The organism is Planococcus sp. ISL-109, assembly GCF_018613655.1.
Taxonomy (GTDB): Bacteria; Bacillota; Bacilli; order Bacillales_A; family Planococcaceae; genus Planococcus.
This window is the reverse complement of record NZ_JAGGPW010000006.1, coordinates 113,176-169,108: the sequence shown is the minus strand read 5'-3', so window position 1 is coordinate 169,108 and position 55,933 is coordinate 113,176. Positions and strand designations below refer to the sequence as shown.

At 48.7% G+C, this 55,933-nt stretch carries 46 protein-coding genes, 1 pseudogene and 1 riboswitch (1 of these 48 cut by a window edge); of the genes and pseudogenes, 35 read left to right on the top strand and 12 right to left on the bottom strand.

All coding sequences use genetic code 11. The features are described from left to right. Positions 1–584 precede the first annotated feature (584 nt). Positions 585–1,571: a class F sortase gene (locus J7E21_RS08445; protein ID WP_251047908.1), complete on the bottom strand. Its 987-nt coding sequence runs from the start codon at positions 1,569–1,571 to the stop codon at positions 585–587. Between the two features lie 48 nt (positions 1,572–1,619). Next, a complete protein-coding gene (locus tag J7E21_RS08440) occupies positions 1,620–2,858 on the bottom strand; it encodes a hypothetical protein (protein WP_215106580.1) in 1,239 nt (412 codons plus the stop codon). Between the two features lie 281 nt (positions 2,859–3,139). Here J7E21_RS08440 and J7E21_RS08435 point away from each other — a divergent pair, with 281 nt between their 5' ends. The 6 genes from J7E21_RS08435 to J7E21_RS08410 all read left to right on the top strand — a co-directional run bounded on the left by J7E21_RS08435 (position 3,140) and on the right by J7E21_RS08410 (position 9,045). After that, on the top strand, positions 3,140–3,718 hold the full coding sequence (locus J7E21_RS08435) for an RNA polymerase sigma factor (protein ID WP_215106578.1): 579 nt from the start codon (positions 3,140–3,142) through the stop codon (positions 3,716–3,718). Continuing rightward, positions 3,699–4,448, top strand: coding sequence for an anti-sigma factor (locus tag J7E21_RS08430; protein ID WP_215106576.1), 750 nt, complete (start codon positions 3,699–3,701; stop codon positions 4,446–4,448). The genes J7E21_RS08435 and J7E21_RS08430 overlap by 20 nt, the downstream gene beginning before the upstream one ends. A 252-nt stretch (positions 4,449–4,700) precedes the next feature. Next, positions 4,701–5,609, top strand: a complete 909-nt coding sequence (locus J7E21_RS08425) for an SDR family NAD(P)-dependent oxidoreductase (RefSeq protein WP_353047756.1) — start codon at positions 4,701–4,703, stop codon at positions 5,607–5,609. Positions 5,610–5,626: 17 nt separating this feature from the next. Next, positions 5,627–6,508: an SDR family NAD(P)-dependent oxidoreductase gene (locus J7E21_RS08420; protein WP_215106574.1), complete on the top strand. Its 882-nt coding sequence runs from the start codon at positions 5,627–5,629 to the stop codon at positions 6,506–6,508. A gap of 167 nt (positions 6,509–6,675) precedes the next feature. Further along, positions 6,676–7,317 carry a YIP1 family protein gene (locus J7E21_RS08415; RefSeq protein ID WP_215106572.1) on the top strand — a complete coding sequence of 214 codons (642 nt, stop codon included), beginning with the start codon at positions 6,676–6,678 and terminating at the stop codon, positions 7,315–7,317. A 324-nt stretch (positions 7,318–7,641) separates the two neighbouring features. Next, positions 7,642–9,045, top strand: coding sequence for an LVIVD repeat-containing protein (locus J7E21_RS08410; RefSeq protein ID WP_215106570.1), 1,404 nt, complete (start codon positions 7,642–7,644; stop codon positions 9,043–9,045). Positions 9,046–9,132: 87 nt separating this feature from the next. Here J7E21_RS08410 and J7E21_RS08405 read toward each other — a convergent pair whose 3' ends face one another. Next, positions 9,133–9,942 (bottom strand): DUF2382 domain-containing protein, encoded by an 810-nt coding sequence (locus J7E21_RS08405; protein WP_215106568.1) that lies wholly within the window; start codon positions 9,940–9,942, stop codon positions 9,133–9,135. A 327-nt stretch (positions 9,943–10,269) separates the two neighbouring features. Between J7E21_RS08405 and J7E21_RS08400 the strand changes: the two genes are divergently transcribed. Continuing rightward, on the top strand, positions 10,270–11,280 hold the full coding sequence (locus J7E21_RS08400) for a cell wall-binding repeat-containing protein (RefSeq protein ID WP_215106566.1): 1,011 nt from the start codon (positions 10,270–10,272) through the stop codon (positions 11,278–11,280). Positions 11,281–11,418: 138 nt separating this feature from the next. Further along, positions 11,419–12,255, top strand: coding sequence for an STAS domain-containing protein (locus J7E21_RS08395; protein WP_215106564.1), 837 nt, complete (start codon positions 11,419–11,421; stop codon positions 12,253–12,255). Positions 12,256–12,293: 38 nt separating this feature from the next. Here J7E21_RS08395 and dapA read toward each other — a convergent pair whose 3' ends face one another. After that, positions 12,294–13,184 carry a 4-hydroxy-tetrahydrodipicolinate synthase gene (dapA, locus tag J7E21_RS08390; RefSeq protein ID WP_215106561.1) on the bottom strand — a complete coding sequence of 297 codons (891 nt, stop codon included), beginning with the start codon at positions 13,182–13,184 and terminating at the stop codon, positions 12,294–12,296. Positions 13,185–13,311: 127 nt separating this feature from the next. Further along, a riboswitch (Lysine riboswitch) is annotated at positions 13,312–13,490 on the bottom strand. A 134-nt stretch (positions 13,491–13,624) separates the two neighbouring features. Between dapA and J7E21_RS08385 the strand changes: the two genes are divergently transcribed. The 8 genes and pseudogenes from J7E21_RS08385 to J7E21_RS08350 all read left to right on the top strand — a co-directional run bounded on the left by J7E21_RS08385 (position 13,625) and on the right by J7E21_RS08350 (position 24,219). Then, on the top strand, positions 13,625–14,221 hold the full coding sequence (locus J7E21_RS08385; RefSeq protein ID WP_353047755.1) for a class I SAM-dependent methyltransferase: 597 nt from the start codon (positions 13,625–13,627) through the stop codon (positions 14,219–14,221). Between the two features lie 210 nt (positions 14,222–14,431). After that, positions 14,432–15,598 (top strand): TraB/GumN family protein, encoded by a 1,167-nt coding sequence (locus tag J7E21_RS08380; RefSeq protein ID WP_215106559.1) that lies wholly within the window; start codon positions 14,432–14,434, stop codon positions 15,596–15,598. A 168-nt stretch (positions 15,599–15,766) separates the two neighbouring features. After that, entirely contained in the window at positions 15,767–16,012 is a 246-nt protein-coding gene (locus J7E21_RS08375) for a hypothetical protein (protein WP_215106558.1), read from the top strand. Positions 16,013–16,120: 108 nt separating this feature from the next. Next, a complete protein-coding gene (locus tag J7E21_RS08370) occupies positions 16,121–19,168 on the top strand; it encodes an efflux RND transporter permease subunit (RefSeq protein WP_215106556.1) in 3,048 nt (1,015 codons plus the stop codon). Between the two features lie 174 nt (positions 19,169–19,342). After that, positions 19,343–20,696: pseudogene (locus J7E21_RS08365) on the top strand (DHA2 family efflux MFS transporter permease subunit). A 133-nt stretch (positions 20,697–20,829) separates the two neighbouring features. Then, a complete protein-coding gene (locus J7E21_RS08360; protein ID WP_215106554.1) occupies positions 20,830–22,041 on the top strand; it encodes a NupC/NupG family nucleoside CNT transporter in 1,212 nt (403 codons plus the stop codon). 298 nt (positions 22,042–22,339) lie between these two features. Then, positions 22,340–23,638 carry an NCS2 family permease gene (locus J7E21_RS08355; protein WP_215106552.1) on the top strand — a complete coding sequence of 433 codons (1,299 nt, stop codon included), beginning with the start codon at positions 22,340–22,342 and terminating at the stop codon, positions 23,636–23,638. 395 nt (positions 23,639–24,033) lie between these two features. Then, positions 24,034–24,219 carry a hypothetical protein gene (locus J7E21_RS08350; RefSeq protein ID WP_215106550.1) on the top strand — a complete coding sequence of 62 codons (186 nt, stop codon included), beginning with the start codon at positions 24,034–24,036 and terminating at the stop codon, positions 24,217–24,219. Positions 24,220–24,273: 54 nt separating this feature from the next. On the opposite strand, the gene J7E21_RS08345 is transcribed toward J7E21_RS08350, so the two are convergent. Together J7E21_RS08345 and J7E21_RS08340 are read right to left on the bottom strand one after the other, a co-directional pair. After that, positions 24,274–25,176 (bottom strand): MerR family transcriptional regulator, encoded by a 903-nt coding sequence (locus tag J7E21_RS08345; RefSeq protein WP_215106548.1) that lies wholly within the window; start codon positions 25,174–25,176, stop codon positions 24,274–24,276. A gap of 235 nt (positions 25,177–25,411) precedes the next feature. Further along, a complete protein-coding gene (locus J7E21_RS08340) occupies positions 25,412–26,614 on the bottom strand; it encodes an MFS transporter (protein ID WP_215106546.1) in 1,203 nt (400 codons plus the stop codon). A 399-nt stretch (positions 26,615–27,013) separates the two neighbouring features. Between J7E21_RS08340 and J7E21_RS08335 the strand changes: the two genes are divergently transcribed. The 3 genes from J7E21_RS08335 (at position 27,014) to J7E21_RS08325 (ending at position 31,032) form a co-directional block, all read left to right on the top strand. Continuing rightward, on the top strand, positions 27,014–28,519 hold the full coding sequence (locus J7E21_RS08335) for a succinyl-CoA:acetate CoA-transferase ScpC (RefSeq protein WP_215106544.1): 1,506 nt from the start codon (positions 27,014–27,016) through the stop codon (positions 28,517–28,519). A gap of 100 nt (positions 28,520–28,619) precedes the next feature. Beyond that, the gene (locus J7E21_RS08330; protein ID WP_215106661.1) at positions 28,620–29,264 is read left to right on the top strand and encodes a LytTR family DNA-binding domain-containing protein; all 645 of its coding nucleotides are present in this window, start codon (positions 28,620–28,622) and stop codon (positions 29,262–29,264) included. A gap of 253 nt (positions 29,265–29,517) precedes the next feature. Next, positions 29,518–31,032 (top strand): succinyl-CoA:acetate CoA-transferase ScpC, encoded by a 1,515-nt coding sequence (locus J7E21_RS08325; protein WP_215106542.1) that lies wholly within the window; start codon positions 29,518–29,520, stop codon positions 31,030–31,032. Between the two features lie 48 nt (positions 31,033–31,080). On the opposite strand, the gene J7E21_RS08320 is transcribed toward J7E21_RS08325, so the two are convergent. Continuing rightward, positions 31,081–31,551 (bottom strand): VOC family protein, encoded by a 471-nt coding sequence (locus tag J7E21_RS08320; RefSeq protein WP_215106540.1) that lies wholly within the window; start codon positions 31,549–31,551, stop codon positions 31,081–31,083. A 163-nt stretch (positions 31,552–31,714) separates the two neighbouring features. On the opposite strand from J7E21_RS08320, the gene rlmN reads away from it, so the two are divergent. The 3 genes from rlmN to J7E21_RS08305 all read left to right on the top strand — a co-directional run bounded on the left by rlmN (position 31,715) and on the right by J7E21_RS08305 (position 36,017). Continuing rightward, the gene (rlmN, locus tag J7E21_RS08315) at positions 31,715–32,788 is read left to right on the top strand and encodes a dual-specificity RNA methyltransferase RlmN (protein WP_215106538.1); all 1,074 of its coding nucleotides are present in this window, start codon (positions 31,715–31,717) and stop codon (positions 32,786–32,788) included. Positions 32,789–33,162: 374 nt separating this feature from the next. Beyond that, the gene (locus J7E21_RS08310) at positions 33,163–34,287 is read left to right on the top strand and encodes an ABC transporter ATP-binding protein (protein WP_215106536.1); all 1,125 of its coding nucleotides are present in this window, start codon (positions 33,163–33,165) and stop codon (positions 34,285–34,287) included. Between the two features lie 968 nt (positions 34,288–35,255). Continuing rightward, positions 35,256–36,017, top strand: a complete 762-nt coding sequence (locus J7E21_RS08305) for a YkuS family protein (RefSeq protein WP_215106534.1) — start codon at positions 35,256–35,258, stop codon at positions 36,015–36,017. Positions 36,018–36,066: 49 nt separating this feature from the next. Here J7E21_RS08305 and J7E21_RS08300 read toward each other — a convergent pair whose 3' ends face one another. Continuing rightward, positions 36,067–37,344 (bottom strand): MFS transporter, encoded by a 1,278-nt coding sequence (locus J7E21_RS08300; RefSeq protein WP_215106532.1) that lies wholly within the window; start codon positions 37,342–37,344, stop codon positions 36,067–36,069. 172 nt (positions 37,345–37,516) lie between these two features. Here J7E21_RS08300 and J7E21_RS08295 point away from each other — a divergent pair, with 172 nt between their 5' ends. Beyond that, positions 37,517–38,272: an exodeoxyribonuclease III gene (locus J7E21_RS08295; protein WP_215106530.1), complete on the top strand. Its 756-nt coding sequence runs from the start codon at positions 37,517–37,519 to the stop codon at positions 38,270–38,272. Positions 38,273–38,381: 109 nt separating this feature from the next. Here J7E21_RS08295 and J7E21_RS08290 read toward each other — a convergent pair whose 3' ends face one another. From J7E21_RS08290 to J7E21_RS08275, 4 genes are all read right to left on the bottom strand, one after another. Further along, complete coding sequence (locus tag J7E21_RS08290; RefSeq protein ID WP_251047907.1) at positions 38,382–39,533, bottom strand: CDP-glycerol glycerophosphotransferase family protein; 1,152 nt, start codon at positions 39,531–39,533, stop codon at positions 38,382–38,384. A 303-nt stretch (positions 39,534–39,836) separates the two neighbouring features. Next, a complete protein-coding gene (locus tag J7E21_RS08285) occupies positions 39,837–40,529 on the bottom strand; it encodes a P-II family nitrogen regulator (protein ID WP_215106526.1) in 693 nt (230 codons plus the stop codon). After that, entirely contained in the window at positions 40,513–41,256 is a 744-nt protein-coding gene (locus tag J7E21_RS08280) for a DUF1538 domain-containing protein (protein ID WP_215106524.1), read from the bottom strand. The genes J7E21_RS08285 and J7E21_RS08280 overlap by 17 nt, the downstream gene beginning before the upstream one ends. Continuing rightward, complete coding sequence (locus J7E21_RS08275; protein WP_215106522.1) at positions 41,253–41,948, bottom strand: DUF1538 domain-containing protein; 696 nt, start codon at positions 41,946–41,948, stop codon at positions 41,253–41,255. The genes J7E21_RS08280 and J7E21_RS08275 overlap by 4 nt, the downstream gene beginning before the upstream one ends. Before the next feature lie 259 nt (positions 41,949–42,207). Between J7E21_RS08275 and J7E21_RS16275 the strand changes: the two genes are divergently transcribed. The 12 genes from J7E21_RS16275 to J7E21_RS08225 all read left to right on the top strand — a co-directional run. Beyond that, positions 42,208–42,525, top strand: coding sequence for a pentapeptide repeat-containing protein (locus J7E21_RS16275; protein WP_353047753.1), 318 nt, complete (start codon positions 42,208–42,210; stop codon positions 42,523–42,525). After that, positions 42,494–42,694, top strand: coding sequence for a pentapeptide repeat-containing protein (locus J7E21_RS16545; protein WP_353047752.1), 201 nt, complete (start codon positions 42,494–42,496; stop codon positions 42,692–42,694). The genes J7E21_RS16275 and J7E21_RS16545 overlap by 32 nt, the downstream gene beginning before the upstream one ends. Positions 42,695–42,876: 182 nt before the next feature. After that, a complete protein-coding gene (locus J7E21_RS08265; RefSeq protein WP_215106520.1) occupies positions 42,877–43,230 on the top strand; it encodes a helix-turn-helix domain-containing protein in 354 nt (117 codons plus the stop codon). Between the two features lie 142 nt (positions 43,231–43,372). Continuing rightward, complete coding sequence (locus J7E21_RS08260; RefSeq protein ID WP_215106518.1) at positions 43,373–43,873, top strand: hypothetical protein; 501 nt, start codon at positions 43,373–43,375, stop codon at positions 43,871–43,873. Positions 43,874–43,975: 102 nt separating this feature from the next. After that, positions 43,976–44,077 (top strand): DUF4334 domain-containing protein, encoded by a 102-nt coding sequence (locus J7E21_RS16540; RefSeq protein WP_353047751.1) that lies wholly within the window; start codon positions 43,976–43,978, stop codon positions 44,075–44,077. Positions 44,078–44,235: 158 nt separating this feature from the next. Further along, complete coding sequence (gene recQ / locus J7E21_RS08255) at positions 44,236–46,011, top strand: DNA helicase RecQ (protein ID WP_215106516.1); 1,776 nt, start codon at positions 44,236–44,238, stop codon at positions 46,009–46,011. 501 nt (positions 46,012–46,512) lie between these two features. Then, positions 46,513–51,096, top strand: coding sequence for a glutamate synthase large subunit (gene gltB / locus J7E21_RS08250; RefSeq protein ID WP_215106514.1), 4,584 nt, complete (start codon positions 46,513–46,515; stop codon positions 51,094–51,096). 62 nt (positions 51,097–51,158) lie between these two features. After that, complete coding sequence (locus J7E21_RS08245) at positions 51,159–52,646, top strand: glutamate synthase subunit beta (RefSeq protein ID WP_215106512.1); 1,488 nt, start codon at positions 51,159–51,161, stop codon at positions 52,644–52,646. Between the two features lie 301 nt (positions 52,647–52,947). Next, positions 52,948–53,418, top strand: coding sequence for a DUF3450 domain-containing protein (locus tag J7E21_RS08240; RefSeq protein ID WP_215106510.1), 471 nt, complete (start codon positions 52,948–52,950; stop codon positions 53,416–53,418). A gap of 177 nt (positions 53,419–53,595) precedes the next feature. After that, a complete protein-coding gene (locus J7E21_RS08235; RefSeq protein WP_251047906.1) occupies positions 53,596–54,420 on the top strand; it encodes an HD-GYP domain-containing protein in 825 nt (274 codons plus the stop codon). Positions 54,421–54,542: 122 nt separating this feature from the next. Next, complete coding sequence (locus tag J7E21_RS08230) at positions 54,543–55,064, top strand: hypothetical protein (protein ID WP_215106506.1); 522 nt, start codon at positions 54,543–54,545, stop codon at positions 55,062–55,064. A gap of 137 nt (positions 55,065–55,201) precedes the next feature. After that, a protein-coding gene (locus J7E21_RS08225; protein WP_215106504.1) for a circularly permuted type 2 ATP-grasp protein crosses the window boundary here: on the top strand, positions 55,202–55,933 show its 5' portion. Its footprint extends 726 nt past the window's final position; 732 of the gene's 1,458 nt are visible here — the first part of the coding sequence; the start codon lies at positions 55,202–55,204; the stop codon falls past the right edge of the window.

Genomic DNA, 55,933 nt, shown 5'->3' with positions numbered 1-55,933 from the left:
TGCTTCGCCGCCTCGCTTTGGGTTGGCCTCCCGCAATGAGCCAAGAAAACCTCTTGTCTCATTGCTTCGGCTCACCCCTATGCGCGAGGCGGCTTTTCATTTCCACTGACTCTTGCCTGTGAAAATTGAGTTACCTCTATACGTTTCGTCCACTGTTGGGGAAATCGCTTCCTTAGTGGAATAGTGATGAATTGAAAACTGGTTTAACTGGTTCAAACAGTGCTGAAAATAGCTGCCTATCCCAGTGTTAAGAAAAATTTTGCAGCATCGATTGTGGCAACAAAGAGATATCTTCCACCGCTTACTAGTTGAGAGGATGAAGAAATGATTAACACCTCTAAACCTAGAGACGGAGCGGAAGGGGCCGACGCCTGGGGGACCGAGCGGGACTGGTGAGACAATGGTGGCGCGCTTTTTGCCACCTTGGTTCGACGCCCGCCCCCCCGGCAAGCGTGCCCCTGGAGCGCAGTCTAATAGCACTAGCTATTTAAGGAAGAAAATCTAGTATATCTTTTCTTGCATCCTATTGTTCAGAGGACAAAAAAGCCTCGATCAGTATCTTACAAAGCTGATCGAGGCTCTATTTAAGTGGCCGGTACTACAGCTTTTTCGGATTCTTTCAAATCAACATTGACGGACACGACAAAATAGCGCTTGGTGTCGTCCGCTTTCAGCGGCACGCTTTTGCGTTCGAACAGCGACACAGTGGCGATTTTTTCAGTGGCGCCGCTCTCGATATCCTCTGCATACACGCGGTAGCCGATGATCGAATCGTCGCGCACTGCATGCCATGATAAGGCCGCTGCTGACAGCCGGATATTATCAGGAGCAGCAGGGTCGAGCTCTATCATCGCCGAATCGGAAATCAGTTCGGCGGAGACGACGAGCCGCTCTTCGTGGGAGCCGATGCTGCGGTTGAAATCACCGGTACACGTGATGAGGTTAACCATGCGCTGGTCAGAGCGGCCGAAAATCTCCTCGACCGGCGCCTCATCCGTGATATAGCTCTCCATGTCCCGCACTTCAAAAACCATTTCCCGTCCGTCCGCGTCCGTTAACGTAAATTGGTCTCCGGTCTCTAGCTTGTCGAGTTCGTAAAACACGGCAGGCCCGCTGAGGCTGTCGACGTGTCCGGCAAGGACGGCGTGTCCTTCAGCGCCAGCTTTAAAGCCAGGCTCAAACCAGCCGACCTGGTCGACATCTTCCGGCACGCCCATTTCGCCGTTTTCCAACACGCCGGTTTCTTCAATGGCAGCATCCACTCCGATGGAAGGAATCGAAATGCTTACCGGAGTCATGCCCTGCAAGCTATTCAAACGTTCTTTCCGCAGCTCTGCCAGCTTGTCCTGCTGGGCTGGGCGAACTGGGAATTCCGCGATTTTGTCGCGATATTCGGTATCGAGCCGTTCGCTTGGCGTCTTTTGTTCCGCTGGTTTGGCGTCGGTTTGATCAGCGCTATGGACGCTTCCTGAAGGTTCAGCTTGGGTCTCTGGAGCGTTCAGCGGATCCAAAATGAACAACAAAGTGATGCAAAGCGCTGTGGCCAAGCCCATAATGAAAAAATGTCTCATGTGCAAATCCACCTTTCACAAATAGCGATGCCTCCGTTTTGGAGGGCATCATTCCGGCTTTCTCTGACGTAAGGTAAAAGTTGCCCCGAGCCCAATAATCACGGTCGAAAGGGCGATCCATAAACCGAGTATGGCGTTTCCTGAAGCCATTCCGCCAAGTCCGGTTGCCGGCATTTTTTCAGGGGCGGCGTTTGTAAATTGTTCCGGGAATCGCTCAGCTGTTGCGTTCGTGAAGTGCTCCGAAAACTCACCGATTGCACCAAAGCCTTCTCCGTAACTTGTGTAATAGGCCTCAAAGTCTTCTTGCTGGTAGTGCTCAAAAGCTTCAACAGCAGCTGTTTCGTGGCGTTCAATCGCTTGTTGCGCCGACGCAGCATCCGGATGCTCTGTCAGCTCAACGAGGAAACTGCCGAATGCGGCTGGGAAGTCAGCGGATAATGCCGCCGCTGCGTCCGTTTGTCCGTCTTCATCTCCGGCAACCGCGGCTGCGGACAAATCGCCTTGGACAAGCAGGTGGTCGTTGGTCCACAGTTCAAGAAAGCGGTCGCTTTGTTCCTCGCCGTAGTATTCGGCAAAGAGCGCGCGGAACGATTCTGCATTTTCATCTTGTGCCCATTCGACAAAGTCGAAATCGGAATCGCCGTCAAAGCCTTTAGCCATGCTCAATTGGCTTAGCGCAATGTGTTCAGCACCGAGGCGGTTCCATGTGGAGCGCAGTTCATCAGCTGACTCCGGGTTTCCGTCAAAATGCTTGGGGAATTCGTCTGTGAGGCTGTCCGACCATGCTGTGCTCAAGCTTTCGATTGCTGAAAAGCCTTCCAGATGTGCGCGGTACGCAGATTCAAAGTCTTCTTCAGCGTAATGGCCGATTAAGTTTTGGAGTGTGGCCGCATAGCTTTCTGCAGCTGTCTGGCTGCGGTAGCCGAGACCTTCTGCTGTTGGGGCTTCACCTGTTTGGCCATCTGCAGCCGCAGTGATCCATTCGCTTTGCTGGCGGAAAAATTCTGTGAGCTCGCGGGCCTCTTCTGGTTGGTAAAGGAGGCCTGCTAAATAACTTTCCAACTGCTCCGTGTTTTGCAGCAGGGCCTCTTCGGCTGCCTGGGCAGCCGGATGGTCATCGATCGATTTAATGGCGGTCTCTACATTTAAGGCATGCTGTTCAGCCAATAAAAGTTCTAAATCGCTCTCCTGCAGTTTTCCGGTATCTGCCGCCGCGCTAGTTGCGCCAGCGCCGATCAATGCACCCGTGAATGCGGATGCTAAAATGAGTTGTCGTTTTTTCATCATAATTCACCACTCCTTATAGTTTTCTTCTTATAATGTCTAACGCAAGAACTGGCTGATTAGATCACTTTTTTAATTAAGTTTTTCAATGAAAATGAGCAAGGCCATGTGACTCCGACTTTTTGCGTAATACTCACAGCAGAAAACTACAATTCACCACAATAAAGTGAACTATATGCGCTCTCATTGCGTTGAATGGGTAACAAGGAAATAGAGCCAGCTAACGTTAATGCCGCGGAGTGTAGTAAGCTGAATATACGAAATTTGAAAAAAGGGGAAACGGCATGGAAAAAAGTTCAGACGCATTGCTATACGAGCGCGTCAGGGGCAAAGACAAGGCCGCGCTCGAAGAACTGTATGACAAGTACGAAAAGATGCTGTTCTCCTATCTCTATAAGATGACAGGAGACCGCGACCTCGCAGAAGAGGCGCTGCAGGAAGTGTTCGTCAAAATTTGGCGGGGAACTGGCCATTATGATGAAGGCAAAGGGAAATTTGTGGCGTGGCTAGTGACCATGTCACGCAACGCGGCGGTGGATCTGATCCGCAAGCAAAAAAAGCCTTCCGTTCCATTAGAAGAAGTCGCACAAGTCGAAAGCACCGATTTCTCGGTCGAAGAAACGGTTGAATGGCAGGAAAAAAGCGAGCAAATCCATCAAGCTGTCCGTCATTTATCGGACGAGCAGCAAAAGATGGTGGATCTGTTTTATTTCAAAGGCTACACGCATGAAACAATTGCAGAAAAATGCGGCATTCCGCTCGGCACAGTGAAGAGCCGGATCCGCTTGGCATTGAAGAAATTGAAGACATCTTTGCAAGTGGTGCAGGAAGGGGGAGTTCTGGATGACAAACGTGAATTGTGATCAATTAGTCGATTATTTAAATGGCAGCCTAGATGAACAACAGCGACAACAATTTGAACAGCATTTAGCGGAGTGTCCGGAATGCCGTGACATTGTCGATATGACAGGCGAACTCCCTTATCTTGCAGAGCCGGTTGAGCCGAATACAGGCATGAAAGCACGGATATTGGATGCTGTGTTTGAAGAAGAACAGAAAAATGAGCCAACAGAAGTGCATACGGCAGTTCGTGAAGCCAAAACGGCGCCAACTGCTATGCCGAAGCGTACCTTCACAAGCTCGAAATGGACACCGCTCATTGCGGCGGGGCTTTTGGTGTCGCTGCTCGGTAACGCGTATGCGTTTTATGAATTAAGCGATCGACCGGATGCGCCTGAATCGCCGGCTGTGGCGTTTGAAACAGTGGATCTGCAGCCGAGTGAAGCGTTTGAAGGCATCGGGACAGCTGCCATCGTCCGTGATGAAAACGCATTGAATCTCCTCGTGCAGGCAGATCAACTCGCTCCACTTAGCGGCGGGGAAGTCTATCAAATTTGGTTATTGAAAGACGGGGAGCCGATTCCAGCGGGAGCCTTTACGGCTGATGAGGAAAATGAAGGCGCAGCGTTCTTTAGTCTCGAAGAAGATACAGAAGGTTGGGATACGATTGCCATCACTTTGGAACCACAGCGGGGCAATGAGACTCCGCAAGGGGAAGTAGTGTTGAGCGCCGCAATTGACCCAGAAGCATAAGAACGATAGATCAAGGCAATAAACGATTTTCATGGGAGCGTCACCTTAAAAGGTGACGCTCTTTTTTTGTTGATCAGTGAATGATGTTAATGGGAAAATAGGCTAATATAGGTGTTTGGATCCATGAAGTCAGAAAAGTTTGAATCTTTAGGACTGTTCTTCTTGAATGCCCGTCGTGAAGCGTTTTTGGCGCTTGAAAAGGGGGTATTTATATATAAAACTATGCATTTTTTTATGAAGGAGGCGAGTGCTGTGGGGGCGAAATTTTCATATCGTGGAAAAGTCATAGTCATTACAGGCGCATCAAGTGGAATTGGCCGTGGACTGGCGGAACGCTTGGCGAAGGAACAGGCGAAGCTGGTCATTGCCGCCCGCAGGACCCGGCTGATCGAAGAACTGGCCGACTCGCTCGGCCCGTTGGTCATCCCGGTGACAGCAGACGTCAGCCACCCGAAAGATGTCGAGAGTTTGCACCGTGCCGCGATAAATAATTTCGGGCAGATTGATGTATGGATCAATAATGCGGGGATCGGCACGTTCGGCCCGTTTGTCGACACGCCGCTGCGTGATTTGAACCGGACGGTCGAAGTGAATTTGCTTGGCACGATTTACGGCAGCCATTTCGCGCTGCGGCGCTTCAAGGAACAGCGGCACGGCATCTTGATCAATGTGTCCTCGTTCGCGAGCAAAGTGCCGATGCCATATGGAGCCGCATATACCGGCAGCAAATTTGGGGTTAGCGGATTGTCCAATGGGCTTTTTGAAGAGCTGCGGCTGGAAGGTTATCCGGACGTCCATGTCTGTTCGATCGACCCGTGGATCACGGATACGCCGTGGACCGAACATGCAGGGAATTATTCGGGCCATGAGATTCTGGTTGGTCCGGCGGATGATCCCGGGAAAGTGGTCGATGCCATTCTCAGCTTGATCGAGGAGCCGAGAAAAACATTGGAAGTCGGTACTAGAAGCAAGACAGCCACCTTTTTCGGGCAGTTTTTGGCTGCACCCGCCAAAGGCTTAGGCGGCGAACAGCTGAAAGGCATGATTGACTCGGCGCCGCTTGCCGAGCGGACTTCCGGCAGTTTGCACGAACCGCTCGAAGAAGGACAAAACGTTTCCGGGGACTTGCGGGAACGGTTTGAACGCCAGGACGAAGAGTGAGAAAGGTGGGAGCGGACATGGCACAAGAGAAATCACATTACGGCAAGACGATCGTCATCACAGGTGCCTCCAGTGGGCTCGGGAAAGAAGTTGCCCGGCAATTGGCCAAGGACGGGGCGAACCTCGTACTCGCTGCCCGGCGCACCGGCTTGATCGAGGCGCTCGCGAGTGAACTCGGGCCAAACGCCATTGCGGTGACAATGGATGTCAGCCGTGAAGCGGACGTCGCGTGGCTATTCGAAGAAGCGCTGATCAGTTTCGGGAAAATTGATGTCTGGATCAACAACGCAGGTGTCGGGGTCATTGGGCCGTTCACGGATATTCCGCTCGAAGACCTCGCACGCATGATCGAAGTGAACGTCAAAGGCACATTGAACGGCAGCCATTTTGCACTTCGCCATTTCAAGGAGATCGGCAGCGGCACCTTGATCAATATCGGATCGGTCGCAAGCGATGTGGCCTATCCTTATTTCACCGGCTATAGCGCCAGCAAACACGCCATTCTCGGATTCAGTTCCGCGCTCAATGAAGAAGTGAAGCTCGAAGGCTACCCCAATATCCACATCTGTTCGGTATTGCCGTGGGCGACCGATACGCCGTGGTTTGAACACGCCGACAATTACTCGGGTCATGTCGTCGATATGAAGCCGATGGACGACCCCCGAGATGCGGTCGAGGCCATCATCCGCTTGATCGATGAACCGCAGGAAGTGGTCGAAATCGGCCGGAAAATGAAGTCAGTGCGCTTATTGACACGGTTTATACCGAAGCGGACGGAAAAGCGGCGCGATCAGTTCGTCAAGGTTAATGGCGAGGAAACTCCGCCTGAATCTCCGAAGAGCGGCACGCTGCACGAACCGGAAGAGCCGCAACAGAAAGATGAAAATCCACAAGCTTAGGGAGTCACTGCCTAAGCTTTTTTTGATGGCTGAATTCAGCTATTGGGCAATTATGCGATTTTTTCTTTCCAGTCATTTACACTAGCGTTTTGCTATGATTAGATGGAAATAAAAGGGGGAATTTTTTATGGGTAATCCAGAAAAAGGAATTTTAAGAGGGCGGTCGAATGCATGAGCCCGAAGCGTATGCACAATTGAATCCATTTACCGCGATTTGGACGCGTCCGCGTGAGACGGTGCGTTATGTCATTGAAGAAAAACAAAGCAGCTTCATCTTCTGGTTGGTGGTCTTGCTCGGTTTTTCCGCAGGCCTTTCGGGGGCATCCAGCGGGGAGCAGCTGTTTCCGGCATTGGGTGTAATTATTGGATCGCTGCTGCTTGGTCCGCTGTTTGCCGTGGCGGGAATCGCCATCGCAGCCGGCATCTATATTCTCCTTGGAAAACTATTCAAAGGCGTCGGAACGTATGCTGAAATGTTCCGTGCGGTCGTTACTTCGAGCATTCCGCAAATCTGGCTATTGCCGATGTGGCTGCTTTGGCTGCTGTTATCGCCCGGCACATTCTATACAGAAAGCGAAATGGCTATAGAAGCTACAAGCGGCGGGTTCGTGGGTGTTCTTACGGGCATAATCTTGCTGTTAGCAGTTGTGGTAGTGGGAATTTGGACTTTCGTGATCCAGTGCAAGGCCGTCGGCGAAGCGCAACGGATTTCCGCGTGGAAAGGGTTTTTCATCATCCTCATCCCGTCTGTACTGGTGATCGGCGCAATCATCGCATTTGTCGCATTCCTTGTCTTTATGATGGTTTAAGAACGAGTCAAGCTAATTGTCTGCTTGATAAAAAATGAGCTACCGCTCGAAAATGCGGCGGCTTATTTTTTTGCATGAAGATAGGCAGGTCCTGCCCCATTTAGCCTTGCATTGAAAATTGAGTACATACTAAAACATTTGGCTTATAATGTGGCAAAAAAGAAATCGGATGAAAAAAATGGTAGGAACAGAAACACAAAAGGTGCTATGACGATTTATTTATCTTTTGTAATATTTAGAATATTTTGGTGTATTCCATTGTGCCGCTGAACTTGACCCTCTATACTTTATTCGACAAACGAAATAAAATTTGGAGGGATTCTATTGAAAATTCATAAACCATTTCTAAATGTAGCACTAGCTTCTGCTCTCGTGTTCTCATTCGCCCCGGCAACATCTGCACACGACGCTTTGGATGGCAGCGACCTGTCGAAAGGGGAACGCTCCGTTTTCTCAAATGATGAGATGCTGAACTTGAGCGACCCTAAACTGACCGGCTCGAAAAATGTCTCGAACTTGACGGAATCGGCGTCCGTACAAATCAAGGAATTGGCTGGAAAACAGAACAACACGGCGGATGTCTATGCGCATAAAGGCTTTGCCTATCTAGGAACGCATACGGCTAATGGCGGCAATGGCGGGGTTCGTGTATTCGATTTGAAGGATCCGTCCAACCCGAAAGAAGTGTCGGTTTTCGCCCATGATGACGTAGCGGGATCATGGCAGGAGAAAGTCATCGTCAAAAGCGTCAACACTGCAGACTTTAAAGGGGACTTGGCAGTTGTCAGTGTCCAGCAGAGAGACCGTCATGCGGATGCAGCAGGAGGTTTCCTTCTATATGATGTAACCGATCCTTCCAATCCAAAGAAATTGGGCTATTGGGAAACTTATGCAGATACACGCGGAACGCATGAATTGTACTTGACGATGCAAGGCGATCGCGCTCTGGTCTTTGCTTCCAATCCATATGCTGATATCTACAGCGGCGGCGAAGAGCATGACTTCCAGATTGTAGACGTCTCGAACCCGGAAAATCCTGAAACGCTCTGGCAGTTCGATCCGCGCAGCCTTCCGGAAGTGCCGGAGTCCTTCAACGGCTATAACTGGCATGCGCCGGACGGCAAAACACGGGCTGTCTTCAACCATAGCGTCATCACCGACCATAACGCGCAATACGCTTATGTTTCCATGTGGGATCTCGGTACGGTGATCTTTGATATCAAAGACCCTGAGAACCCGGTTTATATCGGGCGCACCGATTATTCCTCGACTCAGCAAGGAGCGGCTCACTCAGCAGCTCTGGCGAAAGGCGGGAATGTGTTGATTGAAACGCGTGAAGTGTCGACACCGGTAAGAGCCGGTTATGAAGCGTCATACGGTTATACACGGATCTTTGATATTAAAGACAAAGCCAATCCGAAACTGTTGAGCGAATTCAAAACCGATTTGACGGAAAAAGTCGAGGATGGCCCGACATTCGCCAATACGGTGCATGATCCGAAAGTTCACGGCAATACGCTTTATTTGAGCCATTACGCGGGCGGCGTCTACATGGTGGATATCACCGACCCGAGCAATCCGGAGCAGATCGGGCAATATGTTCCGGACCAGGCGGATGTGTGGGGAGTATTTGTAGACCGCAACTATGTTTTGGCATCTGACATGGGGCAAGGCTTGAAAGTGCTGCAAAAAGGTAAAGGACAGAAGCCGGACCACGCACAGCGCTAGCACCTTGGCATGTCGTCCGGCAATGAATTGAAACGAAACGAAAAAAAGGCGATTCTGGAGTGTTTCCCGGAGTCGCCTTTTTCATATTTACGGTTTGTCGAAACGCTCGGCATTGTTTTCGTCGATATCGACGACTTCGCGCCGCACCGTCTCGCGGACTTGTTTTGTTTCTTGGATTTTGTGTTTTTGGACGATGATTTCCTCACTGACGTATTTTACTTTGCGCACTTCAAGGCGCTCTTCGATGACCGGGATGTGCCAGTAGCCGTCTTTTTCGTAAGCGGTGGTGGAGGCACCGGTCGCTTCGTATTCTGATAGTTCCTTGTTGACCGGGCGGCGTTCCACTTCAACTTCTTCCCGCTCATACGGAACATCCAGCGTGAGTTCTTCTTCGACCGTTTTTTTATGGATGTCGACACTGCCGGTTTCGGTCCATTCTTTATCGACCGCCAGGCGTTCTTCGTGGAGCTTTATGCGCTGCTCATCATTGGGCTCAGGCTCAGTAGACCCGTGATTGCCGGTGAGTCGCTCAGCTGCAGCGTCGAAGTTTTGGTAATTCATGCCGTACTCGCTGTCGACATACAAAACAAGCTTGCCGTTTTGGACGTGTTGATAGTATTCGCCTGCTTCCGTCTCGGAGAGCCCCATCTGCAAGAATGCATCTTTGGTCGGATCTTCTCCGGAAATGAACGATGTGAACTTGTCCATGAAATCACCCGTGTCGGTATTCAAATGGACATCAGTCTGCCCTTGGACCATCTGGAGCTGCTGGTCGTTTAAGGCGACGACGTACATGTCCTCTTCTTTGTATCCTTGCGCTTTGAGTTCACTGATTTCATGAAGCACTTCCGCTTGCACATCGAACATGCCGATCAGTTTATGGCCGTGTTTTTGCATATTGGAATCCTCCTGTAAGGTCAAGATTTGCCGTGTCTTCGATATGGCTTATGTACCCGTGAAGGAGGTTTTCATAAACCTTTGGCTGAATGCCGCAACTATTAATTCTCGATTTTCGACGGGGAAGTTTAGAGGGCCTTTAAATTTGGAAGTATAAAACAATAAAAATGAAATAAATGAAAACAAGAGAGATTATTATAGTGGAATAACTGAATTTAAGGGGATTATTACCTATAAAAAAATATTTTTATGAATCTATTGTAATGTTTTGTAAAATATCTTATAATTGAAAAAGAAAGAAAAAAATTATAGAAATGGGGAAAACAAATGATGACTTACGGCAAAGTTTTGACGACTGCAGCACTTACTGCAGCACTCGCTCTTGGAGCAGTTCTACCGACTGGAGCAGCTTCTGCGGCTACACTTACGGAGGATAATTCAGTCCGCTACGCAGGAAGCGACCGCTACCAGACAAGCTTGGAAATTTCTTTTTATGAATGGGAGAAAGGAAGCGTGAAGACAGTCGTCGTTGCTACAGGCGCTGACTTCCCGGATGCCTTAGCCGCAACACCTCTTGCTTCTTCATTCACGTCTCCACTGCTTTTGACAAAAAAAGATTCTTTGCCAGCAGGTTTTGCAGATGAATTGAAACGTTTAGGCGCGAAAAATGTCATTTTGGTTGGCGGCACTGGTGCCATCTCAAAAGAAGTCCAAAAAGAGATTTCAGCACTTGGCATGGAAGTAGAGCGCATCAGCGGAAAAACCCGTTATGAAACGGCCGTTAATATTGCGGAAGAACTGGGCATGAAGGATACCCTTTATGTAGCCACAGGCGCAAACTTTGCCGATTCCCTATCGATTTCCCCAGCTGCAGGGTATCATATGGATCCGATTCTGCTCGTACCAGCTAAGGGCGCTGTACCAGCTGTAGTGGCAGACTATATCGAAGGAAATCAGCCGGAATGGCCGCTTGTTATTGGTGGCGAAGAAGCAGTAGGCCAAGCAGTGGAGCAATTGTTTGAAGAAGAGCCGATCCGCATTGCAGGAAAGACCCGTTACGATACAAATAAAGCCTTTAATGACTTTGCTTTCGAAAATGAGCTGTTGGTTAATGAAAGCGAAGTCTTTATCGCTACCGGTACAAACTATCCGGATGCTTTGTCAGGAAGTGCTTTAGCCTCCGCGTATTCTGGTCCATTAGTTCTTACAGCAAAAAACCCAACTGCAGCATCTAAGCAGCAAATCAAAGATTTTGAAACAGAATATTCTTTCTACACAATTCTTGGTGGCCAAGAAGCACTTTCTTCTGAAACCTTGAAGCAATTGTTTGCAGAATAATATTGAAAAAGTGCCTGCCGGCTGGCAGGCACTTTTTTTTTTTTCTTCTGTAACCTCCTAACGCTATTGCTTAATAGAAGAAATGGGTATAATAAAAACGTTGCATCATTAAATGAGTAGCAATTGATGGAGGTTCCGATGGAAAAATCAATGGTATTATTCGGTAAGCGAGTGGAAGAAGATAAATATATGATTGCAGAGCTTATTCAACAAGAGCGGCTTGCGGCTTTGCCAAGTGACGTGGTGGAGCCCGATCGTGAGTTTGCGGAAATGGTTCTGAACGAGCGTGCCCGGTTCATCGAATTGCTCGGCAAATCGATGCAGGACAGCTGCAACGAGGAAAAAATCATGGCGGATGTGGCTGCCTGGGCTAAGGCGACAGGGAATTTCTTTCTTGAACAGGGCATGACGCTTGATATGGCATTGGCGGAGACGGCTTTATACCGGAAGCATATTGCGACATTGATCAAGAGCGAAGGGCGCCGTTTGAATATTTCCCCGGAAATAACGTACGATGCGGCGGAAGTATTGCATGCGCTGCTTGACCATGCAACGTACTCCTATACGCATGCCTACATGATTTCCTATCAGAAAAAACTGGATATTGCCCGCAAGGAATTTTTGGAATTGTCGGCTCCGGTCGTGCCGATTAGCGATTCGGTCGCCATCTTGCCGATTGTCGGCAGCATTGAAGTCGACCGGGCGCGCTATATCCTTGAAAGTACGCTGCTGTCGGCAAGTGAGCTGAAGATTAAAACCTTGATCATTGATTTGTCCGGAGTCGTGCGTGTCGATACGATGGTGGCGGAACAGATCGTCAAAGTCATCCAGTCGCTGGGCTTAATCGGCGTCGAGGCGATATTAACGGGCATCCGCCCAGAGACCGCCCAGTCGTTGACAACGCTCGGTGTCGATGTCAAAACGATGACTATCGGCGGCAGCTTGAAGCGAACCTTGAAAAAGGTCTATAACTAAAAAAACTCCGCAAATCGTTATCGATTTGCGGAGTTTTTTTAGTTTGTTACCGTGTCTTGATTCATAATCGGCAGGAATTGCGTTAAAGTTTCAGTTTCTTCTGCTGTCAAGGCGAGCATCGGCAGGCGGACGCCTCCGGCCGGAACGCCGTACAAATGAAGCGCGGCTTTTAACGGACTTGGGTTCGGCGCTGCGAACAAAGCTTTCATCGTCGGCAGCAGTTTGCGGTGAAGCGCTGCGGCTCCAACCGTATCGCCGGTGCGGAACAATTTGATCATGTCCTGCATTTCATTTCCGATAATATGGGCTGCGACCGAAACGATGCCAGCGCCGCCGATAGAAAGCATTGGCAAGGTCAAGCTATCGTCGCCGCTATAGACCGCGAAGCCGTGTTCGGTCCGTTCGATGATCTCGGACGCAGCGTCGAGATCGCCGCTTGCTTCTTTCACGCAGGTGATGTTATCGATCTGTGACAGGCGGACGATGGTGTCGACCGCCATATTGACGACGCTGCGGCCTGGGATATTATAAAGCATGACTGGTAAATGTGTCGCTTGTGCGATTGCTTCGAAATGGCGGTACATGCCTTCTTGGGACGGTTTGTTATAGTAGGGAGTGACGAGCATGATGCCATCGACGCCCGCTTGTTCCGCTTGCTGCGTTAGTGTGACGGAAGCGCGCGTGTTGTTCGAGCCGGTCCCCGCGATGATTTTGATGCGGCCGTCTGCAACCGTTGCGACGTGGCGGAACAGCGCCACTTTTTCTTCTGTCGACAAAGTCGGCGATTCACCGGTCGTGCCGGCGACGACAATGCCGTCCGATCCATTATTGATTAAATGTTCCACGAGATTTGTTGTTGCTTGAAAATCGATTTCACCGTTTGCATCGAATGGCGTCGCCATCGCAGTGATCACTTGACCGAAATTCATAGAGAACACACCCTTTTCTAAGTTTTTTTCAAAAATTAGAGGTGGGGGGCCGGTCCGGAGTAAACAAAAAAGCAGCAACGGGGGCCCGCTGCTGCCGTTAGAAACAATGTTTACCAATCGTCCCTGTTCGTCAGATAGCCCTCCATATAGTTTCCTATATGACAGTCCTGCACTTCTTGAATGCAGAACCAGTGCATGGGAATATGAGCATCCCATCACTTCGGCAAATCCCCCTTTCGGCAATCGTCATAAGAGCTCATACTCCTCGAATTGTGTACTAATGGTCTTTGCGCCTCTATCCTCGCTCCACTAAGGAAGCAAGAAATTATTGAATTAGCTGTAATATAACAGAAATTTGAAAGCTTGGCAAGAGGGAAGTTAGTTATTTGTATTATGAAAATATCGATTAGGTGAGTTTGTATTTAAAAGGAGGTGGTAGCGTGGATGATCAGCAAATGGACCGGCAATTGAATATCCATACCGGTGGCGAGCAGATGGGCTTTAATGCTTCGATGCATGAACACCGCTTCGAAGTGACGCCGTATGCGTGGCTTGATGTTTTATTTCGGCAGCATCCGCTGACAGGCTCCGGCCGGCTTGTTGACTTCGGCAGCGGCAAAGGGCGCTTGAATTTCTATGCGCACCATCTGTTCGGTACACCGTCAACAGGGGTAGAGGTCGACCCGTCGCTCCACGAGGCGGCGCTTCGAAACTTGAAGCGCCTGAAAGGAAACGCCGAAATCGAATTCAGCAATGGCTATGCACAGGACTACCCCATACAAGCGGATGACCGGTGGTTTTATTTCTTTAATCCGTTCTCCGATCCGATTTTCATGAAGGTGATCGGGCGCATCCTGAAATCCGTGGGCGAACATCCGCGGGAAGTGGAAGTTCTTTTGTTTTACCCGTCGGTCGAATATACCGACTTTTTGGAGCGGCGCACGGCGTTTGAGGTGATCGGCGATATCCCGCTTCCCGACGAAGCCCGGGATCTGCGCGAGAGATTTTTAGTGTACCGGTTGCCGCTGTGGGATTAAGCTGTACTGTAAAGCGGCTATAGGCTGCAAAACCGAATGCGGAAAGAAAGTCTTTTCGGTGAAGGAAACTCGTTCAACATCCTAGAAGGATAAGCTTTCGAAAAGATTGATATTTTGCGCTGGGTGATTCATTATAAACAATAGACAGTCTTTTTAACCGCATCTCTGACGGTTAACAAGAAATACTATTCTATGAAGGAAGTACTATTTATGACGGAAGAAAATATCACCCGTCTCGAAGTGGACGGCAAACAATTGATTTTGATCGGAACGGCGCATGTTTCCAAACTTAGCGCGGAGCAAGTGAAAGAAGTCGTAGAGTTGGAGCGGCCCGATTCGGTCTGTATCGAACTCGATGCCCAACGCTATGAGTCGGTCATGCAGGATAAGAAATGGAAAGAAACCGATATATTTAAAATCATCAAAGAAAAAAAGGCGAGTTTATTGTTGATGAACTTGGCGATTTCCTCATTCCAGAACCGCCTGGCCGATCAATTCGGCATCAAGCCGGGATCCGAAATGATCCAAGGCATCCATTCGGCAGAAGAAATCGGCGCGGAGCTGATCCTAGCCGACCGCAACATCCAAGTGACGTTTTCGCGCATTTGGGGCAATATCGGGCTGCTCGGCAAAGTGCAGCTCATCATGTCGGTGTTTTTCAGCATTTTCAGCAAGGAATCGATCTCTGAAGAAGATCTTGAAAAGATGAAAAAGCAGGATACACTGAACGCTGTGATGGACGATTTCACAAAAGTGTTCCCGGGCATCAAAAAGCCGCTCATCGACGAGCGTGACCAATACTTGGCACAGAAAATCAAGGAAGCGCCCGGTGACAAAATCGTCGCAGTCCTTGGTGCGGCACATATCCCGGGCATCACGAGGGAAATCCACCGTGAGCAGGATTTAGAGGCGCTTAACACCGTGCCGGCAAAATCGAAATGGCCGAAAATCATCGGCTGGGCCATTCCGTTGATCATTTTGTCCATCATTGCGTATACGTTTTACGCAAATCCGTCTGCCGGCATTGAACAGACCATCAGTTGGGTGCTGTGGAACGGCACGCTCGCCGCAATCGGAGCGGCAATCGCGTTCGGCCATCCGTTGGCGGTTCTCACTGCGTTTGTTGCGGCGCCGATCTCTTCGCTCAACCCGCTCGTTGCGGCCGGCTGGTTCGCCGGTCTGACGCAAGCGTTCATCCGCCGCCCGAATGTCGGGGATTTTGATTCTTTAGCGAAAGATGTCTTTACCGTGAAAGGCTTCTGGGACAATAAAGTGACGCGTGTATTGCTGGTCATTGTCTTGACGAATCTCGGGAGCTCGCTCGGTACGTTCATCGGTGGTGCGGACGTGTTGCGTTTATTCTTCCAAAACTTATAATTCCAGTACGGAAACCGAAGCCAGCCAGGAGATTTTCCTGGCGGCTTTTTTGTGTTTTAAAATTAGGGGTTATTATAAAAAACATGTCGGAAAGCTCTCTTGGTGGATGATTTTTGTATAAAAAAGGGGTATATATAGAGTATATAAACTGAATGGAGGCGCATGGACATGGATTTCCTGTTGATGGGAATTTTGCTTTGGTCACTGGTTATCGCAGCATTGGTGCTCGCCTTGTACGGGATTTGGAAAAGATCATGGAAAGCGCTGTTTTGGGCTGGTGTGGCATCACTTTTGCCGATGGGCCTGATCTTTATGGGAGACGACAGCTGGGTGTTCAAACTAGCCATCCTGCCGCCGCTATTGCTGTTCATAGGGGCTTACTTCCTGAAACAGCGGGAACCTGCAAGAAGATGAACGAAAAACCGGCCAAAAAATTGGTCGGTTTTTTCAGTTGTTATAAGTGGTACTATTTTACTTAAAATTATACAATAGTTATACATTAAGTGGAGGGAGCTAATCCTTATGCAGTACATACTCGAACGCAGCAAACTATTCATCTTTTTGATTTTGATCCTCATGCTGGTCGGCGTCTACACTTTCCTGACCTTGCCACAGCGCGAAATTCCTGAAACGCCTCCAGGGCTCGTGCTGGTCTCCACGATTTTGCCTGGTGCTGAACCGGAAGAAGTGGAGACGGCCATCACCAACCCGATCGAACGGGAATTACAGAAAGTCGATGGCATCACATCGATAAATTCCATTTCGGCGAATTCCGCTTCCATCATTACGCTGGAAATTGAAGACGGAGTGGAGCCGGATGGCTTGATCAACACGATCCAGCAGCAAACACAGCGCGCGGCCGGGAATTTCCCGGACCAGGCGCAGGATATCAGTGTCGAGAAACTGGATCTGACATTCCCGCTCGTCTCTTATTTATTCTACGGCGATGAAGCCGAGCTTGCAGAACTCGAAGAGCCGCTCGCTGATTTGTCGGATGATGTGGAGGCGGTGTCCGGCGTTGCCGGCACGCAAATAAAAGGGCTCAATGGCCAACAAGTGCTCATTGAACTCGATGGCGATGCGCTCGCAGAGAACCAGTTGCAGCCGTTTGAAGTGCTGGAAAGTTTGCAGCAAGCCAATCAGCCGCTGTCTCTCGGCACGCATGATGACGGCGAGCAGCAAGTCATCTTGACGGTGCTGCAAGCCCAGGGCATCGAGAAACTGCGCGAACTTCAAGTGGGCCAAGCAGCGGTGCCGCTCGCTGATGTGGCGACGGTAGAAACGGCTGATGTTCCGGCAGTAGATATCGTCACGTTCGAAGGGCAGCCGGCTGTTTCCTATACGGTGTTCTTGCAGACAGCACAAGATGTGCCGTCTGTCGATGACCGCGTCAGCGAAGTGATTGAAGAATTCAATGAAGAGTTGCCGGCAGGGATCACGGCGGAACGCTACGTGTCGCAAGCGGAAAATGTCAATGAAATCTTCGGCACGCTGTATGTTTCTCTCCTGATCGCAGTACTTGCGGTATTGATCGTGACGACTGCCGGCTTGACGCTATTCGGCGCATTTGCCGTTGCGGTGACGGTTCTCGCATCGGTGTTGATCGGACTCATTCCGATTCCATCACTCGGCGTCGATTTGAACCAGATTTCCGTCATCGGCCTGATCATCGCCATCGGGATCTTGGTCGATGACAGTATCGTCGTAAACGACAATATCCAGCGGCGCTATAAACTCGGCGACAACCCGCTGACAGGTGCCATCAACGGCGTTAAAGAAGTCTACCCGTCGATCGTCTCCTCAAGTCTCGCGATTGTCGTGACCTTCTCGCCGCTATTGTTATTGTCAGGCGGAAACGGCGCGTTCATCAAAGCGCTGCCGAGTATTTTGATCACCACCATTTTGGCATCGACAGTGCTGTCGATCACACTCGTGCCGATGATGCAGTATTTGCGCAATAAGCGCAAAAAACGCAAAATCTCCGATACGCCGGGATTCCTCGGCAAGCCGCTCGAGAAGCTCGCGCAAGTGTATTCCGGAAAAGTACTGAAAGGCGTATTGAAACACCCGTGGTTCACAGGAATCGGTGGACTGGTCATCGCGACCGGGCTATTGTCGCTCGCGTTGTTCACGCCGTTTGAATTCTTCCCGGAAGCAGACCGCGAAGAAGTGACGATGAACGTGCGTCTTGCGGAAGGGACTACGATCGAAGAAACGGATGCCTTTATCCGTGACGTGACCGAGACAGTCGCCACAGAAGACGAAGATGTCACAGAAACGGCGATTTTCACCGGTGACGGCTTACCGAACCTCTTTGCCTCTTCGATGGATAATACAGGCTCGAATACCGGCCAAGTGGCGTTCCGCATCGACCGGGACGCAACATCGGCTTCGGCATTTATTGAAAAATGGGAATCGGAACTGCGCGAGCGTTATCCGGATGCCGAAATCTTCCTCGATACGATCGTCCAAGGGCCGCCAGTCGGCGCTCCCGTGACAGTGACGGCAACAGGCGAAGATATCGATGAACTCGCCGCGCTGCGCGATACGCTCGAAGAACAGATGCTCGCAAATGGTGCGACGCTTGTGACCGATAATTTAGGTGAGGCCGTACCGGCAATCCAATACGTACCGGAGCGGGAAACGCTTGAAGAACAGGGCATCGCCTTGTCGCAAGTTACCAATCAATTGCAGCTGTTGACGCAAGGCGTGCCGCTTTATACGCTGTATGAAGGGCAAACCCCTTATGAAGTGGTCTTGAAGCAATCGGGTGTTACACAAGGCGAGCCGATCGACCTAGCTGACTTCAACGTGCCGGCATTGACCGAACAAGGCCCGCCCGAACTCGTCGCCATGGATGAACTGCTGACGGCTGAAGAAGCGACTGTGCTTGCGCAAGTGCCGCATAAAGCAGGGGAACGCGCCATCACGCTTCGTGCATTCGGCGAAGTGGATGATTTTGAAGCACAAATGCTTGAGGTAGTTGACAACGAGCGCGCCAATTTGCCGTCCGGCTATGAATTGTCGACCGGCGGGGAGAATTCCGATCAGGAGGCATTCTTTGCTGAAATCGGCATCTTGTTCCTCGTCGTATTATTGCTCGTCTACTTGGTCATTGCATTCCAGTTCAAGTCGTTCGGTCTGCCGTTCCTTGTCCTTATTGCCGTTTACCTCGGTATCTCGGGTGCGATTCTCGGCTTGTTCCTGACGCAGACGCCGCTGAGCTTCCTCGGCGTTATGGGGATTGTCTCTTTGACAGGGATTGTCGTCCGGAACGCGGTTGTGCTCATCGACTTTGTCGAAACGCGCCGCTTGAGCGGAGACTTCAATATTGAAGAAGCGATCATCGAATCAGGATATGCGCGCATCAAGCCGATTGTGCTCACTTCCTTGACGTCGATTGTGGCGCTCTTGCCGGTCGCATTCTCCGGTGATCCATTGTTTGAACCGTTGGCGGTGACGATTATTGCGGGGCTCGCGTTCTCCGGAATTTTCACGCTCGTCATGATTCCAGCGCTCTATCTTTTGTTCCACCGCATCGTGCGCAAGGACAAAAAACAGACTGCCTAAGAAAAAGCCGCAAAGTCCAAAGACTTTGCGGCTTTTTGTGTTTTTTCACGGCTGGACTAAAGCAGGTCGGTTGGGGTAATCAGGATAGAAAGGGCAAATGCAAGAGAGGAGGCGAGGCGGTTGGGTACATTGGAACTTGAGGAGCGTTATAAGAAGCCGCTGCTCGCGGTATTGATGGCGGGTGTGTTTGTGGCGATTCTCAACCAGACGCTGCTGGCAACCGCTTTGCCTCATATTATGGAAGACTTGGATATTACCGCAAATACGGCGCAATGGTTGACGACTGTGTTTATGCTCGTCAATGGCGTCATGATTCCGATCACTGCTTTTTTGATCAATAAATACACGACTCGCCATTTGTTTTTTTGTGGCGATGGGCTTGTTTGCGGCGGGCACGATCATTTGTGCGCTGGCGCCGGGATTTTCGGTCCTGATGATCGGGCGCATCGTCCAGGCATCGGGAGCGGGCATCATGATGCCACTCGCACAGACCATTCTGTTCGTCATTTTCCCGGTGGAAAAACGCGGGCAGGCGATGGGCATGTTCGGACTTGTAATTTCGTTTGCACCGGCAATCGGCCCTACTTTGTCCGGCTGGCTTCTGGGGCATTACCCGTGGCGTGCGCTGTTCTACGTCGTCATCCCGATTGCACTGCTTGATTTGCTGTTGGCGTATTTCTTTTTGCGCAACGTTACCGAGCGGACTTTCCCGAAAATCGATATGTTGTCGATCATGTTATCGACGCTGGGGTTCGGCGGATTGCTGTACGGCTTTTCAAGTGCTGGTACGTTCGGCTGGGGCAGCACGGCGGTCATCGCTTCGATTTCGGTCGGAGCCTTTGCTTTGTGGTTTTTCATCCGGCGCCAAGGGAAGCTTAAACAGCCGATTTTGGAATTCCGCGTCTTTACATACGGGCTCTTTACGCTGTCGACTGTCTTGAGTGTCATCGTGTTCGTCACCATGATCGGCAGTGCGACGATTTTGCCGATCTATATGCAGGATATGCACGGCTTCACCGCTTTGGAATCAGGACTTATGCTGTTGCCTGGAGCCATCATCATGGGCTTGATGAACCCGATCGCAGGCAAGATTTTCGATGCGGCCGGCGGGAAATGGCTGGCCGTTGCGGGGCTGTCGATCGTCACGGCGTCGACTTTCCAGTTTACGATGCTGTCTGCTGACACGCCGTTCGTCTATTTGACCGTCATGCATGCGATCCGCATGTTCGGTGTGGCACTCGTGATGATGCCGGTGACGACAGCGGGGCTCAATCAATTGCCGGACCACCTGATTCCGCATGGTACGGCAATGAGCAACACGATGCGCCAAGTGGCAGGATCAATCGGCACTGCACTTCTCGTGACGATCATGACCGGTGCAGCGCTCGATCATGACCGCTACGGGGTGGAAGGTTTGATCCGTGGTGTCAATATTTCATTCATGGTGACCGGTGCGTTGAGCGCAATCGGCATCGTGCTTGCATTTTTCATGAAAAATCCAAAAAAGCAGGAAAAAGAGGGGACTTAATATATGAAGAAAAGCTGTCACAAGATGTGCATTTACTTCTTTATTGAGATTTGGTAAGATGTCTGACGACAGACAATGAATAACAAAAAATTGTTCAATTTTCTGATAAAATTACTTTTAATGAGGTGAAGTTGTGAATTTATTGTGGGGCATTTTCGGTATCATCGTCGTTCTTGGCATCGCTTTCTTATTGTCTGATGGGAAAAGATCCATCAAGCCGCGGACAATTTTCGGCGGCTTGGCCATTCAGGTAACGTTTGCGTTTATGGTTTTGGAATGGGAGCTTGGCAGAAGAGCGTTGCTCGGCTTGTCACAACGCGTCCAGAACGTCATCGACTATGCAGGAGAAGGGGTTGCGTTCGTCTTCGGTCCGGCGGCTGATGTGGAAGGCTTTGGTTTCGTCTTTGCGTTCCAAGTTCTGACGATCATTATTTTCTTCTCCTCGTTAATTTCTGTGCTTTATTATCTCGGCATCATGCAGTGGGTCATCCGTTTGCTCGGCGGAGCGCTTTCGAAATTGCTCGGCACGAGTAAAGCGGAGTCGATCTCTGCCTCTGCCAACATTTTTGTCGGCCAGACGGAAGCGCCGCTAGTCGTCCGTCCGTTCCTGCCGAACATGACCAAGTCCGAGTTGTTCGCGGTCATGACCGGGGGGCTTGCATCGGTTGCAGGTTCTACGCTCGCCGGTTATGCACTGCTCGGTGTCCCGCTTGAATACTTGCTTGCTGCGAGCTTCATGGCAGCTCCTGCCGGGTTGATCATGGCGAAAATCATGATTCCGGAACAGGAAGAAGTAGAAGAAAAAGAGTTTGTCATGGAAAAAGACAATCGCTCGGTCAACGTCGTCGACGCCGCTGCACGCGGAGCTTCGGACGGCTTGCAACTGGCATTGAATGTCGGGGCGATGCTTCTCGCGTTCATCGCGCTGATTGCACTTGCAAACGGCGTCCTTGGCGGCATCGCTGGCCAGTTTGGCGTGGAAGGCATCACCATTCAAGGCATACTTGGCTATATCTTTGCGCCGCTGGCCTTTGCGATCGGTGTGCCATGGGCAGAAGCGGTACAAGCCGGCAGCTTTATCGGCCAAAAACTCGTATTGAACGAATTTGTCGCCTATACGGCATTTGCTCCGGAAATCGCAAACTTGTCTCCGAAAACAGTCATCATCGTCAGCTTCGCGCTTTGCGGATTCGCAAACTTCAGTTCTTTGGCGATCTTGCTCGGTGGTCTGGGGTCTATGGCGCCAAGCCGCCGCCCGGATATCGCTCGTCTCGGCATGCGTGCCATCGCGGCGGGTATGCTCGCGTCACTGTTGAGCGCGTCGATTGCCGGCATGTTCGTCTAAACCATCTTTCCATTTTCGCAGGCTTTTGTAGAGGCAGTCATGCATTGCCGGAAATCGTCTTTCCCATTTTTTTCCCCGTCGCGGCGGTATTCTGGGAGAGACATTTTTTTTCGGCAGTTGGACGGCGCAATCGGCAAGGTGAGGAATGGTAAGAAATCACCGGATGGAAGCACGGTTTCCTTTCAAGGTAAAAGCCTTGACAGCCCCTTTCTTAAAGATTACAATTCTATCTTGGCTTACCTGAATGATTCAGGCAGAGCGGGTAGGGAGAGGGCTAATTTCATAGAAGGTATGTCTTATGGCAAATTGGATAGACCGGTTTTTCGGTCTTAACGAAAACGGGACGACCATCAAGCGGGAATTGACAGCTGGCTTGATCGGATTTTTCACCGTTGTCTACATCATCGCCGTCAACTCGCTTATTTTATCGGAGTCCGGCATGCCGATCGAGTATGCGATCATCGGCACCATCGCCGCTTCTGTCGTCGGTGCGCTGTTGATGGGCTTTTGGGGCAATGCGCCTATCCTGCTCATCCCGGGCATGGGTATCAACGCGTTGTTTTCCTATACGCTCGTCCAGTCGATGGGTCTTAGCTGGCAGGAAGCGCTCGCCGTGGTGTTCGTCTCCGGTGTCATTTTTGCGTTCGTGGCGTTTACGCGTTTCTCGAAAATGCTCAGTGAGGCAGTGCCGCATTCGCTGAAAGAAGCGATTACGGTCGGGCTCGGTTTGTTCCTCATGCTTCTTGGGCTTGAGAAAGGCGGTCTTGTCGGTCCGGGCGACGGCGCGATTTTGGCGCTTGGTTCGCTTGCGGATCCGCTCGTACTGGCGACGGTGCTGACGTTTTTGCTGGCGATTGTGTTATTCATCCGCAACGTGCCGGGGAACTTTTTGATCACCATCGTCCTCGGCACGGTCATTGCGTATTTCTTCGGCATGATCGATCTTGACAAGTTGAGTGAACCTGGCGTAAATCCACAGGAAGTGTTCGCGGTGTTCGGCTCGATGTCGTTCGGCAGCTTTTTGTCGACGACATTCTGGGTTGCGGTATTTTCCTTGACGATGGTACTGGTGTTTGAAAACATCGGCCTCGTCCACGGCCAGGTGAATTTCATCGGCCGTCCGGAAAAATATTCGCGTGCATTCCAGGCGACGTCGGTGTCGACGATGACATCAGGTTTTCTTGGCACAAGCCCAACCGTTGCCAGTGTCGAAAGCGCAGCTGCGATGGCAGCGGGCGGTCGCACTGGCTTGACGGCGCTTACGACCGGGTTTTTGTTTTTGGGTGCGGCGTTTTTCATTCCGCTCATCAAAATCATTCCGGACAGCGCCATTGCGCCGATTCTGATCATCATCGGCGGGTTGATGCTGCAAAACATCAAGAACCTCGACATGAAGGACATGAGCGAGACGTTCCCGGCACTGTTGATTGTCGCGCTTATTCCGTTTACGTATAGCATTGCAGACGGCATTGCAATCGGGTTTATCCTTTATCCGGTGCTGAAAGTGGCGATCGGCAAATGGCGGGAAGTTTCTCCGGTACTTTATGTAATTGCTTGTTTGTTTTTCGTCAATTATGTGTTTCATGTGGTTGGCTAAAAAACTGCCCCGACAAGTCATTAAATTGGCTTGTCGGGGCAGTTTCTCTGTTCAATGTTCAATAGAGGCGTAATGATGTCCATTACGGAGGACGCTGCTAATAATCTGGAGTAAATAATGTGACTTGGAGATTGCACTTCAGGGGCGCGGTCCCCCAGGCGTCGGCCCCTTCCGTTCCATCTCTTTATTAATAAAAGTCTTAAAACAAGACACTTGTTAAATGTAATATCTACTCGAGCTTTCAATCGGAGTTAGCTAACTTTAAAATGTCCTACGTAAAAGAATAAAGAGGTAAATAAAATAACCCTCTTCTTCTGAAGCATCCTATGAACTTATTAGACAGACTCTTTTTGAACTCGGCCGTGTTACAATTAAATTAAAAGGAGCGGATTACGATGCGTTATTTTAAATCGAATATGGAAAAATTGGTCAATCAGGAACCGGAGCTGAAAACGCGGCTGAAAGTCTTGATGAAGGAAATGGAGCTCGAAAAAAGTTTTGCTTTAAAGGCGCTTTATCATTCGGAAGTGGCGGACAGCGGTCCATATATGAAACAGTATCAGGAAATCGATAACGAATAAAAAAGTGCCGTGCGCGAATGGAAATACATTCACGCACGGCACTTTTTTATGGCTTTATTTAGAAGGGAGGTCGGCTTTGAATTCTTCCAGCCATTCCTGCCAGGATTCGATCGTGTAACCGATGCAATAGCGGTTAACATTTTCATCATCACAATCAATGCCTTGGCCACCGAGCAAAAAGTGGAGGCCTGGAATCGCTTCTGAAAGTTCTTTGATGTATTGTTCTGCAACCGGCCGGGTTTTCGGCGTTGTGACCGACAAGCAGATAAGCTTGAAATCCTGCTTCGCGGCCAATTCGGCAAGCCCTTCAAGCGGTGTATCGGATCCTGTATAGAGCACGTGGAAGCCATTTTCGCGAAGGAAGAGCGAGAACAGCAAAAGCCCGAGCTGATGATGCTCACCACTTGGGCTGAGCGCCAGCACTTTCGGCAAATGGGGCGCAACCGGAAAGATGCGGAAAAACTGAGTAAAGCGCTGCTGGATGATATTGGTAATCATATGTTCATGCGCTACGCTGATCTGTCCATTTTCCCATTCGGCACCGATACGTACCATCAGTGGCGCGATGATGGAAAAGAAAACCGTCTGATGATGGAATAGCGAAAATTTCAGATCGAGCAAGTAATTGAAACGGTCAATGTCAATCTCTACAGCTGCCTGGTAAAGTTCTTCAATTTGCTTAGCATACTGGACTGGTGGGTCCTCAGAATTGGACACTTCCGGATGATAGAATTGTTTCCTTGAAATGTGCAATTGTTTGACGGCTTCACTGATTTTTATGCCGTTTTCCTGAACTTGGATTTTCAGCCATTTCAAATCTTCCAAATTTTGGTCGGAATACAAACGATGGCCCGAGTCTGTGCGCGCTGGTGTAATGGCGTTGTAGCGCGTCTCCCAGGAACGGATGGTCACTTTTGGCATATCCAGTATTTTGGCAGCAGCTTTGATGTTATACATAGCATGACCTTCATTTCGTAGTTTTTTGTTATACAAATATTATACAACCTGTAACTTCTACCGTAAAGCTATTGGCTTGCATATGAAGCAGAAAAAGACGCGGAAAAACAAATCCCTAAAATAAAAAAGCAGCGGTATGGTTCAATGACTTACATAAAATCCTTTAAATGGAAAAAAGACAGGTCATCTTTCGCGTTTCCCTGTCTTTTGCGAATATAAAAGTGATACAAAGCGCTTACTGCATCACCCGTGTGAGCTTAGCGGCGCGCACTTTCTGCCAGCCGGCAGTAATGAACAAGGTAATCAATAACAACACCAGTCCGAGGATGAACGGGAAAATGATGTTGACGTCAAACAAAATACCAGCAAGGAGCGGTCCTAACACATTGCCGATGCTCATATAGGCGTTGTTCATGCCCATCGCAAAACCGACTTCCCCTTCTGCGAGCTTCGAAATCAATGTATTCAGTACCGGCCGCAAAATCGATGTCGCAAGGAAAATGATTAGTGACACTCCGAAGAACATGACGTAGCTGCTGGCGAATAGCGAAGCGAGAAAGCCTCCTGCAGCGACGCCGAGGAAAGTGATCAACACGCCGATTTCGCCGAAGCGCGAAACGAGGCGGTCGACGACGAACAATTGGACGATGACGCTGACTGTGCCGGTCGCAGTGATCATAAAGGCGATGTCTTTTGCGGTGGAATTGAATTGATTGTCGAGGTAAAGCCCGAGGACGGACTCATAAGCGAGCAAACCGAAACTCATGACGAGCGTAATGACGAGCGGCAAAAAGTACGGGACGGATGTCGAACGCGCAATCTTTTTGAACATCGATTCGGATTGCGTCATCATTAATGCCATATTCGGGTCGGCTTCATGCGCGTCGCTGTCTTTCAGGACAAAAACCGAAAACAGCACTGCGGCAAGCGAGACAAGTGCTGATACGAGAAACGGCAGCTTAATGCTGTAGTCGGCGAGAAACCCGCCAATCCCGGGGCCGATGACGATGCCAAGCGACATGGCAGCGGATACTAAGCTGGTCCCTTTGGCGCGCTGGTCGAATGTCGTGATGTCGGCGATATAGGCGAAGATCGCCGGTACGAGCATGGCGGCGCCGATTCCTCCGATTATACGGGAAAAGTAAAGCACCCAGATAAAGTCAGATGCATAGAAGATGAACATCGACAAAGTCAGCCCAGCGAGTCCCCAAATGATCATGATGCGGCGGCCGTATTGATCGGCCCATTTGCCGGCGATCGGTGAGAATAAAAACTGTGCTGCAGCGAAGATGGCGATCATCAATCCAGCGGCCATGCCGCCTTGATTGATGGACACGAGATACGATGGCAGAATCGGGATGATGATGCCGAAACTGGCGATGGCGATGAACATATTAATCATCAGAATAGAGATTTTTTTGCGTTGGTCTTTGGACATTAGAGTGCCTTCTTTCTTATATACATATAAACGGGAGCGTTATGTTGACTTCCCTATATTATGGATACTACCAAAGCTTGTCAATCACTTTGCAATAAAGAGAAACTTCGATCAGCGGGGGTTCTTCAACCTACTGGTGAAAGGCGGAGCATGGGCTAGGAACGCCGCATCTTGTGGCAACGATTATGTAACCGACATTCTTTCGGCCTGATCAAATCGGTTTGTTGAAGAGGGGGAGACGGAAAACTTCAGGCGAAAAAAGGAAGAAAGCGGCTGGATTTCCGCTTATTTGCAAATGTTATCTGGTGTTTCCGCAAACGGAAAAATGAAACGGATTGAAGCCTCTGTCATCGCGGGTATAGGTAATGGACAAGGCGGAAATCGGAGAAGGGGATGGCGATGGACCAACGACTGGAGAGAATTCAAATACCGGCTTTGCACGACCGCATCGTTTCAGCAGCACAAGCGTCTGGCTGGATACGTGATGGTATGGCAATCGGGCTTAGCGGCTTTACACGGGCGGGGGACGCAAAAGCGGTGCCGCTCGCCTTGGCGCAGCGCGGCATGGAAGAGTCATTTCAAATCGATGTATACACCGGCGCTTCACTCGGCTCGGGGAACGATGGGCACTTGGCGCAAGCGGGGATTGTCCGCAAACGCGTGCCGTATCAGTCGGACCGCTTGATGCGGTCCGCCATCAATTCAGGGGATGTGCTGTTTGTGGATCATCACTTGTCGCAAACGGCGGATTGGATCAGGAACGGTGTAGCAGGGCCGCTTGATTTTGCGATTATCGAAGCGCTCGGAATCACAAAGGATGGGCTTTTGATTCCGACGACGTCTGTCGGCAACTCACCCGTATTTGCGCATCATGCAAAAGAGCTGATCATCGAAATCAATACGGCTCAGCCGCTCGGATTGAAAGGGGTGCATGATTGCTACGAGCCGGAACCGCTTGGCAGGCGCCAGCCGATTCCGCTCGTGTCGCCGTCCGACCGCATCGGCACAGCGGGCATACCGATCGATGTGTCGAAAGTGAGGGGCATCGTCTGGACCAATCAGCCGGATTCGCCGTCACCGATCGAGCCACCTGATAGGGAAACGGACATCATGGCTGGGCATTTGCTCGATTTTCTGCGCGGGGAAGTGCGTGCTGGGCGCTTGACCGAAAGATTGGCGCCTATTCAGTCCGGAATCGGATCGGTGGCGAATGCGGTCTTGCGCGGGCTGCTCGATTCGGAATTTTGCGAGTTGGAGCTGTATTCGGAAGTGCTGCAGGATGCCGTGTTCGATTTGCTCGACTCGGGCAAAGCGATATTCGCGTCCGGTTCGGCGATCACTTTATCCAAGCCTTATATGGAAAGGGTCTATAACGATTTCGGCCGCTACAGGGACCAACTTTTGCTGCGTCCCCAGGAAATCTCCAACCATCCGGAAATAATACGGCGTCTCGGTGTGATTTCCATCAATACGGCTTTGGAATTCGATCTTTACGGTAATGTCAATTCAACGCATGTCGCGGGAACGAACATGATGAATGGCATCGGTGGATCAGGAGATTTCGGGCGCAACGCCCAAATTGCGATTTTCGTCACGAAATCGACCGCAAAAAACGGCCGCATCTCGAGCGTTGTGCCGTTTGTCTCCCACGTCGACCATACCGAGCACGATGTCGACGTGGTCGTGACGGAATATGGATACGCTGATATCCGCAACCTGGCGCCGCGCGAACGGGCAGAGCGGATCCTCGCGAATTGCGTGCACCCGGATTACCATCCGCAATTGAATGAGTATTTCATGCGGGCCGAAACTCTCGGCGGGCATACCCCGCATGTGCTTGATGAGGCGCTATCGTGGCATGCGCATTATACTGCACAGGGCACGATGTTAAGAAAATCGCCATAATTGGCAGAAAACAGCTCTGTCATGTCTCGGTTTCTTTTCTGTTCATGCCAAGTCATGTATACTAATACCACTTGAAAGTTACTGGAGGTCCGTAGTGATGATGGAAAAAATTACACCAGGTCCGCTATTGGATGTGATGGGGGAGTTGTTCTCCGATGAAGTCTCGATTGTGGTTTCTAATATGGAAGAATACACTTATTACCGACCGAGCAAACGAATCGACCTGAAAATCAAACCGGGCGATAAAGTGCGTGAAGGCACGATTGCCTATAAAGCGCTGACGACCGGCCAAAAATCGTCGGAATTCATCAACCGGGAAGTGTTCGGGGTGCCGTACCACGGGATGGCGGTACCGTTTGAAGAAGACGGGGAACTGGCCGGCTGTGTTATGGCGATTTACCCGGCTTATACGGAAGGGAAATCGGTTGTGACGGTGAAAAGCCCGGACGGTTGGAAACCGATTTCCTTCAGCGATGTCCGCTACTTAGAGGTGAAAGACCGTAAAACCCATGTCCATGCGGCCGATTTCTCGGGGACGAATAAAAACTCATTGCAGGAATTTGAATATTTGCTGCCAAGAGATTCATTTATCCGCTGCCATCGATCATTTATCGTCAACGTCCATCATATAGAAGAAATCCACCCGGATACCCACTCGACATTCGTGCTGGCAATGGATAACGGCGACCGGTTGCCCGTCAGCCAATCCTATTCCAGTTATTTCCGAAAATTACTCGGCTTCTGATAATGCATGAAAATGCTGCCTCGGACAGCCGATTTTCTGGTTCGCTTGAGTTATGTGCTCTTTCATCCGCTAATTCCCTTTTATACTGTGGCGCAAGTTAAAATTATCTAATAATTAGCCAGGCAGATTGGGTGTTTTCGCCTTATCGTTTTTTTATGAAGCAATGCATTGGCGAGCGTCAAGATGAAAACGCTTTAATTTCTATTATTTATCGCCATAGCGAAAAACTATACAGAAAGAGAGTGTGATCGGAATGGAAAAAAACCTAGAACGAATCAAAGCGACAGAATTGCATGACCGTGTTGTATCGCCCAAGGAGGCGGCATCGTGGATTAAAGACGGGATGACACTTGGACTCAGCGGATTCACACGAGCGGGGGACGTGAAAGCGGTTCCTTATGCGCTAGTTGAGCGTGCGGAAACGGAAACTTTCAAAGTCAATGTCTTTACCGGAGCATCACTCGGATCGGATATCGACCGCTTGTTCGCAGAAGCGGGAATCGTCAACAAGCGTGTGCCTTTCCAAGCGGAACCGGCAATGCGCAACGCAATCAATGCAGGCGAAATGTATTTCGTCGACCACCATTTATCCCATACAGCGGAGTGGATTCGCTCAGGAGTCATCGAGCCGATTGATTTTGCCATCGTCGAAGCTTTGTCGATCACGGAAGACGGCATGATCATCCCGACGACTTCTGTCGGCAACTCAGCGGTATTCGTGAAACACGCGAAAAACATCATCGTGGAAATCAATTCTGCACAGCCTGAACTATTTGAAGGCATCCATGATATTTATGATACAGGCAAACAAGGCGAACGCGATCCGATTCCATTGACCTCAGTCAATCAGCGCATCGGAACGATTGGCATCCCATTCGATATGGAGCGCGTACGAGGAATCGTCTTCACGCATCAGGAAGATTCTCCGTCGACAATCGTCGCACCGGACGAAGAAACGAAAATCATGGCCGATCACTTGCTGAACTTTTTCCGCAGCGAAATTGAAGCAGGCCGACTGACAGAAAAACTGGCACCGCTTCAATCCGGTATCGGATCTGTCGCAAATGCGGTCCTTCACGGCATGATCGATTCTGAATTCAAACACTTGGAAGTGTACTCGGAAGTGCTCCAGGATTCCGTATTCGATTTGATGGATGCAGGCAAAGTCGATTTCGCTTCTTGCTGCTCGATTACATTGTCCGCACCGAAAATGAAGCAAGTGTTCAGCGAGTTCGAAAAATACCGCGACAAAATCATCATGCGCCCGCAGGAAATCTCGAACCATCCGGAAGTCGTCCGCCGACTCGGTTTGATTTCCATCAATACGGCACTTGAGTTTGATATGTACGGAAACGTCAACTCGACGCATGTCTCCGGCACGAAAATGATGAACGGCATCGGCGGTTCCGGCGACTTCGCCCGTAACGCACGAATCGCCATCTTCGTCACGAAATCGATTGCAAAAGGCGGCAAGATCTCAAGCGTCGTTCCGTTTGCTTCCCACGTAGACCATACGGAGCACGATGTCGATGTAGTCGTAACTGAACAAGGGTATGCAGACCTTCGCGGACTTGCACCGCGCCAGCGCGTTGAAGTCATCATCGAAAACTGCGTACACCCGGACTACCGTCCGCAAATGCGCGAGTATTACGAAGAAGCGCTGACACGCGGCGGTCAGACGCCTCATGTCCTTGAGAAAGCTTTTTCTTGGCACGAAGCGCTTGCGAAAAACGGCACGATGCTAGCTGAAAAAAAGCAATTGGTATAAATAAATAAAACCGGGCAGCCTTTGGCTGCCCGGTTTTTTTCTGTCTGTTCAGCGATTGCCATACATTTCGGAGGTGTTTCGGGAATATAATTCGATAATATTGCCGAATGGATCTTCCGTATACACGAGGTAATGCGGTTTGCCTTTATTGATGTTCCACATTTTGCTGCGCTGATGCCCGCCGTGCTGTACGACGCGTTCGATGGATTCTATGATGTCATCGACGACCAGCGCGATGTGGAAAAATCCTGCATGATGGGCAGGTTTTTCTTTTGAAAACGCTGGTTGCTGAAATTCAAAGAGTTCAATTCCGACACCGCTAGATGACATTAAATGAACGTTTCTCATCTTTTGGATCTCCGGCCCCTGCAAATCGTGCGTCATAGAACTCGGCCCTTCAGCTTCGGCGTCGAATTCAAAAGGACCCGCCAAAATGCGGAAATTAAAAACTTTCCGGTACCAGTCAATCGCTTTATCCAAATCCTGAACTGCAAGCCCCACATGTGTAATTGCTGCCATGGTGATTCCTCCTTTGTACTGTACTGTTTCTGTACCCCGCTTTCCACTCAGTCATGCAGAAAATGCCAAACAGACGATAGTTTAGTCGAAAATAGTTGTTGCCAGCCAGGATTTTTAGTATTATAATAAACAATTGTGAAATTCTGAAATGAGGGTTCTAAAAATGAAAAATTCGATCTATGGATTGACGATAGAACAATTAAAAGATTGGTTTGTAGAAAATGGCGAAAAGAAATACCGTGCTGAGCAAGTATGGGACTGGTTGTATATCAAGCGTGTCGCTGAATTTTCAGAGATGAAAAACTTGTCGAAGGAATGCATCGAGCTTCTGGAAAACAATTTTGCCATCCGTACTTTGGAAGAGGCAGTCAAGCAGGAATCATCCGACGGAACGATTAAATTCCTGTTCCGTCTCCAAGACGGCAACTTGATCGAAACGGTATTGATGCGTTTTAAATACGGCAACTCGGTTTGTGTTACGACACAAGTCGGCTGCAACATCGGCTGCAGTTTCTGCGCCAGCGGACTTTTGAAAAAGAGCCGCGATTTAACTGCGGGCGAAATCGTCGAGCAGATTGTGCAAGTGCAGGCGCATTTCGACGCGGCGGAAAAAGAAGAGCGCGTCAGCCACATCGTCGTGATGGGCATCGGCGAACCGTTCGATAATTATTCGAATTTGATGGACTTCCTCCACGTCGTGAATTCCCAAAAGGGCCTCGCAATCGGAGCACGCCACATCACGGTTTCAACGAGCGGCATTGTGCCGAAGATCTACGATTATGCGGATGAAGGCCTGCAGGTCAACTTGGCGATTTCGATCCATGCGCCGACGAATGAATTGCGTACGCGCATCATGAAGATCAACAAAGCGTATCCGGTCGAAAAGCTGATGGCTGCAATCGATTATTATTTGGAGAAATCAAACCGCCGCATCACGTTCGAGTACATTATGCTGCGCGACATCAATGATCACGTGGAAGAAGCGAACAAGCTCGCGAAATTGCTCGAAGACAAGCGTCATTTGTCTTACGTCAACTTGATTCCTTACAACTCTGTGGATGAGCATGACCAATACCAGCAAAGCACACCTGAAGCGATTACCGCATTCTATGATGCGTTGAAGAAAAAAGGCATCAATTGCGGTGTGCGCCACGAACAAGGTGCAGACATCGACGCAGCTTGCGGCCAATTGCGCAGCAAACAGATCAAAAAAGACAAAAAGCCGGTAACGGTTTAATAGCGTGACAGGCAGAGAGCCTCCGACAATGTCGGGGGCTTTTTGTTGCGGGAAAATTTTTCTGGAGGCGAATGAGTTAGATGGAAAGTTGCTTCATGAAAAAAGGGAGTAACGAAGCCGGTCAAAGCCGGATATGGCAGTCGCATTGGGCATTGTACAGTTCTCTAAAGGCTTACAGAGTGATTTGTAGGGGGAATATTCATTTGAATGCGCTACAGGACAAGGGGGACCGTTATGGGCTTTTTAGAAAAATGCCCATAGCTTTAGCGATAGCGGTAGCTGGTTTAGTTACGAGAGAAGCCTGTCTAATGTATATTTGTAATTTACTGCAAATTCTCTATAATAAAAGAAAATGCTTTAGAGGAGAATGAATCATGGCAGAAATTAAAATAGATCATTTAGGCAAGAGATACGATGACGGTGCTCTTGCCGTCAGCGATTTCAATTTGCACATCAAAAATAAAGAGTTTATCGTTTTTGTCGGGCCATCGGGCTGCGGAAAATCGACGACTCTCCGAATGATTGCCGGCCTTGAAGAAATTTCAGAAGGCGAATTTTTCATCGATGACAAGCGAATGAACGATGTCCAGCCGAAAGAGCGCGACATCGCCATGGTCTTCCAAAACTATGCACTTTACCCGCACATGACTGTTTATGAAAATATGGCATTCGGCTTGAAGTTGCGAAAGTTCAAAAAGCCGGAAATCAAGCGTCGCGTTGATGAAGCTGCGGCAATTCTTGGCTTGGAAGAGTATTTAAACAGAAAACCGAAAGCGCTCTCAGGTGGACAGCGCCAGCGTGTAGCACTTGGGCGTGCGATTGTGCGCGATGCGAAAGTCTTCCTGATGGATGAGCCTTTGTCGAACTTGGACGCAAAATTACGTGTGCAAATGCGGGCAGAAATTTCGAAGTTGCACAACCGTTTGAAAACGACGACCATTTACGTGACGCATGACCAGACGGAAGCGATGACGATGGCTTCCCGCATTGTCGTCATGAAAGACGGCTTGATCCAGCAAGTCGGAACGCCGAAGCAAGTTTACGATTTTCCGGACAACCGTTTTGTCGGCGGTTTTATCGGCTCCCCGGCGATGAACTTCTTTGAAGGCAAGCTTGAGGGGAATTCGTTTGTCATCAAAAAAAAACAGATTGCAGTGCCGGCGGAATTATTGGAAGTGCTAAAAGCGGAAGGTTATGACGGTAAGGCGGCGACGCTTGGTATTCGTCCGGAGCATATTCACGTCAACAACGAAGACTTGTCAGGCATTCCAGTAAGTGAGTTTGAGGCGACGGTTATGGTGTCGGAGCTGACCGGTGCAGAGACGATCCTCCATGCGGTTTATGAGGATCAGGATTTTATTGCCCGTGTCGATGCGATGACGTCGATCGAAGCAGGTCACCAAGCGACGCTGGCATTTGATATGGCGCATGTGCATTTCTTCGATGCTGAAACTGGCGAGCGCATCAAAGCGGTCGAGCGTGCGGAAGTGACAGTCTAACATTATCGACACCTGGATCGGTTAGAAAGTTAACCTATCCGAGTGTTTTTTGATAGGGAAGTTATTGTTATTGTGGTGCAGACGGACGCTAAGTTTTTGTGTTTGAATAGCTTGCGCTATGAGACTGCGCTTCAACTGCCGCTTTAGATTGAGAGCGGGTGATCGTGTCTTTAAATCTCTCAAACTAATAAGTTAGAAAAGAGGTCCCTGACTGTTCTTGCCTACATAATTTGCGATATCAGACTGCGCTTCAGGGGCACGCTTGCCGGGGGCGGGCGTCGAACCAAGGTGACAAAGTACAAAAGCCTGCGACACATCTGCAAGCAGATGTGTCGCAAATGAATAAGTTCAGTAGCCCTTCACTTATTCATTCGCTCCGTCTCTAGATTTCGAGGTGTTGATCGTTTTTTTCACCTTGCACTGAATGAGCTAAGTCAGTTTTCTGTTCAGGATGTCCAACTAAGGAAGCGATTTCCCCAACAGCGGATGAATGTTACAGAAGCAGTTATTATTTAACTTACTACGACCAATGAAATCAAAAAGCCGCCTTGCGCTCACTGCAAGAGGCCAACCCAAAGCGAGGCGGCGAATCCATTCATGATGCCCCAAAAAACCAGCGTCATATTTTCACACAGAAATTCCAGTCATTCAACCCAATGAAATATAATAGCCACCTAGTGCTCGCAGGTGAAGCGAAGTATTGAGACAGGTGTTCTTTCTGGCTCAATATGGGAGCGGGACCCTAAGTGAGGCGACGGATAGGTGGGTGAAACTAAAAACGAACAGACAAACTTTGCCGCACAAGAATTCTAAATTACTCCCCAATACGAATAACAGCTCTACTTTTTCCGCCAAATCGCTGGGAAATTTGAAAAAATCGGGGTGAGTTCGGTGTTGATAAGTTTAGGGAGACGGAATTAGGGAAGACAAGTTAACATAGAGTTTTCAAAAAAAGGAGTGGACACAGAATGGTGAGAATTGCAGTGGAACATCCATTTACATCAGTACGCGATGCGTTAGTTCAAAAAGGGTATAATGCAGAAATGCTCGAGAATAAGACAGATGCGCCAGATTACGACGTTATAGTCGTCCGTGACCAAGAAGATCTGACGGATTTCCATATGAGTGTATCTCTAGTGGGAGCAAGAGGCCTTACATTATTTGAAATCGTAGAAGAAGTGGAAGAGCGCCTAGTGCGCCAAGGCAAAATTCAATCGCCTGCGCCAATGGCGGGCGAGCATGAATCCGATTCAGGCGGTGCTGGAAGCTTTATCGCCGGAGCAGTGACGGGTGCTTTGGTCGGGGCGGCTGCTGGATTATTGCTTGCGCCGAAGAGCGGTAAGGAACTACAGGAGCAATTAAAAGAAAAAACTGCAGATTCCACTGAAAAAATGAGCGGTTCCATTGATCAGGCAAAAGAAAAGGCTGATGAATTGAAAGCGAAGCACGAAGAGAAAAAAGAAGAGAAAGAATTGGAAAAGCAAGAAAAAGAAATTGAAAAAGAAGAGAAGCAACATGAAAAAGCAATCGAAAAAGAAGAGAAAAAAGAAGAAAAAGCACAAAAAGAGCACGACAAAGCTGAGGAAAAAGTAGAAAAAGAAATCAAAAAAGCCGAAAAAGATGCTAGCGGAGGCGTAGATGTCGTGGAATTCGGCGAATCATCCCTCGATAAAAATTCAGGCGGTAAGATTAAAGTTGAACCATCTGATGCAGCTAAAAAAAATAACTAAGTTACTCTACTAAAAAGCCTCCTGCATATGCAGGAGGCTTTTTTTGCAGTTATTCAGCTGCGATTTCATCGATCGGGTCATGTGGCTCGGGTTCAGGAACGAATATGAGAACGACAAATCCGATGACGAAGAGAACAACTAAACTTAAGACGCCCATGCTGGTGTTCCCTGTCACTTGCGCTGTGACGCCGACAAGCAGGGGACCGGAAATTGCGGCGAACTTACCGAAAATATTGTAGAAGCCGAAAAATTCATTGGCGTTTTGTTTTGGCACCAACTTGCCGAAATAAGAGCGGCTCAGCGCTTGAATGCCGCCTTGGCTGGAGGCGACTAACATCGCGAGAATCCAGAAGTCAAAAATGGTTTCGATAAAGAACGCATAAATGCAGACGAAGATGTAGACGATAATGCCAACATAAAGCATTTTTTTTCCTGTAAACCGGTCGGCCAGCCTGCCATAAAGAATGGCAAAAGGGGCTGCGACCACTTGTGTAGCGAACAACACGATCAGCAAGCTCGTGGCACTTAAGCCCAGATCTGTGCCGTATGCGGTCGACAAGGCAATGATGGTGCCAACTCCATCAATGTAAAAGAAGTAGGCGATCAGAAACAACAGCAAGGCACGGTACTGCCTAATTTCGCGGATGGTTTTGCCGAGACGCCGGAAGCTCTGGGCTACTGGCTTTGCTTCGCGTTCGATGAAATGCAGCGGCTTGACGTGGCGAAGCATAGGTGTGGTAAAAACAATCCACCATGCAGCGGTGATCAGGAACGCAAGGCGGCTCGCGTTGGTAACAGAAAGCGGCAATACCCCGTTTTGGGACAACAGAATGATGAGGATGGCCAGCGCAAACGGAATGGTTGAGCCAATATAGCCGAGGCCGTAACCGAATGCCGAAACACGGTTCATCCGCTTGCTGGTGGTGACATCGACAATGAAGGCGTCGTAAAACAAGTTCGCCCCTGTCGCTCCGAGCGCGGCAAATGTATAGCAGATCAACAGCCAGAGCCACTCACCTTCCGGAACAAAAGCGAGCATCGCTGTAGAAATAGTGCCAAGTAGGAAGAATGCAGTAAAAAAGCGTTTTTTCATGCCTTCATAATCGGCGATGGTGCCGAGGATTGGGCCGATCATTGCCAGGGTGAACGTGAAAATGGCAATGGTATAACCTAGATAAGCAGTCGAATCCGCCAGTTCGATGCCCGCGTTTGTTGCCGCTGCTTTATAAAAGAGCGGAAATACTGCCGTTGTGATGATGATGGAGTAAGCGGAATTGCCCCAATCATAAAGAGCCCAGCTCTTTTCCATTTTTGTATACTTCGCCATAGCCCAGAGCCCCCTTTTTGGTAAGTCTATTGTACAAGATGGGCCTCCGAAAAAGACAGTTTTTCCTGTGGATTTACTGAATTTTACAAAAATTAATCAGCAGGTATTTTTGCAAAGCATTTGTCGGGGCGCTTGGAGTTCGCTACACTATAACGGAAAGCGGGTGCGGATTATGAAATTGGTGTCATGGAATGTCAACGGCCTTCGGGCTGTCGTGAAAAAAGGGTTTATGGATTTTTTTGAAACGATCGATGCCGACATTTTCTGTTTACAGGAAATCAAATTGCAGAAAGGCCAGATTGAATTGGATCTTCCGGGATATTATAGCTATTGGAATTATGCTGAAAAGAAAGGCTATTCGGGTACCGCGATTTTCACGAAAGAGCGTCCGTTAAGCGTGGACTACGGGGTAGGGCTTGAAGAGCACGATGCGGAAGGGCGGCTCATCACTTTGGAGTTTCCTGGATTCTATGTCGTCAATATTTATACGCCGAACTCCCAGCACGGACTGTTGCGTCTTGCGTACCGATTGCTGTGGGAAGACCGCTTGCTTTCGTATGTTCAGGAATTGGACCGCACGAAGCCGGTTATCTTATGCGGGGATTTGAATGTCGCCCATCAGGAAATTGATTTGAAAAACCCGAAAGCGAACCGTAAAAATTCCGGTTTTACGCCAGAGGAGCGAGGAAAGATGGGTGATTTTCTCGATAGCGGTTTTGTCGATACATTCCGCCATTTTCATCCGGAAGAAAGCGGCCATTATTCATGGTGGTCGTATCGGTCGAATTGCCGGGAAAAGAACGTCGGCTGGCGGATCGATTATTTTATCGCGTCAAACCGGCTGATCGAACGTATGCAAAGCGCTTCGATCCATACGAATATTTACGGATCCGATCATTGTCCGGTTGAATTGCATTTGGTTCGCTAATCAGTAAATTATGCAGTTATTCAAAATTAGCAATTGAACAAAAAACGGTATGAGCGCTGGAATCAGCTCATACCGTTTTTTCGTCTCATACAAGTTTCACGTGAAACATTCAGACGCCCATCACGCGTTGTGCCAGGCGTTTGCAATTGTTCTGGTCAAAATAATCGATGTAATCATGAGCCTTTTCATGCCACTCATTATGCGTGATATTATGGTCGACTATATAGGAAAGCTTGTTGTACACATCTTCGACTTCTGCAGCTTTGTAACCGTATAAATCTGTGTCGAGGTCGAGGTAGGAACCGCGTCTTTCGGTATATTCCTGCTGGTCGAACATGAAAAAGATGATTGGTTTATTCAAATAAAGAAAGTCCCAGGAGACGCTCGTGATGTCTGTCAAAAGCATATCGTTTTCTTCGATGGAGCGTTCAATGGATGTGTGATTGAAGTCCAGGAATTCGATGCCGTAATCCTGGTCGGCGAGCGGGAAGAAATGCTCTTCAAAACGCTTCATGAAAGGGTGTAGCGCAATCTGCAGATGGATGTCGTTGGATTTCAATAGCTGCCGTATGCCGGCGTGTTGAAGCAGGCCGATTGTGCTGCGGAAATAATTGCTTTCAAGAAACGCTTCCTTAGATAAATCAAACAGCCATTCACGCCATGTCATCATCATAAGGATGCGCTTCATCTCTTTCGGAGGCTGCTGATTCGGCGGGTAGCGGTCAAAGCGGGGGAAACCAGTGATGATCAGTTTCTCTTCAGGGATTTCCCATTTATCGCGCTTCAGTTCGTATTCATACTGTGAAGCGCAATTGAAATAATCCGTCCGTTTGAGGAGCGGAATGTCTTCTTTTTGGATGAGGATCTTTTTGAAGCCTTCGATTCCGTGGCTGACGTGCGTAATGACAGTCCGCCGGTTTAAATTTAAAAATTTGTCGGCAGAAGGTACGATGTCATAAAGCAGCGAGTGGCTGTGGAACGTATAGTCTGCACGGAAGAACAACAAATAATTACGGAAGCTGCCAAGCGCAACGGCATTGGGGATCTCCCCATTTTTTGCGTAGTCGGTCGAAGGGTCATACATCCAATAAGCGGTCACTTGGCCAGCATGGTTATTGACCAGGTATCTATGGAAGACAGAAGCATTATCTTCATATTTCTCTCCAAGATTCCCCCCAACTAAAGCGATTTTCGGTCCTTTTGAGTTTCGGTAAAATCGGGAGAGTAAGTATGCCGCGGATACTTTTAGAAAAACTTTCAAAGGGTCCCATCTCCTTTTCTCTTTCAAGGTAACGCTCATTTCTAGCCCTGCTTTCTATAATCTATTACGTTCTAGTTTTCCATATCCAGAGGGATTTGTCTAATGCAAGAGGAAGTGTAACGGCCAGTAGTTAGGACAGCCGTTGATTTGAAAGCTAAAATGAAGGAAATGAAATGCAGTGAAAGCAAACCAGGCCACAAGGCAGAACACTATTGATTATTTAATCCAGCCAGCATTTAAAGCTTACCGGATTTATATTTAACGCATAAAAGCGCTGACCTTGTAAAAGATCAGCGCTTTTATTCAACAATTATTCAATGAAGAATGATTCACTCCGAATACGTTTTCCACATCGATCAAAAAGGCGATGCCTTTACCAGGAGCGTTCAGGTCAACGGCTTGTTCAATGCTGTCGACGACTTTTTCAGCGAAACTGGTCGGAACAAGCGTCAGCACGATGTCCTTTTCGGGATCGATTGAAAAGTTCATGAATTTCTTTTGTTCATTTACGCCCGTGCCGCGGCCATTCAGGATGGTGCCGCCTTCCGCGCCAGCTTTAGAAGCGGCTTTCACGACGAGTTCTGAATCACCGGAATTTACGATGGTCACAATCAATTGGAAATCTTTCGGTTCTGCCATTTTTTCCACTCCTCGCATCTTTTTTCGGTCGTCTTCACGGTCGTTCAGGTGGGGTACGCCAAGCAATTGGCTCAAGTGTATCGTAAAGCCGAGGCCGTGTCCCGATATCCCGAGCTTTCCGGCATCGCTGACAGCGTCAGCTACGGCGAACTCGATTTCCCCATCGACCGCGATGAAAACCACGTCTTTTTCATGTGTTGCAGGAAGGCCGAAAAAAGTAGTTTTTTCATTGCGGCCGATTCCTTCTGCATACAGAACAGTGGCACCGTCCGCGCCCGCTTTTTTAGCGGCAGCAATAATGTCGCGGGATGCCCCGCGTTTGACGATAGCAATCATCAGTCTATGATTCAGGTTCATGATCTGGTTTCCCTGCCTTTCGGTTAAAGAGTAAGCCGAGTGTTAGAACGGCGATGATCGGGGTCAATGCAACGAGTGCAATCATGCCGAAGCCGTCGATGAGCGGATCCCGCCCTTCGATGACCGAAGCGATGCCGACTGCCACAGAGACGATGAAAGTGACCGTCATTGGCCCGGTTGCGACACCTCCTGAATCGAAGGCGATGGCGATAAACGTGCGCGTGGAAAAGAAAATCAGGATAAGTGCAATCAAATAGCCGGGCACGATGAAATACCAAATCGACCAGCCGGTCAAAATGCGCACCATCGATAATGCGATGGATAAGCCGACTCCTGTAGAAAGAGTGTAGAGCATGATTTTGGCGGAAATATACCCGCCGGTTTCCCGGTCAACTTCATCATTCATGATGCGGACGGCGGGTTCTGCGAAAGTTGCCACGAAACCAAGAACGAAACCGATTGGGATGATGGCCCAGCGCTGATTCCATTCCCCAAGTTCTGCTCCCATCAATTCACCGAATGGCATAAAGCCGATGTGTACGCCTTGCAGGAAGAAAGCCAGTCCGAAAAAGGTGAGAACAAAACCGAGAGCAGTCTGAAGGACCCTTTCTTTAGGCAGTTTGAGCATAAACAATTGAAATACGCCGAAAAACAGGATGAGCGGAAGCAAGGCCATGCTGACTTCGAGCAATATGCCCCCGAAACCTTGGAAAATATACAGATTCATCGGTACAGCACCCCCAAGATCATCACCGCAATGATTGGGCCGATCGAAGCGAGGCCGATCAAGCCGAAGCCTTCGCCACTGCTCGGCTTATCGGAACGAAGGACCGAAGCGACGCCGATTCCAAGTGCTAAGATGAACGGCACTGCCATCGGGCCAGTCGTGACGCCCCCGGCATCAAAAGATATGGGGATGAACGACTCAGGTACGAAAAAGGATAATAGGAACACAATCGTGTAGCCGCCAATGAGCATATAATGGATCGGAATGCTGAAAAGCGTCCGGACCATGGACAGACCGACAAAAATGGCCAGGCCGATGGAGACCGATAGGATAAGGACGTTTGTCGAAATAGCGCCACCCGAAACTTGGTCGATCTGATTGGCGAGTACGCGCACATCCGGTTCTGCGACTGTAACGACAAGGCCGAGTAAAAGGCCAGTCCCGATGATTAGCCATGGCTTTCGGGTGAGCGGCAGTTTCTTGCCGATCATTTCACCGATCGGAAGCAAGCCTGCATTAACCCCGAGCAGAAAAAGAAAGAAGCCGGTACCGACGAAGACGACGCCGATCAAAAATTGCAATAAGGCTTCGAGCGGGAGCCGGATGAAGAAAATCTGCAATAAAATCACGACGGCTGTAACCGGAAGGATGGCAGATGTGACTTCCTTGAAGGTGTGTTTTACATTGTCCATGAAGCATCTCCTTTTCGGCAGAATTTGGTCTGGTGCATAAACTAGTGACGGATGGGAAAAAATTCTTTTTCTCGTTAAGATAGAACAAGCTCATGCGCAGCAAGGAGGAATAGAGATGAAGAAAGAGAAAAAAACCGAACCGATGCTGCCCCCAAAACTTGAACTATTTTCTTTTATTGAATCACTAGATGATGGATATGTCCATGACTGTCGGTTGGCCGAGGAATAATTACCTGCGGAGAAAGTTCATTTTGATCAGGTGAAATTCGACAATATCCGCTTTTCAGACGGAGATTGGTCATGCAGTGAATTCGCAGATGTTGTATTCATCAATTGCGATTTATCGAATGTGGACTTCAGCCGCAGCGTATTTCACCGGACGCATTTTGTGAACTGCCGCTTGCTTGGGACGGATTTTACAGAAAGCACAATCCGCTACACGCGGTTTGTCGGATGCCGCCTCAATTATTCGGTGTTTGGGTTTTCGCATTTGAACGAAGTTTCCTTTGAAGAAAGCATACTCCGGGAGACAGCCTTCTATAGAAGTGGAGCTGAAGGGCAGCAAGTTTCCGAATAGTGAATTGGATGGCGCGAACTTTACGGGCACTTCGCTCAAGCAAACCGATTTAAGTTCAAGCAGGTTCGAGGACTTGCAATTGACAACGGATTTGCTTGCGGGGTGCAAAGTATCCACTGATCAGGCACTGTTTTTTGCACGCAAATTGGGATTAATCATTGTCGAGTGAGTAAATATGAAATAAGTGTACCTTTTAACCTTAAAATATTCCAATTATTATATAAAATAGATTCTGTTCACTAAATATTCATTCTATTTTAAAAAATTATCCATTAAATGATTGCTCATTCACTTTAATTGCAGTATATTTAAAATTATTAGAAACATACTAAAAGGAGTAGGAGCTATATAATGAAACAATTAAGCAAAAAAATAAAAGACTTGAGAGAAGCCAGAAGCCTTTCCCCGGAAGAACTAGCAGATCGTCTCGGTTTCGCGAAAAGTACCGTGTGGGCATATGAAAGCGGCAAAAAACAAGTTTCTGTGGTGCATTTGGAACGCCTCGCCGATTTTTTTGAAATCTCTGTAGACAGCCTATTGGACCGCGACGATCACATGATCAACCTGGACCTTCAAAATACGAATTTCCTGAATGAATATACGATCATGTTGGACGATAAGCCATTGAACGAAGCGGAACTTGCTGAAGCAGCTTCTTTTATTCAAGTAAAGCGCCGCATGGGCAGCTACGGCATGGCAACTTAATAAAATCTAGTCCCTCTTTTCAGTCTTCTGAAGAGAGGTTTTTTGCGTGAATAAGAAATGATGAATTGTTTTTGACAGAATAATCTGTCAAAATATAGAGAAACAACAAAGAATTGGCGGTGAGGATTTGAGGAGATATATTATGTACGAAACTTATCGCTTAGGTATTCTCATCGACCATTTAAAGGCAGAAGATTTAATTAGCCAAATTGATGAATATATTGCAGAAACGCCTATTGATCAAATACCCCATGTTTTTTATGTTCTGTCTCTTGCGAGTAACCGGCGCATCATGCTGGAACTATTGACGGATCTGGCACGTGGAGTCGATGAGGAATTGCCGGCGTCGATCGTGGCAGGGATTTTATTTAAGGACCGGGAGCGCTATACGGTGGCTGAGTTATATGGGAAGGTCGGGATGCTTGCGTCTTTGCTGTCAGATGTTGACGGTGAGATTGCGGTGAGCTTTCGAGAGTTGAAAGACTCTTACGACGAAGTGCAAGCAGTGTACGGGCGGCGTTTCAAGCGGAAAAAAGCCCGTGAGCGGATGCTTGCCCGAAGTCAAAAGGTGTTGGAAGAAGAATTGTCCCAATATGCATCCTTTGCTGAGGAAATGGACCGCAAAGAATGGTGGTTCGCATAAGCCTTGTTATTGTGGTTGCTGTAGCTAGGACAAACTATATATAGCAACTTTAGAGGCAAGGGGAAACTCCACATCGCTTTTCAGCGAGAAACCGAGCAGCAGATGAAAGAAGAAAAAGTGAACAATGATGTTGTTTTAGGCCTGATGGACTGGAAAGGAATGCTGCAACCGTATTTTTTCCTATTGGCGAGGGTCTACCCGTAAGGTCGATGTCATCTTTTCGATTTTTATAAGAAAGGCCTTTTCAGCCACCCGGAGAAACAATCAGTTTCCTGGGTGGCTTTTCGTGTGCCAGAAAAGAAAAGGCCCTCCAATTATGGTAAGCTACGTTCATAGTATAAGAGTATGGGGAGTGTTTAAAGGTGTTGGAAGAAGCAAGAAAATTACTACAGTCGCATTTCGGATATGACAGCTTCCGGACCGGCCAGGAACAGGCCATCACGCAAGTATTCGAAGGGAAAAATACGATTTGCGTCATGCCGACAGGCGGCGGGAAGTCGATGTGCTACCAGATTCCTGCACTGGCTATGGAAGGGACGACGATTGTTGTGTCTCCGCTGATCTCCCTTATGAAAGACCAAGTCGACACTCTGCAGGCCGCAGGGATTCCGGCGGCTGCCATCAATAGTTCGCTCGATGTTTACGAAGTCCGCGAGATTCTTCACGAAGTCCAGATGGGCATCGTGAAGCTATTGTATATCGCGCCTGAGCGCCTCGATTCGGAAATGTTTTTGGACGGCCTTCAAGGCGTTAAGGTTCCGCTGATTGCGGTCGATGAAGCACATTGCATTTCGCAGTGGGGCCATGATTTCCGGCCGAGTTACCGCTTGATCAGCCGGATGCTGGAGATTTTTCCGGATCATCCGACTGTGCTTGCGCTGACAGCGACGGCGACGCCTCAAGTGCGAGAAGATATTTGCCGCATATTGGATATTAAGGAAGAAAATACGGTCATCACGGGTTTTGAAAGAGCGAATTTAAGCTTTTCCGTCATTCAAGGACAGGACCGGGAACGCTTTATCCGTGATTATGTCCAGAAAAATGACAAAGAAGCGGGAATCATTTACGCGGCTACACGAAAAACCGTCGATTCGGTTTATGAGTCGCTCATCAAGCGGGGCGTCAAGGCGGCAAAATACCACGCTGGCATGCCCGACGAAGAGCGGCGCCTCGGACAAGAGCGTTTTTTGAACGATGAAGTGACGGTGATGGTGGCAACAAACGCCTTCGGAATGGGTATCGACAAATCCAATATCCGCTACGTCATCCACTATCAGCTGCCGAAAAACATGGAAAGCTATTATCAGGAAGCGGGACGCGCCGGACGCGACGGATTGCCGAGTGAATGCATCGTGCTTTATGCGTCGCAGGATGTACAGACGCAGCGCTTCTTGATCGATCAGGCGCAAGACCCGTCGCGGATTCCGGGGGAGTTGAAGAAGCTCCAGGGAATGGTCGACTATTGCCATACAGAAAACTGCCTTCAGCAATTCATCATCCAGTATTTTGGTGACGGCAGTGCCGCTGTTTGTGGCCATTGCGGCAATTGCGTCGACGAGCGAGAAAGCCAGGACGTGACTGAAGATGTCCAAAAAGTGCTGTCATGCGTCATCCGTATGGGGCAGAAATTCGGTAAAATGATGACTGCCCAAGTGCTGACCGGCTCGCGTAATAAAAAAGTGCTGGAGTTCAGGTTCGATAAATTATCGACTTACGGCGTGCTGAAGCACATGAATTCAAAAGAAGTATCGAATCTGATTGAATTTATGATTTCACAGGAACTGTTGGCGGTCGAACAAGGAAGCTTCCCGACCATTTATGTGCCTGATGGCGGCCGGGACGTTTTGCTTGGAAAACGCCGTGTGCTCAGAAAAGGTGCCGTGGTGACGAAACAAATCTCCGCCAACGATCCATTGTTCGAAGAGTTGCGTATTGTGCGTAAAGCGTTAGCGGACCAAGTGGGCGTACCGCCGTTTGTCATTTTTTCCGATAAAAGCTTGCAGGATATGGTCGCGCGCAAACCGAAAGACGAAGAGGCTTTCCTAGAAGTCAGCGGGGTCGGTGCGAACAAATTGGAGAAATACGGAGAGAAATTTCTTGAAGCGATCCGTGTGCATGAAACTGTGAATAATTTGTAGCAATTCAGTGACTCTATCCGATTCATTTGCCTCATTCAATGAGGCATAAGGAATTGGATAAATCATGAAGATTACAATGCCGCTCAAAAGACCGCAGAAAACGATTCAGTTTTCTGCGGTCTTTTTTTTTTTTTTTTGAAAAATCTTGTCTTTAATTTTTATCATCATCCCGCTAGAGCTGCGTAAGAGGTGGGCAAGCGGCTGGTTTTCAGAATCTCAACGTCAGGGAAATACTAGACTCCGCCTATTATAAGGAGCGCAACAAAACCGTGTGCACCAGTATTCTGTATAAATTACTGTATCAATATACACAAATGACGAATAGAAAGAAAACTCCGCCGATTATTAACTGAAAGCGTTTTCATGGTAAATCACTGGATTTTCAATGAATCTTCAAGCACTTGCTAAATATTTCACAAAATGCAATTGTATATATATTCAATTATATGATATACTATCATAATATTATGACAAATTATCGTGTTAGAGGAGGCGGTTTTATTGAGTAAGAAAGAGTATCCGGTCGCACAAGGACTGTATCATCCTGACCAAGAGCATGAAGCTTGCGGTATTGGGATGATTGCTAATATAGACGGCAGAAAATCTCATAGCATCGTGCAGAACGCGGTGAACATCCTTTGTAATTTAGAGCATCGCGGCGGTCAATCATCCGATACGAGCACAGGAGATGGCGCGGGGATTCTAACACAGATTCCGCACCGTTTTTTCCTGAAGCAATGTGAAAAGGAAGACATCGCACTTCCTGAAGAAGGACGATACGGCATCGGAATGATTTTCATGCCGCAAGATTACGACCTGCGCATTAAAGCGAAAGATGTCATCCAGCGAATCGTCAAGGAGGAAGGCCAAGAGTCACTCGGCTGGCGTCCGGTTCCAATCAACGATTCGTTTGTCGGGAAAGTGGCAGCAAAAACCAAACCGGTCATTCGCCAGATTTTCATCGGCGCGTCAAAAGACTTGGAGACGCGCATGGATCTCGAGCGCCGGCTATATATTATCCGCAAGCGCATCGAGCAGGAGATGGTGGGCGTGGAAGAGTTCAAGGATGTTTATTTCAGCAGCTTGTCTGCGGGGACGATTGTCTACAAAGGCATGTTGATCCCAGAACAACTGGACTCCTTCTACATCGACCTCAACCACCCCGAATTCAAATCGGCTTTGGCACTTGTCCACTCCCGCTTCAGTACGAACACCTTCCCGAGCTGGCAGCGTTCCCACCCGAACCGTTACTCTATCCACAACGGTGAATTCAATACATTGCGTGGAAACGTCAACTGGATGCGTGCACGTCAGGCTGCTTGCAGTTCACCGTATTTTAGTGAAAGCGACTTGGAAAAAGTGCTACCGGTCATCGACGAAACAGGAAGCGACTCGTCCATGTTCGACAATTGCTTCGAATTTCTTCATCTGTCAGGACGTTCACTGGCGCATACGGCGATGATGATGGTGCCGGAACCGTGGGTCAACGACAAATCGATCGATAAGAAAAAGCGTGATTTCTATGAATACCACAGTACGCTCATGGAGCCATGGGACGGCCCTGCGGCGCTGGTGTTCACAGATGGCCGGCAAATCGCAGCATGCCTTGACCGCAACGGCTTACGCCCGGCGCGCTATTACATTACAAAAAGCGGCATGATCGTACTCGGTTCTGAAGTCGGGGCACTCGATATCTTCTCCGATGACATTGTCTACAAAGATCGCCTGCGCCCAGGGAAGATGTTGTTGATCGACCTTGAAGCCGGCAAAATCGTGCCGGATGAAGAAATCAAAATGCAGATTGCTTCCGAACTGCCTTATAAAGATTGGGTAAAAGATAATTTGCTCGATTTGGCTGATTTGCCGGAACCCAAAGCTGTAGTGCACGAAAAAGAAGAAGCTTTGCTGCAGCTGCAGCTCGCTTTCGGTTACACGCAGGAAGAAGTCCAGAAAATCATCAAGCCGCTGGCGTCCGACGGAAAAGATCCTGTCGGTTCGATGGGCTACGATTCACCACTTGCGGTCCTGTCAAAAAAACCTCAGCTTTTATATAATTATTTCAAACAATTATTTGCACAAGTTACCAATCCAGCAATCGATGCGATTCGTGAACAACTCATCACGGCAGCAAGAACAACCATCGGTGCAGAAGGCAATTTGGTGCAGCCGACAGCAGAGAGCGCTCGCCATATCCGTCTTGAGACACCGATTCTCTTGAACGTAGAACTTGAGCGATTGCGTCAGCAAAACTTGCCAGAGTTTAAATCAGTGACCTTGCCGATTCTCTTTGAAGCAAATGGAGGCGCTCAGGCGATGGAAGCGCGGTTGGAAGCAGTGTTTGCGGAAGCAGATGCTGCCATTGAAAAAGGCGCAACGCTCATCATCCTTTCTGACCGTGGCATTAACCGCGAATATGCGGCAATTCCGGCACTCCTTGCAGTATCCGGCCTTCACCACCATCTGATCCGCCAAGGAACGCGCCCGCGCACGAGCATATTGCTGGAGTCCGCTGAACCGCGCGAAGTGCATCATTTTGCGATGCTAATCGGCTACGGTGCAGAAGGCATCAATCCCTATCTGGCGTTTGAAACCATTGAAGATTTGGTGGAGACAGACGATATCCACGGCATGACAGCTGAAAAAGCCGAAGCGAGCTACGTGGATGCTGTAACAGATGGCATTATTAAAATTTTGTCTAAAATGGGAATATCTACCATTCAGAGTTACCGGGGAGCCCAGATTTTCGAAGCGCTCGGGATTCATATGGATGTGATCGACAAATACTTTACTCGTACATCCTCTCGGATTGGCGGCATCGGGCTGGATATTATTGCGAAGGAAGTGTTAATGCGTCATGAAACCGCTTATCCGGTGCGTGAAGGATCCGACGCAGCACTTGAAGCAGGAGATGAGTATCAATACCGTGAAAACGGAGAGGATCACCAGTACAACCCAATGACGATCCATACGCTTCAGCAAGCGTGCCGGACAAATAATTACGATACATTCCGCAAGTATTCAAAACTCTTGACGGATGAAAAAGGCAACCTCCAATCATTGCGCGGCTTGCTGAAATTCAAAGATCGCGCGCCGGTTCCGATTGAAGAAGTCGAGTCGGTCGAAGAAATTTGTGCACGCTTTAAGACGGGCGCCATGTCTTATGGAGCTATCAGCAAAGAAGCACACGAAGCTTTAGCGATTGCGATGAATAAAATCGGCGGACAGAGCAACTCCGGTGAAGGCGGGGAAGAACCTGACCGCTTTACGCTGGATGAAAACGGGGACAACCGCAGAAGTGCCATCAAACAAATCGCTTCCGGCCGTTTCGGTGTTACCAGCCATTATTTGGTCAATGCCGACGAAATCCAGATCAAAGTCGCGCAAGGGGCCAAGCCTGGAGAAGGCGGCCATTTGCCAGGTAAAAAAGTGTATCCGTGGATTGCGGAAGTGCGTGGTTCGACGACTGGCGTCGAATTGATTTCACCGCCTCCGCACCATGATATTTACTCGATCGAAGATTTAGCGGAGCTGATTTTCAACTTGAAAAACGCCAACCCGCGCGCACGCATCAGCGTTAAGCTCGTTTCGGCAGTCGGCGTCGGCACAATCGCAGCAGGTGTTGCGAAAGGCCGTGCGGATCTCGTGTTGATCAGCGGCTATGACGGCGGCACTGGAGCTGCGCCGAAAACCAGCTTGAAACATACCGGCTTGCCTTGGGAAATCGGTCTTGCGGAAACGCACCAGACACTTCTATTAAATGGCCTGCGCGACCGCATCGTCGTCGAAACAGACGGCAAGATGATGGCCGGCCGCGATGTCGTCACCGCTGCACTTTTAGGGGCGGAAGAATACGGCTTCTCGACAGCGCCGCTCGTCGTTCTTGGTTGTGTCATGATGCGCGTCTGCCATTTGGATACATGCCCAGTAGGAATCGCCACACAAAATCCGGAACTGCGCAAGAAATATGCGGGCGAGGCGGATCATGTCGCGAACTTCATGCGCTTTATCGCAATGGAAACGCGCGAATTGATGGCGGAGCTCGGGTTCCGTTCAGTCAATGAAATGATTGGTCGCACCGATGTGCTCGAAACGAACAAAGCGATTAAGCATTGGAAAGCGGAAGGCCTTGATTTGTCTGCGCTTCTTTACCAACCGGAATTGCCTGAGAAAGTCGGCCGCTATGCAACGATTAAACAAGATCATGGCTTGAAGTATACATTGGATGTGCAGGAACTCCTGCCGCGCTGCAGCAATGCGATCGAAACAGGGGAGCCTGTCGAAGTGTCGACCGCAATCCGCAATATCCACCGCGCAACCGGAACGATCATCGGCAGCGCCATCACCCGGAAATACGGGGCGGAAGGCTTGCCGGAAGACACGGTCACATTGAACTTTCAAGGTTCTGCCGGCCAAAGCTTCGGCGCTTTTATACCAAAAGGCATGACGCTCCGGTTGATCGGGGATTCCAACGACTTTGTCGGAAAAGGCTTATCGGGCGGGAAAATCATCGTCGTACCTGCACCGGATTCGACATTCTTGCCGGAGAAGAACATCATCATCGGCAATGTTTCATTCTACGGGGCGTCTTCCGGGGAAGCTTACATCCACGGCATGGCGGGCGAACGTTTCGCGGTCCGTAACAGCGGCGCAAAAATCGTCGTCGAAGGCGTCGGAGACCACGGCTGCGAGTATATGACCGGCGGACGTGTCGTCATTCTTGGCGATACCGGCAAAAACTTTGCAGCGGGCATGTCAGGCGGTGTCGCTTATGTTCTCGATGAAGATGAAACATTCAGCTCGCGTTGCAACGCTGAAATGGTGCACATGCAGCCGCTCGCCGAGCCAAATGAAATTGCTGAATTGAAAGAAATGATCGAAAATCATGTCCATTATACAGGAAGCTTGAACGGCCAGCGTGTCTTGGACCACTGGGATATTATCTCGGCGAAATTCATCCGTGTCATTCCAAAAGCTTATTTGAAAATGAATGAACGCATCAGCAAGCTGCAAGACAGCGGCATGGGGAAATTTGATGCCGAAATGGCGGCATTCGAAGAAAGCAAAATGGCGTCTGCCGGCAAGTAACTGCCGGACAAGGCCGTTTTCATCGAGACATGTTTTGAAAATATGCGAACTGGAGGGAAACGATGGGGAAGATAACCGGATTTATGGAATATGACCGACAGACAATTAAAGAGCGCGACCCTGCGACGCGGACACATGACTGGAGCGATTACACAGTCCCGCTTTCCGAGCAGGAAGTACAAACGCAAGGGGCTCGTTGCATGGATTGCGGCGTCCCGACTTGCCAGACAGCAATGGAACTGGATAACGGCACGACCGGCTGCCCGGTCAATCACCTGATTCCGGAGTGGAATGATCTCGTCTACCGCGGGCAGTGGAAAGAAGCGTTGCACCGCGAACATCTGAAGAACAACTTCCCGGAATTTACGGGCGTCGCATGTCCCGCTCCTTGTGAAGGGGCTTGTGTACTGGGAATTAACGAACCGCCTGTTGCCATTCGGACTGTCGAACGTTCGATTATCGAACGCGGCTTTGCGGAAGGCTGGGTTGTTCCGGAACCGCCAAAACACCGCACCGGCAAAAAAGTGGCGGTCGTCGGGTCGGGTCCTGCGGGACTAGCTGCGGCGGCTCAACTGAACAAAGCGGGGCACACCATCACCGTCTTCGAAAAAAGCGACCGTGTCGGCGGCTTGTTGACTTACGGCATTCCTGAGATGAAACTGTCGTATGACATGGTCATGCGCCGCATTAAAATTTTAGAGCAAGAAGGTATCACATTCGTCACCAATGTGGAAGTCGGCAAAAACTACTCGGCGACGAAACTGCGTGATGATTTCGATTCCGTCATCATGTGCACAGGGGCGACCGTCCACCGCAACATCGATGTGGAAGGGCGCGATCTGGAAGGAGTTCATTTCGCGATGGACTTCCTGCATGCCAGCGCAAAAAGTTTACTTGATTCCGATTTCGAAGACGGCAATTACATCTCAGCTGAAGGTAAAAACGTCATCGTCATCGGCGGCGGCGACACCGGGACGGATTGTCTCGCTACGTCTGTCCGCCACGGCTGCAAGAGCCTCGTGCAATTCGACGTCTATGATAAAAAAGGCGCAATCCGCGATGAAAAAGGCAACCCATGGCCGCAATATCCGAAAGTCCACAGCGTGGAATACGGCCATAAGGAAGCGGCCGCGACTTTCGGCGACGATCCGCGAGCGTATGCCGTCATGACGAAGAAGTTTGTCGGCGATGAAAACGGACAAGTGAAAGAAGTCCATACCGTCAACGTCAAACTGAAAATCGACGAGCAAGGCAACCGCATCCGTGAAGAAATTCCGGGTACGGAAAAAGTTTGGAAAGCGGATCTTATCTTGATCGCCATCGGCTTCAGCGGACCGGAGCAACTGCTCATCGACCAATTGAATGTGGAGACGGATGCCAATTCACGCGTGAAAGCCGAATACGGCGATTACCGCACGAATGTCGAAGGCATTTTTGCAGCGGGTGATATGCGCAGAGGACAGAGCTTGATCGTCTGGGCAATCAACGAAGGCCGTGAAGCAGCAAGAGAATGCGACCGTTATTTGATGGGAAGTACAGTCCTGCCTTAAATATTTGGATATAAATGGAAAGATCCCGGTGGTTTCAAAACCACTGGGATCTTTTAATATTTAGAAGTTTTTTCCTAATTCACTGTAAAATACAATTAATAACTAATAATTTGATTTATTTATAATTTTTAAATTATTTATTTTATGTAAATTTTTTCAGAGTATATTGTGCAAAAGTCCTAACGTGTATATAATAGTTAGTGTAGGACTATCGGCCGCTTATGGAAAGGGCGAAAGCATAAAAACTTAAGCGATCCGGCAGTTGTTCACAAAAATTTAACTCAAACCAGGAGGAATACACATGTTTAAGAAAAGTATTGCAGCTATAGCCTTGTCAGTCATGATGATTTTATCTTTCGGGACCGGAGCTTTTGCAGCCGATGTAACAATTGTTAGCGAAGTGCCTAAGCAGGAAATAGTTTCAAGCATGAGTGATGATGTAATTGCAGCGATTGAAGACGTCAACAAAGTGAATGTGAAAATCGAAGCTGAAATCGCGAAAAATCAAGAGAGAGCCGACAAGCTGTACAATCAATACGAAAAAAAATTAGCAAAAGAAACCGATGCTGAAAAACAGGAACAATTGACGGCAAAATACGAAAAGCAAATCTCGGATTTGATTTTCAAGCTCCAGGAAAAAGCTGAAAGAATGACAGTTAAAGGCATCGAAAAAGCAGAAGCTGCTGGACTTACAGTCGACATGGTATATGTAGATATCAAGTTCGGCAATAAAAACGCGCTTATCGATCCGATTGTAGTAGTTTCCTGGTAAGCGTGTTGTAGATAACTATTAAAAAGAGTAGTATGGGAGTAGAGGAAACTTTACTCTCATTTTTTATATTTCAGAGGATGTGAATTTGTGAAAGGCTTGGATATTTTAAAGGGAAACTATCTGGAAAAAGTTGAAAATGGTACAACCACTCTGGCGTTGTTAGGAAGAGGGGGCGGTTTGGAACTACTGAAACAAAAGATTTTAAAAGATAATACCTTTATTCTTTTTCCAAGTGAAGCTGTTGAGGCTCATGAATTCTACTATATATTGGACGGGGAAATTCAGGCTGAAATTGAAGACGATCTCATAAAGCTTGGCAAGGACGATTTCTTTTCTTGCAAAGAGCTAGAGGTGCCTGTTTCTTTTAAAGTTCTAGAAACGGTTTCGTTATTTTCTGTTTCCACTGTTCCTGTGTTTCATTACTTAAGTAAAATCATTGAAGAACTACGGGGAATCGGTGAACGAGTCGAACAGAAAGATCGCTATACATTCAACCATAGTGCACGTGTAGCCAATTACGCTGTAAAAACCGCTGCCAAAATGAAATTGTCGCGAGATAGTATGGAATCCTTGTTCCTCGCTTCGATCCTCCACGATATCGGCAAGATCAATATTCCCGAAGAAGTGCTGAAAAAGCCATCCAAGCTGACGGATGAAGAATTTGCACTGGTGAAAAAACACCCCGGAGATGGAGCGGCGATGATTCGTGATACGCCGTACAAAGACATTGCAGACATTGTCGAGCAGCATCACGAGCGGGTCAACGGCCGCGGCTATCCGTTCGGTTTGACAGGTGACGAGATTCTGGTCGAAGCGAAAATCATCGGCGTATGCGATACGTTTGATGCGATGACAGAAGACCGTGCATATCGCTCGGCGTTCACTCCTGAATATGCGATGGCTGAGATTGAGCAGCTCATCGGTATCCAATATGATGAGGAAGTGGCGATTGCATTTAAGCACGTGCTAATTGAAGAAGGAAAATTAATAGATACTCCTTAAAAGGATGTTCGTATTCATGCGAGCATCCTTTTTCCATTTTAGGATAATGATGTTTGAAAATAGGCAAATCCGTCTATACTTACTTACACGGAGATTTATAAAATCGAGGAGGAGATTGTGAAATGGCACGAAAATCAGGTGGATTTTTCAGTAAACTCGTACTACTTGGAGTTGGTGCAGCAATTGGTGCAGCATTGACCCAAAAGAAATCGGAAACAGGCAGCACGCAAAGTACTGGCGGCTCATCAACGAGCACAGCCGACATTAAAGAAAACATCAAAAAGAACCTGGACCGCTTTAATGAGCAGTCAGGTGGCATGGTCGATAAAGTGAAGCCGCATATCGACAAAGCAGTCGAAACGGTAAAAACAACGATTGAAAAGCAGCAGCAAATGATGGACAAGGAAAAAGATGCACTTGATAAAGCGAACAAAACTGTCCAGGATGAAGTCGGCAAGACAAAAAATACGGATTCCTCAACGACCAAGGACGCTTCTTCAAAAGACAGTGCATCCTCTGATGCGGGCAAGCCAAGCGGCGGTGTTCACGGCGGCAGCACTTCCTACAGCGAATCATTGAAAAAGAATTTGGGAAATGATGTTTCTGCTGACAAATCTTCAAATGATGGAACATTCAAAAAATAACTTCGGTTATAATAGAATAAAGAGAAGCTATGCCGAGTAAGGGCATAGCTTTTTCTTTCCCTCCAGTAGACAGAAAATTCATACCTTTTAGAACATCAGAGATTGCTGGCGGTATTATGACAAGGGGGTTCGGCCACGTGTTCAGTAACTACAGTACTAATCCTTTTTTTGACGAGATGTTTACGCCTGAAGGAAAACCGAAAGCCCATTACGAAACATTCCATGAAGTGCTCAAGCGATTTTCAGACGATGAGTTGCGGGAAAAGCATGAAACGGCGCAATTGTCGTTTCTCCGACAAGGCATTACGTTTACGGTTTACCATAATAATGTTGGGACTGAACGGACGATGCCGTTCGATTTTGTGCCGATTATCATTCCGCCTGAAGAGTGGGAAGTTGTAGAGAAAGGCATGATACAGCGGGTAGAAGCACTCAACCGCTTTTTAGAGGATGTCTACGATAAGCAAACGATTATTGAAGCTGGAATTGTCCCGCGGTATTTAGTGGAAGATAATCCATATTATTACGGCAAGCAGATGAAAGGCATCAAGATTCCGCTCAGCAATCATATTTTCCTGGCGGGCATCGATTTGATCCGTGATGAACACGGCAAATACCATGTACTGGAAGATAATTTGCGCAACCCGTCCGGATTGTCTTATGTGTACCAAAACCGCTATGTCATGCGCCAAGTGTATCCAGAGTTTTTTGTTAACCACTCGGTACAGACGCTCGAACATCAAATGAGTTTTTTGCACGATGCTATTTTGGACCATGCCCCGGTAAAGGTGAAGGACAAACCGCTAGCGGTTCTTTTGACGCCAGGCATGTACAATTCAGCTTATTATGACCATGTCTTTTTAGCGCAG

What these genes read in the sequence shown, in the direction of transcription:
- J7E21_RS08445 (WP_251047908.1), bottom strand. Translation starts at nt 1,571, where the DNA reads ATGAGACATTTTTTCATTATGGGCTTGGCCACAGCGCTTTGCATCACT.
- J7E21_RS08440 (WP_215106580.1), bottom strand. Translation starts at nt 2,858, where the DNA reads ATGATGAAAAAACGACAACTCATTTTAGCATCCGCATTCACGGGTGCA.
- J7E21_RS08435 (WP_215106578.1), top strand. Translation starts at nt 3,140, where the DNA reads ATGGAAAAAAGTTCAGACGCATTGCTATACGAGCGCGTCAGGGGCAAA.
- J7E21_RS08430 (WP_215106576.1), top strand. Translation starts at nt 3,699, where the DNA reads ATGACAAACGTGAATTGTGATCAATTAGTCGATTATTTAAATGGCAGC.
- J7E21_RS08420 (WP_215106574.1), top strand. Translation starts at nt 5,627, where the DNA reads ATGGCACAAGAGAAATCACATTACGGCAAGACGATCGTCATCACAGGT.
- J7E21_RS08415 (WP_215106572.1), top strand. Translation starts at nt 6,676, where the DNA reads ATGCATGAGCCCGAAGCGTATGCACAATTGAATCCATTTACCGCGATT.
- J7E21_RS08405 (WP_215106568.1), bottom strand. Translation starts at nt 9,942, where the DNA reads ATGCAAAAACACGGCCATAAACTGATCGGCATGTTCGATGTGCAAGCG.
- J7E21_RS08400 (WP_215106566.1), top strand. Translation starts at nt 10,270, where the DNA reads ATGATGACTTACGGCAAAGTTTTGACGACTGCAGCACTTACTGCAGCA.
- J7E21_RS08395 (WP_215106564.1), top strand. Translation starts at nt 11,419, where the DNA reads ATGGAAAAATCAATGGTATTATTCGGTAAGCGAGTGGAAGAAGATAAA.
- dapA (WP_215106561.1), bottom strand. Translation starts at nt 13,184, where the DNA reads ATGAATTTCGGTCAAGTGATCACTGCGATGGCGACGCCATTCGATGCA.
- J7E21_RS08380 (WP_215106559.1), top strand. Translation starts at nt 14,432, where the DNA reads ATGACGGAAGAAAATATCACCCGTCTCGAAGTGGACGGCAAACAATTG.
- J7E21_RS08375 (WP_215106558.1), top strand. Translation starts at nt 15,767, where the DNA reads ATGGATTTCCTGTTGATGGGAATTTTGCTTTGGTCACTGGTTATCGCA.
- J7E21_RS08370 (WP_215106556.1), top strand. Translation starts at nt 16,121, where the DNA reads ATGCAGTACATACTCGAACGCAGCAAACTATTCATCTTTTTGATTTTG.
- J7E21_RS08355 (WP_215106552.1), top strand. Translation starts at nt 22,340, where the DNA reads ATGGCAAATTGGATAGACCGGTTTTTCGGTCTTAACGAAAACGGGACG.
- J7E21_RS08350 (WP_215106550.1), top strand. Translation starts at nt 24,034, where the DNA reads ATGCGTTATTTTAAATCGAATATGGAAAAATTGGTCAATCAGGAACCG.
- J7E21_RS08345 (WP_215106548.1), bottom strand. Translation starts at nt 25,176, where the DNA reads ATGTATAACATCAAAGCTGCTGCCAAAATACTGGATATGCCAAAAGTG.
- J7E21_RS08340 (WP_215106546.1), bottom strand. Translation starts at nt 26,614, where the DNA reads ATGTCCAAAGACCAACGCAAAAAAATCTCTATTCTGATGATTAATATG.
- J7E21_RS08335 (WP_215106544.1), top strand. Translation starts at nt 27,014, where the DNA reads ATGGACCAACGACTGGAGAGAATTCAAATACCGGCTTTGCACGACCGC.
- J7E21_RS08330 (WP_215106661.1), top strand. Translation starts at nt 28,620, where the DNA reads ATGGAAAAAATTACACCAGGTCCGCTATTGGATGTGATGGGGGAGTTG.
- J7E21_RS08325 (WP_215106542.1), top strand. Translation starts at nt 29,518, where the DNA reads ATGGAAAAAAACCTAGAACGAATCAAAGCGACAGAATTGCATGACCGT.
- J7E21_RS08320 (WP_215106540.1), bottom strand. Translation starts at nt 31,551, where the DNA reads ATGGCAGCAATTACACATGTGGGGCTTGCAGTTCAGGATTTGGATAAA.
- rlmN (WP_215106538.1), top strand. Translation starts at nt 31,715, where the DNA reads ATGAAAAATTCGATCTATGGATTGACGATAGAACAATTAAAAGATTGG.
- J7E21_RS08310 (WP_215106536.1), top strand. Translation starts at nt 33,163, where the DNA reads ATGGCAGAAATTAAAATAGATCATTTAGGCAAGAGATACGATGACGGT.
- J7E21_RS08305 (WP_215106534.1), top strand. Translation starts at nt 35,256, where the DNA reads ATGGTGAGAATTGCAGTGGAACATCCATTTACATCAGTACGCGATGCG.
- J7E21_RS08300 (WP_215106532.1), bottom strand. Translation starts at nt 37,344, where the DNA reads ATGGCGAAGTATACAAAAATGGAAAAGAGCTGGGCTCTTTATGATTGG.
- J7E21_RS08295 (WP_215106530.1), top strand. Translation starts at nt 37,517, where the DNA reads ATGAAATTGGTGTCATGGAATGTCAACGGCCTTCGGGCTGTCGTGAAA.
- J7E21_RS08285 (WP_215106526.1), bottom strand. Translation starts at nt 40,529, where the DNA reads ATGAACCTGAATCATAGACTGATGATTGCTATCGTCAAACGCGGGGCA.
- J7E21_RS08280 (WP_215106524.1), bottom strand. Translation starts at nt 41,256, where the DNA reads ATGAATCTGTATATTTTCCAAGGTTTCGGGGGCATATTGCTCGAAGTC.
- J7E21_RS08275 (WP_215106522.1), bottom strand. Translation starts at nt 41,948, where the DNA reads ATGGACAATGTAAAACACACCTTCAAGGAAGTCACATCTGCCATCCTT.
- J7E21_RS08265 (WP_215106520.1), top strand. Translation starts at nt 42,877, where the DNA reads ATGAAACAATTAAGCAAAAAAATAAAAGACTTGAGAGAAGCCAGAAGC.
- J7E21_RS08260 (WP_215106518.1), top strand. Translation starts at nt 43,373, where the DNA reads ATGTACGAAACTTATCGCTTAGGTATTCTCATCGACCATTTAAAGGCA.
- J7E21_RS16540 (WP_353047751.1), top strand. Translation starts at nt 43,976, where the DNA reads ATGAAAGAAGAAAAAGTGAACAATGATGTTGTTTTAGGCCTGATGGAC.
- J7E21_RS08245 (WP_215106512.1), top strand. Translation starts at nt 51,159, where the DNA reads ATGGGGAAGATAACCGGATTTATGGAATATGACCGACAGACAATTAAA.
- J7E21_RS08240 (WP_215106510.1), top strand. Translation starts at nt 52,948, where the DNA reads ATGTTTAAGAAAAGTATTGCAGCTATAGCCTTGTCAGTCATGATGATT.
- J7E21_RS08230 (WP_215106506.1), top strand. Translation starts at nt 54,543, where the DNA reads ATGGCACGAAAATCAGGTGGATTTTTCAGTAAACTCGTACTACTTGGA.